The 55,055-nt window shown below is 72.4% G+C and carries 55 protein-coding genes and 1 riboswitch (2 of these 56 cut by a window edge); of the genes, 32 read left to right on the top strand and 23 right to left on the bottom strand.

Annotated elements, in window-relative coordinates:
• From BM064_RS18480 to BM064_RS18470, 3 genes are all read right to left on the bottom strand, one after another.
• Positions 1-1,264 carry the 5' portion of a glycosyltransferase family 2 protein gene (locus BM064_RS18480; RefSeq protein ID WP_092862042.1) on the bottom strand. Its footprint begins 710 nt before the window's first position, so only the first 1,264 of its 1,974 coding nucleotides appear in the window; its start codon is at positions 1,262-1,264; its stop codon lies off the left edge, out of view.
• Between the two features lie 9 nt (positions 1,265-1,273).
• Positions 1,274-2,467: an HlyD family secretion protein gene (locus BM064_RS18475; protein WP_092862040.1), complete on the bottom strand. Its 1,194-nt coding sequence runs from the start codon at positions 2,465-2,467 to the stop codon at positions 1,274-1,276.
• 178 nt (positions 2,468-2,645) lie between these two features.
• Entirely contained in the window at positions 2,646-3,632 is a 987-nt protein-coding gene (locus BM064_RS18470; protein ID WP_092862038.1) for an AraC family transcriptional regulator, read from the bottom strand.
• Between the two features lie 152 nt (positions 3,633-3,784).
• Between BM064_RS18470 and BM064_RS18465 the strand changes: the two genes are divergently transcribed.
• The 4 genes from BM064_RS18465 (at position 3,785) to denD (ending at position 7,563) form a co-directional block, all read left to right on the top strand.
• Complete coding sequence (locus BM064_RS18465) at positions 3,785-4,612, top strand: SDR family oxidoreductase (protein ID WP_092862036.1); 828 nt, start codon at positions 3,785-3,787, stop codon at positions 4,610-4,612.
• Between the two features lie 179 nt (positions 4,613-4,791).
• A complete protein-coding gene (locus BM064_RS18460) occupies positions 4,792-5,730 on the top strand; it encodes an ABC transporter ATP-binding protein (RefSeq protein ID WP_092862034.1) in 939 nt (312 codons plus the stop codon).
• Positions 5,727-6,488: an ABC transporter permease gene (locus BM064_RS18455; RefSeq protein ID WP_092862032.1), complete on the top strand. Its 762-nt coding sequence runs from the start codon at positions 5,727-5,729 to the stop codon at positions 6,486-6,488. Before BM064_RS18460 ends, BM064_RS18455 begins: the two co-directional genes overlap by 4 nt.
• 100 nt (positions 6,489-6,588) lie before the next feature.
• Positions 6,589-7,563 (top strand): D-erythronate dehydrogenase, encoded by a 975-nt coding sequence (denD, locus tag BM064_RS18450; protein WP_092862030.1) that lies wholly within the window; start codon positions 6,589-6,591, stop codon positions 7,561-7,563.
• A gap of 76 nt (positions 7,564-7,639) precedes the next feature.
• Here the strand turns inward: denD and choV are convergent, their stop codons facing one another.
• The 3 genes from choV to choX form a co-directional block, all read right to left on the bottom strand.
• On the bottom strand, positions 7,640-8,674 hold the full coding sequence (gene choV, locus BM064_RS18445) for a choline ABC transporter ATP-binding protein (RefSeq protein WP_092862028.1): 1,035 nt from the start codon (positions 8,672-8,674) through the stop codon (positions 7,640-7,642).
• Between the two features lie 11 nt (positions 8,675-8,685).
• Positions 8,686-9,522, bottom strand: coding sequence for a choline ABC transporter permease subunit (gene choW, locus BM064_RS18440; protein WP_092862026.1), 837 nt, complete (start codon positions 9,520-9,522; stop codon positions 8,686-8,688).
• A 312-nt stretch (positions 9,523-9,834) separates the two neighbouring features.
• Positions 9,835-10,773, bottom strand: coding sequence for a choline ABC transporter substrate-binding protein (choX, locus tag BM064_RS18435; RefSeq protein WP_092862024.1), 939 nt, complete (start codon positions 10,771-10,773; stop codon positions 9,835-9,837).
• 144 nt (positions 10,774-10,917) lie between these two features.
• Between choX and betI the strand changes: the two genes are divergently transcribed.
• From betI to betA, 5 genes are read left to right on the top strand one after another with little or no spacing between them, the layout of a single operon-like run.
• Entirely contained in the window at positions 10,918-11,553 is a 636-nt protein-coding gene (gene betI, locus BM064_RS18430) for a transcriptional regulator BetI (protein WP_092862022.1), read from the top strand.
• Positions 11,550-13,067 carry a choline-sulfatase gene (gene betC, locus BM064_RS18425; protein WP_092862020.1) on the top strand — a complete coding sequence of 506 codons (1,518 nt, stop codon included), beginning with the start codon at positions 11,550-11,552 and terminating at the stop codon, positions 13,065-13,067. The genes betI and betC overlap by 4 nt, the downstream gene beginning before the upstream one ends.
• Positions 13,067-14,530: a betaine-aldehyde dehydrogenase gene (gene betB / locus BM064_RS18420; RefSeq protein ID WP_092862271.1), complete on the top strand. Its 1,464-nt coding sequence runs from the start codon at positions 13,067-13,069 to the stop codon at positions 14,528-14,530. The genes betC and betB overlap by 1 nt, the downstream gene beginning before the upstream one ends.
• A gap of 11 nt (positions 14,531-14,541) precedes the next feature.
• On the top strand, positions 14,542-15,207 hold the full coding sequence (locus tag BM064_RS18415) for a glutathione S-transferase family protein (protein ID WP_092862018.1): 666 nt from the start codon (positions 14,542-14,544) through the stop codon (positions 15,205-15,207).
• Positions 15,208-15,233: 26 nt separating this feature from the next.
• A complete protein-coding gene (betA, locus tag BM064_RS18410; RefSeq protein WP_092862269.1) occupies positions 15,234-16,895 on the top strand; it encodes a choline dehydrogenase in 1,662 nt (553 codons plus the stop codon).
• 263 nt (positions 16,896-17,158) lie between these two features.
• On the opposite strand, the gene BM064_RS18405 is transcribed toward betA, so the two are convergent.
• From BM064_RS18405 to dksA, 4 genes are all read right to left on the bottom strand, one after another.
• Positions 17,159-17,911 (bottom strand): ABC transporter permease, encoded by a 753-nt coding sequence (locus BM064_RS18405; protein ID WP_092862016.1) that lies wholly within the window; start codon positions 17,909-17,911, stop codon positions 17,159-17,161.
• A complete protein-coding gene (locus tag BM064_RS18400; RefSeq protein WP_092862014.1) occupies positions 17,908-18,636 on the bottom strand; it encodes an ABC transporter ATP-binding protein in 729 nt (242 codons plus the stop codon). Before BM064_RS18400 ends, BM064_RS18405 begins: the two co-directional genes overlap by 4 nt.
• On the bottom strand, positions 18,637-19,596 hold the full coding sequence (locus BM064_RS18395; protein ID WP_092862012.1) for an ABC transporter substrate-binding protein: 960 nt from the start codon (positions 19,594-19,596) through the stop codon (positions 18,637-18,639).
• 99 nt (positions 19,597-19,695) lie between these two features.
• Positions 19,696-19,804: riboswitch (TPP riboswitch) on the bottom strand.
• Positions 19,805-20,065: 261 nt separating this feature from the next.
• Positions 20,066-20,488, bottom strand: a complete 423-nt coding sequence (dksA, locus tag BM064_RS18390; RefSeq protein WP_092862010.1) for an RNA polymerase-binding protein DksA — start codon at positions 20,486-20,488, stop codon at positions 20,066-20,068.
• A 428-nt stretch (positions 20,489-20,916) separates the two neighbouring features.
• Between dksA and BM064_RS18385 the strand changes: the two genes are divergently transcribed.
• From BM064_RS18385 to BM064_RS18350, 9 genes are all read left to right on the top strand, one after another.
• Entirely contained in the window at positions 20,917-21,756 is an 840-nt protein-coding gene (locus BM064_RS18385; protein ID WP_092862008.1) for an AAA family ATPase, read from the top strand.
• Between the two features lie 195 nt (positions 21,757-21,951).
• Positions 21,952-22,827 carry a hypothetical protein gene (locus BM064_RS18380; protein ID WP_092862006.1) on the top strand — a complete coding sequence of 292 codons (876 nt, stop codon included), beginning with the start codon at positions 21,952-21,954 and terminating at the stop codon, positions 22,825-22,827.
• 71 nt (positions 22,828-22,898) lie between these two features.
• The gene (locus BM064_RS18375; RefSeq protein ID WP_092862004.1) at positions 22,899-23,345 is read left to right on the top strand and encodes a GNAT family N-acetyltransferase; all 447 of its coding nucleotides are present in this window, start codon (positions 22,899-22,901) and stop codon (positions 23,343-23,345) included.
• Positions 23,342-23,515 carry a hypothetical protein gene (locus BM064_RS27555; protein ID WP_177236320.1) on the top strand — a complete coding sequence of 58 codons (174 nt, stop codon included), beginning with the start codon at positions 23,342-23,344 and terminating at the stop codon, positions 23,513-23,515. Before BM064_RS18375 ends, BM064_RS27555 begins: the two co-directional genes overlap by 4 nt.
• Positions 23,512-23,958, top strand: a complete 447-nt coding sequence (locus tag BM064_RS18370) for a hypothetical protein (RefSeq protein ID WP_092862002.1) — start codon at positions 23,512-23,514, stop codon at positions 23,956-23,958. Before BM064_RS27555 ends, BM064_RS18370 begins: the two co-directional genes overlap by 4 nt.
• A 116-nt stretch (positions 23,959-24,074) precedes the next feature.
• Positions 24,075-24,506 carry a cupin domain-containing protein gene (locus BM064_RS18365; protein ID WP_092862000.1) on the top strand — a complete coding sequence of 144 codons (432 nt, stop codon included), beginning with the start codon at positions 24,075-24,077 and terminating at the stop codon, positions 24,504-24,506.
• Positions 24,507-24,626: 120 nt separating this feature from the next.
• The gene (locus BM064_RS18360; RefSeq protein WP_092861998.1) at positions 24,627-25,814 is read left to right on the top strand and encodes a vWA domain-containing protein; all 1,188 of its coding nucleotides are present in this window, start codon (positions 24,627-24,629) and stop codon (positions 25,812-25,814) included.
• Between the two features lie 118 nt (positions 25,815-25,932).
• Positions 25,933-27,003, top strand: a complete 1,071-nt coding sequence (locus BM064_RS18355) for a glycosyltransferase 61 family protein (RefSeq protein ID WP_143103378.1) — start codon at positions 25,933-25,935, stop codon at positions 27,001-27,003.
• A 92-nt stretch (positions 27,004-27,095) separates the two neighbouring features.
• Positions 27,096-27,806, top strand: coding sequence for a M48 family metallopeptidase (locus BM064_RS18350; RefSeq protein WP_092861994.1), 711 nt, complete (start codon positions 27,096-27,098; stop codon positions 27,804-27,806).
• An 88-nt stretch (positions 27,807-27,894) separates the two neighbouring features.
• Here the strand turns inward: BM064_RS18350 and BM064_RS18345 are convergent, their stop codons facing one another.
• From BM064_RS18345 to BM064_RS18330, 4 genes are read right to left on the bottom strand one after another with little or no spacing between them, the layout of a single operon-like run.
• The gene (locus BM064_RS18345) at positions 27,895-28,578 is read right to left on the bottom strand and encodes an ABC-type transport auxiliary lipoprotein family protein (protein ID WP_092861992.1); all 684 of its coding nucleotides are present in this window, start codon (positions 28,576-28,578) and stop codon (positions 27,895-27,897) included.
• The gene (locus tag BM064_RS18340; protein WP_092861989.1) at positions 28,575-30,698 is read right to left on the bottom strand and encodes an MlaD family protein; all 2,124 of its coding nucleotides are present in this window, start codon (positions 30,696-30,698) and stop codon (positions 28,575-28,577) included. Before BM064_RS18340 ends, BM064_RS18345 begins: the two co-directional genes overlap by 4 nt.
• 11 nt (positions 30,699-30,709) lie before the next feature.
• Positions 30,710-31,516 (bottom strand): ABC transporter ATP-binding protein, encoded by an 807-nt coding sequence (locus BM064_RS18335; protein WP_092861987.1) that lies wholly within the window; start codon positions 31,514-31,516, stop codon positions 30,710-30,712.
• Positions 31,516-32,664, bottom strand: a complete 1,149-nt coding sequence (locus tag BM064_RS18330; RefSeq protein ID WP_092861985.1) for an MlaE family lipid ABC transporter permease subunit — start codon at positions 32,662-32,664, stop codon at positions 31,516-31,518. Before BM064_RS18330 ends, BM064_RS18335 begins: the two co-directional genes overlap by 1 nt.
• 482 nt (positions 32,665-33,146) lie before the next feature.
• Between BM064_RS18330 and BM064_RS18325 the strand changes: the two genes are divergently transcribed.
• Entirely contained in the window at positions 33,147-33,584 is a 438-nt protein-coding gene (locus tag BM064_RS18325; RefSeq protein ID WP_092861983.1) for a tellurite resistance TerB family protein, read from the top strand.
• Positions 33,585-33,638: 54 nt separating this feature from the next.
• Here the strand turns inward: BM064_RS18325 and BM064_RS18320 are convergent, their stop codons facing one another.
• Both BM064_RS18320 and BM064_RS18315 read right to left on the bottom strand, forming a co-directional pair.
• Complete coding sequence (locus BM064_RS18320; RefSeq protein WP_092861981.1) at positions 33,639-35,471, bottom strand: D-alanyl-D-alanine carboxypeptidase/D-alanyl-D-alanine-endopeptidase; 1,833 nt, start codon at positions 35,469-35,471, stop codon at positions 33,639-33,641.
• Positions 35,472-35,572: 101 nt separating this feature from the next.
• Positions 35,573-36,208, bottom strand: a complete 636-nt coding sequence (locus BM064_RS18315; protein WP_092861979.1) for a nicotinate-nucleotide adenylyltransferase — start codon at positions 36,206-36,208, stop codon at positions 35,573-35,575.
• 149 nt (positions 36,209-36,357) lie between these two features.
• On the opposite strand from BM064_RS18315, the gene BM064_RS18310 reads away from it, so the two are divergent.
• The 10 genes from BM064_RS18310 to BM064_RS18265 all read left to right on the top strand — a co-directional run bounded on the left by BM064_RS18310 (position 36,358) and on the right by BM064_RS18265 (position 46,494).
• Positions 36,358-37,266: a bifunctional helix-turn-helix transcriptional regulator/GNAT family N-acetyltransferase gene (locus tag BM064_RS18310; protein ID WP_092861977.1), complete on the top strand. Its 909-nt coding sequence runs from the start codon at positions 36,358-36,360 to the stop codon at positions 37,264-37,266.
• Between the two features lie 127 nt (positions 37,267-37,393).
• Positions 37,394-38,050, top strand: a complete 657-nt coding sequence (locus BM064_RS18305; RefSeq protein WP_092861975.1) for a DVUA0089 family protein — start codon at positions 37,394-37,396, stop codon at positions 38,048-38,050.
• Positions 38,051-38,216: 166 nt separating this feature from the next.
• Positions 38,217-39,884, top strand: coding sequence for an energy-dependent translational throttle protein EttA (gene ettA, locus BM064_RS18300; RefSeq protein WP_092861973.1), 1,668 nt, complete (start codon positions 38,217-38,219; stop codon positions 39,882-39,884).
• 151 nt (positions 39,885-40,035) lie between these two features.
• The gene (locus tag BM064_RS18295; RefSeq protein ID WP_092861971.1) at positions 40,036-40,536 is read left to right on the top strand and encodes a DUF2937 family protein; all 501 of its coding nucleotides are present in this window, start codon (positions 40,036-40,038) and stop codon (positions 40,534-40,536) included.
• An 85-nt stretch (positions 40,537-40,621) separates the two neighbouring features.
• Positions 40,622-41,326, top strand: a complete 705-nt coding sequence (locus BM064_RS18290; protein WP_092861969.1) for an NlpC/P60 family protein — start codon at positions 40,622-40,624, stop codon at positions 41,324-41,326.
• A gap of 90 nt (positions 41,327-41,416) precedes the next feature.
• Positions 41,417-42,709, top strand: coding sequence for a serine--tRNA ligase (gene serS, locus BM064_RS18285; RefSeq protein ID WP_092861967.1), 1,293 nt, complete (start codon positions 41,417-41,419; stop codon positions 42,707-42,709).
• A 183-nt stretch (positions 42,710-42,892) separates the two neighbouring features.
• Positions 42,893-43,303 (top strand): SET domain-containing protein, encoded by a 411-nt coding sequence (locus BM064_RS18280; protein WP_092861965.1) that lies wholly within the window; start codon positions 42,893-42,895, stop codon positions 43,301-43,303.
• Between the two features lie 137 nt (positions 43,304-43,440).
• The gene (gene surE / locus BM064_RS18275) at positions 43,441-44,250 is read left to right on the top strand and encodes a 5'/3'-nucleotidase SurE (protein ID WP_092861963.1); all 810 of its coding nucleotides are present in this window, start codon (positions 43,441-43,443) and stop codon (positions 44,248-44,250) included.
• A gap of 11 nt (positions 44,251-44,261) precedes the next feature.
• Complete coding sequence (locus tag BM064_RS18270; RefSeq protein WP_092861961.1) at positions 44,262-44,930, top strand: protein-L-isoaspartate(D-aspartate) O-methyltransferase; 669 nt, start codon at positions 44,262-44,264, stop codon at positions 44,928-44,930.
• An 85-nt stretch (positions 44,931-45,015) separates the two neighbouring features.
• A complete protein-coding gene (locus BM064_RS18265; protein WP_092861959.1) occupies positions 45,016-46,494 on the top strand; it encodes a LysM peptidoglycan-binding domain-containing M23 family metallopeptidase in 1,479 nt (492 codons plus the stop codon).
• Between the two features lie 210 nt (positions 46,495-46,704).
• Here the strand turns inward: BM064_RS18265 and BM064_RS18260 are convergent, their stop codons facing one another.
• The 7 genes from BM064_RS18260 to BM064_RS18230 form a co-directional block, all read right to left on the bottom strand.
• Positions 46,705-47,538 (bottom strand): ATP-binding protein, encoded by an 834-nt coding sequence (locus tag BM064_RS18260; RefSeq protein ID WP_092862267.1) that lies wholly within the window; start codon positions 47,536-47,538, stop codon positions 46,705-46,707.
• Positions 47,539-47,591: 53 nt separating this feature from the next.
• Complete coding sequence (gene tatC, locus BM064_RS18255; RefSeq protein WP_092861957.1) at positions 47,592-48,410, bottom strand: twin-arginine translocase subunit TatC; 819 nt, start codon at positions 48,408-48,410, stop codon at positions 47,592-47,594.
• Between the two features lie 82 nt (positions 48,411-48,492).
• On the bottom strand, positions 48,493-48,990 hold the full coding sequence (gene tatB, locus BM064_RS18250) for a Sec-independent protein translocase protein TatB (protein WP_092861955.1): 498 nt from the start codon (positions 48,988-48,990) through the stop codon (positions 48,493-48,495).
• A gap of 32 nt (positions 48,991-49,022) precedes the next feature.
• On the bottom strand, positions 49,023-49,259 hold the full coding sequence (locus BM064_RS18245) for a twin-arginine translocase TatA/TatE family subunit (protein ID WP_092861953.1): 237 nt from the start codon (positions 49,257-49,259) through the stop codon (positions 49,023-49,025).
• Between the two features lie 651 nt (positions 49,260-49,910).
• Positions 49,911-50,996, bottom strand: coding sequence for an ABC transporter ATP-binding protein (locus BM064_RS18240; RefSeq protein WP_092862265.1), 1,086 nt, complete (start codon positions 50,994-50,996; stop codon positions 49,911-49,913).
• Positions 50,997-51,111: 115 nt separating this feature from the next.
• The gene (locus BM064_RS18235) at positions 51,112-51,645 is read right to left on the bottom strand and encodes a GNAT family N-acetyltransferase (protein WP_092861951.1); all 534 of its coding nucleotides are present in this window, start codon (positions 51,643-51,645) and stop codon (positions 51,112-51,114) included.
• A gap of 4 nt (positions 51,646-51,649) precedes the next feature.
• The gene (locus tag BM064_RS18230; RefSeq protein ID WP_092861949.1) at positions 51,650-52,444 is read right to left on the bottom strand and encodes an SDR family oxidoreductase; all 795 of its coding nucleotides are present in this window, start codon (positions 52,442-52,444) and stop codon (positions 51,650-51,652) included.
• Between the two features lie 183 nt (positions 52,445-52,627).
• Here BM064_RS18230 and BM064_RS18225 point away from each other — a divergent pair, with 183 nt between their 5' ends.
• The 3 genes from BM064_RS18225 to BM064_RS18215 all read left to right on the top strand — a co-directional run.
• Positions 52,628-53,458 carry a universal stress protein gene (locus BM064_RS18225; RefSeq protein ID WP_177236319.1) on the top strand — a complete coding sequence of 277 codons (831 nt, stop codon included), beginning with the start codon at positions 52,628-52,630 and terminating at the stop codon, positions 53,456-53,458.
• Positions 53,459-53,613: 155 nt separating this feature from the next.
• Positions 53,614-54,465, top strand: a complete 852-nt coding sequence (locus BM064_RS18220) for a DUF1206 domain-containing protein (RefSeq protein WP_245779207.1) — start codon at positions 53,614-53,616, stop codon at positions 54,463-54,465.
• Positions 54,466-54,506: 41 nt separating this feature from the next.
• A protein-coding gene (locus BM064_RS18215) for a peptide chain release factor 3 (RefSeq protein WP_092861945.1) crosses the window boundary here: on the top strand, positions 54,507-55,055 show its beginning. Its footprint extends 1,056 nt past the window's final position; the window shows 549 of its 1,605 coding nt (coding positions 1-549); its start codon is at positions 54,507-54,509; its stop codon lies off the right edge, out of view.

Below are 55,055 nucleotides of genomic sequence, written 5' to 3'. Positions count from 1 at the left end.
GCAGCACCCAGACGAAATAGACCCCGAAGAAGCTGACGACCTCGGGCACCGAGGCGTCCACGACGGTGATCCCGAAGAACCAGTAGAGCAGCGGGTAGGTCAGCGCCGCCAGGCGGAAGGTGTAGGTGGTGGTCCAGTAGAGGACCGAGTCCATCACCGACCAGCGGTCCATCCAGCGCAGGCTGTTGCGCGACAGCGGCCCCAGCTCCCCCCGCGCGATCTGCATCAGGCCCAGGCACCAGCGGGCGCGCTGGGTGACGTATTCCTTCAGCCCCTCGGGCGCGAGCCCCTCGGTCAGCGGCTCGTTGAGGTAGACCGTCCGCCAGCCGGCGTTCTGCATGGTCAGGGTGACCAGGAAGTCCTCGGTGATCGAGCCGGTGTGGAAGCCGCCGATCGCCTCCAGCGCCTCCCAGCGCATGATCGAGGAGGTGCCGCAGCAGAAGGCGATCCCCCAGGCGTCGCGGGCGGGCTGGAGGTGGTCGAAGAAGAACCGCTGCTCGTCGGGGTAGGAGCGCGAGAGGCCCAGGTTGTGCTGGATCGGGTCGGGGTTGAAGAAATGCTGCGGCGTCTGCACCAGCCCCACGTCGGGTTCGTGGAACAGCGCCAGCGTGCGCGAGAGGAACCCCTGGTGGGGCACGAAGTCGGCGTCGAGCACCGCCACGTAGTCCGGCGGCCCCTCGGCCCGAAGCAGGTCGAGCCCGTGGTTGATGTTGCCCGCCTTGGCGTGGCTGTTGTCGGGGCGGGTGACGTGGCGCACGCCCAGCTCCCGGCAGAACTCGCCCAGCCACTCGCGCCGGCCGTCGTCGAGGATCAGGATGTCCTTGTTGGGATGGCGCAGCGCCTTGGCGCCGACGATGGTGCGCTCGAGCACCTCGCGGCTCTCGTTGTAGGTGGCGATCATGATCGCCACCCGCGGCGGGGGGGCGGCGCCCCACCAGCCGGCGTGTCGGGTCGCCTCCTCGTGCCGGGCCCTGGTGCGGCTGAGGATGGTGAAGGCCGAGAGCGAGGACAGGATCGCCCCCGCCTCGATGGCGAAGAAGCTCCAGCTCGCCAGGCAGTCCCAGGTCAGGCCGAAGGGGGCCAGCGTCTCGGTCGCCCGCCACCAGCCGTAGCGGATCGCCAGCAGGCCGGAGATCGCGAAGATCACCGCGCGGTGGGCGGTGCGGCGGCGGTCGGCGAACTCCGCCGCCAGCAGCCCGATCCCCACCACCAGCGCGACCTGCACCCAGGCCGACTGAAGCTCGCTCAGGCGCAGCGCGTCCATGGCGCGGCCTCAGTCGAAGAGCCGGCGCAGGCCGTCGAGGGGCCGCGTCTCGAAGAACACCCTCCCCGTGCGCCCGACCGCGCAGCCCATCTCGTCGTCGTCCACCAGGCCGGGCGCCTGCAGCGCCACGTCGTAGCGCTCCAGATGCCGCTGGGAGGGGGCGACGGCCAGGTTCTGGTAGATCGTCGCCGCCCCCGAGCCCGCCAGCCGCAGCACCGTGCCCGCGAAGACCCGGTCCGAGCCCGAGGGCCGGAACTCGGCCGCGTCGCCGATGGCCAGCGTGTTGTAGACCGACTCCGCCACCGACAGCGTCACGATGGTCGAGGCGCAGTCCACCAGCCGCATCACGTCCTGGCCGCGCTGCACCCGCTCGCCGTCGGCGGCGAGCATCGACCACACCCGCCCGCGGGCGTTGGCGTTCAGGTCGGCGGTGCGCAGGTCGTTCACCCGCCGCCGCTCGGCGTCCACGCGCGCCTCGATGGCCGCGATCCGGCTGCGTTCGCCCGCGAGCTGGGCGTTGAGCAGGCGCATCTGCACCGAGAGCTCGGAGATCCGCTGCTCGGAATAGGGGGCGTCGTTGTAGCCCTCGCCCAGGAACACGCCGCGGCGGGCGGAGGAGAGCTCGATCTGCGCCACCTCGATGTCGGCCTGCGCGGCCTCGAGCTGGCGCTCGGCCACGCGCGCGGCGGCGCGGTAGCGGTCGAAGTTGGCGGCGGTCTCGATGCCGCGCGACTGCAGCTCGGTCGAGCGGGAGAGCGCGCCGCGCGCCTCCTCCAGCGTCGCCTCCAGGGCGCGGGCCTGGGCGTGACGCTGCTCGAGCTGCGCCTCGAGCTGGCGCTGGCGGCGCACGCCGTAGTCGCGCGCGCGGGTCTCCAGCGCGGCGATCGCCTCCTCATGGGCGGCGATCTCGGCGGTCAGCCGGTCGATCTCGGACTGGGCGACGGCGCGCTCGAGCACCAGGTCGTCGAGGCGCACGGTGTCGGCGCGCGGATCGGAGAGCGAGCCCAGCGGCTCCCCCTGCTCGACGAAGGTGCCCAGTTCGCGCCGGGCGAGCGTCAGGTCGCCCGCGATGGGGGCGCGCACCGTGGTCAGCCGGGCGTTGAGCACCGCATCGGCGCTGGCGCCCGCAAGCTGCTCCCCCAGGATGACCCATAGCGCCCCAAGGGCGATCACGAAGCCACCGACGACCCTTATCCACTTCATGCAACGCTCCATTTCAAGCACGCCACCGCGTTCACGCATACAACGACTCGGCGAACCGTTATGCCCCGAAACGGAGCGACGGCTTCCAGCGTTCGGAACCGTCGCCGTAGGGTGACAATGCGCGAGGGGCCCGGGGCGCGGTCGGGCGGGGCCGGCCGGGGCGGCGCCCTGCTCCCGCTCAGCCGGCCGCGGCGGCGCGGCGGCGGAGCTGTCCGGGCGGCTCCTGGAACAGACGGCGGTAGGCGCGGCTGAACGCGGCCTCGGAGCGGTAGCCGAGGTCTGCCGCGATCGCGGCGACCGGGGCCCGCGTCTCTTGCAGCGCGCGCCGGGCGAGGCGCATCCGCCAGGCGACCACGTACTGCATCGCCGGCATCCCGGCGAGCGCGGTGAACCGCGCCGCGAAGCTCGAGCGCGACATCCCCGCCACGCCGGCCAGCGCCTCGACGGTCCACGGTCGCGCGGGATCGCGGTGGACCGCCAGCAGCGCCCGCCCGATCTGCGGATCGCGCGCCGCGCGCAGCCAGCCGTGTCCGGCCGCCTCGTCCGAGGTCAGCCAGCGCCGGATCGCCTCGATCATCACCACGTCGGCGAGGCGCGTGACCACCGTCTCGCCGCCCGGGCGCAGCTCGCGCGCCTCGCGGGCGATGAACTGCAGCGTGCCCTGCAGCCAGCCGCCGGCGTCCTCCTCCCACGGGTCGATGCGCAGGACGTCGGGCAGCAGCGCGGTCAGCATCCCGGCCGCGGCGTGGTCGATCCGCGCGAGCCCGTACATCAGGCTGGTCTCCGCCCCGCCGCCGCCGAACTCCAGCGTCTCGTAGAGCTCGGAGACCTTGCGCACCGGCAGCGCCTCGAGCGTGCGCAGCGGCTGGGCGGGGTCGCTGCGGAAGCCGATGGGGGCGAAGTTGGTGACCAGCACCAGGTCGCCCGGCCCCGCCTCGAAGGGCTCGGCGTCGCCGACGGTCAGCCAGCAGCGCCCGCCCACGACCACCACGAAGCTCAGCAGGTCCGGGAAGCCGGGCACCGCCACCCCCCAGGGCGCGGTCATCCGCGCCTGGCAGTAGAAGGCGCCGGTCAGCTTCAGCAGGTGCAGGATCTCGCCCAGCGGATCGCCCAGCGGCCGGGCCAGCGCGTCGGGGTCGGGAACGTGGGGCGTGGGCCGGTCCATGGCCCGAGGGTGGCGCCCGCCGCGCGGCGCGTCCAGCGGTTGCGGACGAACGGGCAAGAGATGCGGACGCGCGGGACTGGGGCGTCCACGCCGGACGGGCCATGTGCAGGCCCTCGCCACGCCCGCCCCGGGCCCGCCCAAGGAGATCCCCCATGACCGACCGCCCCATCCTCGTCGTCGGCGCCACCGGCAAGACCGGCTCGCGCGTGGCCGCAGGCCTCGCCGCCCGCGGCCGCGCCGTGCGCCCCGGCGCCCGCAGCGCCGCGCTGCCCTTCGACTGGACCCGGCCCGGGACCTGGGCCCCCGCGCTGGAGGGCGTCGAGGCGGCCTATGTCGCCTATCACCCCGACATCGCCGTTCCCGGCGCGGTCGAGACGGTCGCGGCCTTCGTCGAGCAGGCCCGCCGCTCGGGCCTCGGGCGGCTGGTGCTGCTGACCGGGCGGGGCGAGCGCCACGCCCGCCGCGCGGAGGAGATCGCGCAGGCCTCGGGCCTGGGCGTCACGGTGCTGCGCGCGGCCTGGTTCGCGCAGAACTTCTCGGAGGGCGAGCTCGCCGATCCGGTGCGCGCGGGCGTGCTGCCGATGCCCGGCGGCGACGTGCGCGAGCCGATCCTGGACATCGACGACCTGGCCGAGATCGCGGTCGAGGCGCTGCTGGATCCCCGTCACGCGGGCGAGCTCTACGAGCTGACCGGGCCGCGGCTGATGACCTTCGACGAGATGGCCGCCGACATCGCCGCCGCCGCCGGGCGCCCGGTGCAGCGCCTGTCGCTGTCCTTCGACGCGTTCCACGACGAGGTCGCCCGCGCCCATGGCGGGGCCCTCGCCGAGGTGGTGACGGCGGTGGCGCGCGAGACGCTCGACGGGCGCAACGCCTGGCTGGGCGACGGCGTGCAGCGGGCGCTGGGCCGGGCGCCGCGCGATTTCGCCGACTTCGCCCGCGCCGCCGCCGAGGCCGGCGCCTGGCGCGTGGCCGCCTGAGGCCGCAGGGGTCGGGGCGGGGGCTCCGGGCGGGGCCGCGCAAGGGACGGCGTCCGCGGCCGGGCCCCCGCCCGGCGTCGCCTGCGCGCCGCTCCGCCCTTTCCCCGGCCGCCGCGGTGGACTATGTGCGGAGCCCCGCCGACGCCCGCCCCCCCCAGGACGACCTCCGGAGCTCTCCCTTGACCTCGCAAGACCGCCCGATCGTCTCCATCCGCGACGTGCGCAAGACCTATGCCACAGGCTTCCAGGCGCTGAAGGGCGTCGACCTCGAGATCGCGCGCGGCGAGGTGCTGGCGCTGCTGGGGCCCAACGGCGCCGGCAAGACCACGCTGATCTCGCTGATCTGCGGCATGGCCCGGCTCGAGGAGGGGATCATCGAGGTCGGCGGCCACGACGTGGTGCGCGATTACCGCGCCGCCCGCCGCATGATCGGCCTGGTCCCCCAGGAGCTGGCGCTGGAGCCGTTCTCGAAGGTCCGCGACAGCGTCGCCTATTCCCGCGGCCTGTTCGGCAAGCCCCGCGACGACGCGCGGGTGGAGGCGGTGCTGCGCTCGCTCTCGCTGTGGGAGAAGCGCGACGCCAAGATCAACGAGCTCTCGGGCGGCATGAAGCGCCGGGTGCTGATCGCCAAGGCGCTCGCCCACGACCCCGAGGTCCTGTTCCTCGACGAGCCCACCGCCGGCGTCGACGTCGAGCTGCGCAAGGGCATGTGGGACGTGATGCGCGAACTGCGCGCCCAGGGCGTGACGATCATCCTGACGACCCATTACATCGAGGAGGCCGAGGCGATGGCCGACCGGGTGGCGGTGATCTCGGGCGGGCGCATCCTGCTGATCGAGGAGACCGGCGCCCTGATGCGGCGCATGGGCTCCAAGCGCCTGACCATCGAGCTGCAGACCCCCGCCGGGGCGATCCCGCCGGCGCTGGAGCGCTACGACCTGACGCTGTCCGCGGACGGCATGTCCATCGACTACGCCTACGACCGCGCGGCGGAGCGCACGGGCATCGCCTCGCTGCTCCACGACCTGTCGCAGGCGGGGCTCAGGCTGCGCGACGTGCGCACCACGCAGGACAGCCTCGAGGACATCTTCGTCAACCTGGTGAAGGAAGACCCATGAACCTCGCCGCGATCCGCGCGATCTACGTCTCGGAGATGGCGCGCACCTTCCGCACCCTGCTGCAGAGCGTGGTCAGCCCGGTGATCTCGACCTCGCTCTATTTCGTGGTCTTCGGGGCGGCCATCGGCTCGCGCATCGACCAGGTGGAGGGGGTGGCCTACGGCGCCTTCATCGTGCCGGGCCTGATCATGCTGACGGTGCTGACCCAGAGCGTCACCAACGCCGCCTTCGGCATCTACTTCCCCAAGTTCGTCGGCACGATCTACGAGACGCTCTCCGCCCCGGTGTCGTTCTGGGAGGTGATGGTGGGCTACGTGGGCGCGGCGGCGACCAAGGCGATGATGATCGGGCTGATCATCTACGCGACCGCCAACCTGTTCGTGGACCTGCCCATCGCGCATCCCGGGCTCGCCTTCATGTTCCTCGCGCTGACCTGCATCAGCTTCTCGATGTTCGGCTTCATCATCGGGATCTGGGCGAAGAACTTCGAGCAGCTCCAGCTCGTGCCCCTGCTGGTGATCACGCCGCTGGTGTTCCTGGGGGGCAGCTTCTACTCGGTCTCGATGCTGCCGCCGGCCTGGCAGACGGTGACGCTGTTCAACCCGGTGCTCTACCTCGTCTCCGGCTTCCGCTGGGCGTTCTTCGAGACCTCGGACGTCGCGGTGGGGGCGAGCCTGGCGGCGATCGCGCTGTTCATGGCGGCGTGCCTGTTCGCGATCCGCACCATCTTCGCCACCGGCTGGCGCCTGCGCGACTGACGGGGCCCGTCCCCCGGCGCGGCGGGCGCGCGCGTCGGGCGTGGCGCGCCGCGCCCGACCGGCTATGATCGCCGCCGAAGAAGCAGGGAGGGAGAGGGCCATGGAGATCCTGGTCACCGGGGGCGCAGGCTTCCTGGGCGCGCGGCTCGTGGCGTCGCTGCTGGCGGCGAAGGACGCGCGCATGCCGGGGCTGCCGGCGTTCGATCGCATCGTCTCCCTCGACCTCTCCCCCTGCCCGATCCCCGACCCCCGGGTCGAGAGCCGGCTGGGCGGGGTCGAGGAGGCCGACGCCCTGGCCCAGGTCGTGGGCCCCCAGACCGGCGCCGTCTTCCACCTCGCCGCCGTGGTCAGCGGCCAGGCGGAGGCGGAGTTCGAGACCGGGATGCGGGTGAACCTCGACGGAACCCGCCGCCTGCTCGACGCCTGCCGGCTGCGGGCGGAGCGGCCGCTGTTCTTCTTCGCAAGCTCGCTGGCGGTGTTCGGCGCCGACTGCCCCCCGGTGGTGCCCGACGACCAGGTTCTGCGCCCCCGCTCCAGCTACGGGACCCAGAAGGCGATGGGCGAGCTGCTGGTCGCCGACGCCTCGCGACGGGGCTTCGTCGACGGGATCGTCGGCCGCCTGCCCACGGTGGTGGTGCGCCTGGGCCGGCCGAACGCCGCCGCCTCCTCCTTCGCGAGCTCCATCCTGCGCGAGCCGATGGCGGGGGAGCCCGCGGTCTGCCCCGTCGACCTCGACCTGCCGCTGTGGATCGGCTCGCCGGAGGCGACGCTGCGCAACATCGTGGCGCTGGCCTGCCTCGACCGCGCCCGGCTGGGAGACCGCATCGAGGTGAACCTGCCCGGCATCGAGACCACGCCGCGGGCGATGCTCGCCGCCCTCTCGGCGGCCTGCGGGCCGGAGGCGGCGTCGCTGGTCGCCCACCGCCCCGACCCCGCCATCGAGGCGATCGTGGCGAGCTGGCCCAGCCGTTTCGACACCGCGCGGGCCGAGTCCCTCGGCCTGCACGGCGACGCCGACGTCGCGGCGCTGGTCGCAGCCCACCAGCGCGCCATGGGCCTCGCCGCGCCGGTGTGACCGGGGCCGCGGAGGCGGGCGCAACGAAAACGGCCCCGGGGAGCGCCCGGGGCCGTCTCCATCGCCACGAGGGGGCTCAGGCGAGCGCCTTGACCACCTCCTCGGCGCGGATGATGCCCAGGTCCTCGCCGCCGTGGCCGCGGACCCAGAGCGTGGGGCTCTCGGCCAGCATCTCCAGCACCTCGCGCACGGGGGTGTCGGGGCCGACGATCCCGCAGCCCTCCGGCGCCCAGCCGGGCTGGGCCACGTCCGAGGCGCGCAGCACGCCCAGCGGGTTCATGTGGGCCACGAAGTCCTCGACATAGGCGTCGGCCGGCTCGCGGATGATCTGCTGGGGGGTGCCGCACTGCACGATGCGCCCGCCCTCCATGATCGCGATCCGGTCGCCGATCTTGAACGCCTCGTCGAGGTCGTGGCTGACGAAGATGATCGTGCGCTTGAGGTTGCGCTGCAGCTCCAGCAGCTCGTCCTGGAGCCGGGTGCGGATCAGCGGATCGAGCGCCGAGAACGGCTCGTCCATCAGCAGGATCGGCGCCTCGGTCGCGAAGGCGCGGGCGAGGCCGACCCGCTGCTGCATCCCGCCCGAGAGCTCGCCGACCTTGCGCTCGGCCCAGTCGGTCAGGCCCACCAGCTCGAGCTGGGCGCGGGCCCTGGCCTCGCGCTCCTTGTCCGACATGCCGGCGAGTTCGAGCCCGAGGCCCACGTTGTCGACCACGTTGCGCCAGGGCAGCAGGCCGAACTGCTGGAAGACCATGGCCACCCGGCTCAGCCGGATCCGGCGCAGGGTCTTCGCGTCGCAGTTGGAGACGTCGGTCATCCCCTCGCCGTCGTTGACCAGCACCCGGCCGCGGCAGACCGGGTTCAGGCCGTTGACGGCGCGCAGGAGCGTCGACTTGCCCGAGCCCGACAGGCCCATCAGCACCAGGATCTCGCCCTCGCCGACCTCGAGGCTGCAGTCGTGCACGCCCAGCACCTGGCCGGTGCTCTCCTGGATCTCGGCGCGGGTCTGGCCGCGGTCCATCAGGGGCAGCGCGCTCTGCGGATCGCCGCCGAAGACGATGTTCACCGCCTCGAATGTCACCGCCGCGGGGCGGGTTTTCTGCGTGGTCATGCCCTGCCCCCTCACTTGCGCTGCCCGAGCCGCAGCATGCGGTCGAGCATGATCGCCACCACGACGATGATGAAGCCGCTCTCGAAGCCCAGCGCGGTGTTGACCTGGTTGAGCGCGCGCACCACCGGCACGCCGAGCCCGTCGGCGCCGACCAGCGCCGCCACGACGACCATGGACAGCGACAGCATGATGGTCTGGTTCAGCCCCGCCATGATCTGCGGCAGGGCGTAGGGCAGCTCCACCTTCCACAGCTTCTGCGTGCCGGTGGCGCCGAAGGCCTCCGCCGCCTCGAGCAGGGCTTTCGGCGTCGAGGAGACGCCCAGGTAGGTCAGCCGGATCGGCGCCGGCACCACGAAGATCACCGTGGCGATCAGGCCGGGCACCATGCCGATGCCGAAGAACACGATGGCCGGGATCAGGTAGACGAAGGTCGGCAGCGTCTGCATCAGGTCCAGCACCGGCTGCATCCAGGCGTAGAGCCGGGGCCGGTGCGCCGCCGCGATGCCGATGGGAACCCCCACCGCCATGCACACGATGCACGAGGAGACGACCAGCGACAGGGTCTCGGTCATCTCCTCCCAGTAGTCCTGGTTGAGGATGAACAGGAAGCCGATGAAGACCCCCAGGCACAGCTTCCACGAGCGCTGGACGAACCAGGTGAAGCCGACGAAGACGGCGATCACCAGGATGGCGGGCGGCTCCTGCAGGATCCACAGCAGCGCGTCGATCATCGCCGACATCAGGTCCGCCAGACCGTCGAAGAACCAGCCGCCGTGATCCTGCAGCCAGTCGAAGAAGCCGCCGGCCCATTTGCCCACGGGTATCTTGTAGTCGCTCAGCCAGTCCAAGCTGGTCCCCTCTTCCCTCGAAAAGAACTCCGGCGCGGGCCGGCCCTTCCCCTCCCCTCATAGCCCCTGCGGAGACGGGGAGGACAGCAGGGCGGCCGCGCGCGCCGGCCTTTCTCCAGCCCCACGGAGCGCTCCGCCGGGGGGCCGGGGCCTCTCCCCGGTCGCGTCGGGGGTGGGCGGGCGGGCCGCGCGGCCGGGGAGAGGCCCCGGGCGCGCGGCCCCGTCGTCGGGGCGAGCGGGTCGCCCTCCCCTCGCGGCGCCGCAGGGGGCGCCGCGCGTCTCAGGCGGGCCGCGCGGGCGCGCGGCCGGCGCTCACAGGCCCAGCGCGGCCTTCACCGCCGGCAGGCCCGGCTCGCCGTCCCTGGTGGTCACGCCCTCGAGCCACGGCTCGATCACCGAGGGGTTGGCCTTCAGCCAGGCGGCGGTCGCCTCGTCGGCCTCCTCGCCCTCGTCGAGGATCTTGCCCATGATCTCGTTCTCCATGGCGAGGGAGAACTTCATCTGCTGCAGGAGCTTGCCGACGTTGGGGCACTCCTCGACATAGCCCTTGCGGGTGGTGGTGTAGACCACGCCCTCGCCGCCGAAGAAGTCCTCGCCGCCCGGCAGGTACTTCAGCGAGAAGTTGGCGTTCATCGGGTGCGGCTCCCAGCCGAGGAACACCACCGGCTCCTCCTTCTTGTAGGCGCGCGCGACCATGGCGAGCATGCCCTGCTCGGAGCTCTCGACGATCTCGAAGTCCTTGAGGTCGAACTTGTTCTCTTCGGTCAGGCTCACGAGATAGGCGTTGCCCTCGTTGCCCGGCTCGATCCCGTAGATCTTGTTGTCGAGCCCCTCGGCGAACGTGTGGATGTCGCCGTAGGACTGCAGGCCCTGCTCCCACAGGTAGGTGGGCACGGCGAGCGTGTACTTGGTGCCCTCGAGGTTCACCGTGACCTGCTCGATCTCGCCGCTGTCGAGATAGGGCTGGATCGCGCCGTTCTGCGCCGGGATCCAGTTGCCCAGGAACACGTCGACGTCGTCGCTCTCGAGGCTGGCGAAGGTCACCGGCACCGAGAGCACCTTCACGTCCACGTCGTAGCCGAGCCCCGTCAGCACGTGCTTGGCGATCGAGGTGGTGGTGGTGATGTCGGTCCAGCCGACGTCCGAGAAGGTCACCTCGTCGCAGTTCGCCCGGGCGGCCAGCGGCGCGCCGGCGACCGCGGCCAGCGCCGCCACGGCGCACGCACGGGTCAGGAAGGAAGAGGTCTTCATTCGGCATCTCCTGTCGGGTCGGGACCCTCCGCCCGGCGGTCCCGATCAAGGAGCGCCACGCGGCGGGTTGCTTTTGATTGACGCCTCAATCAAAAAACAGATGAGGCCGGATGTAAACGGTTGTGTTCGGAAAAGGACCGCATCATGCCCCGCGTCGGAATGGAACCGCTGCGCCGCGAGTCGCTGATCCGCGCCACGATCGCAGAGATCGGGCGGGTCGGCTCGCTGGACGTGACGGTCGGCCGGATCGCGGCGCGCGCCGGGGTCTCGGCGGCGCTGGCGCATCACTATTTCGGGTCCAAGGACCAGATCTTCCTGGCCGCGATGCGCCATATCCTGCGGGAATTCGGGCATTCCGTGCGCCGGCGGCAGGCCGCGGCGCAGGGCCCGGCCGCGCGCATCCGCGCGGTGGTCGAGGCGTCCTTCTCCGACGAGCAGTTCGACCGGGAATGCGTCGCCTCCTGGCTCGCCTTCTACGTCCTCGCCCAGACCTCGCCCGAGGCCGCGCGGCTGCTGCGGGTCTATGCCCGGCGGCTCGATTCGAACCTGGTCCACGACCTGCGCCCCCTGGTCGGCGAGGCCCCGGCGAGGCGAATCGCCCAGGGAATCGCCTCGATGATCGACGGCCTCTACATCCGCTGCGCCCTGCAGGACCGGGCGCCCGACGCCGAGGAGGCCAAGCGCCTGACCCTCGACTATCTCGACGTGCATCTCGCCGCGGAGGGCGCAGGCCCGGCCGCCGACCCCCTCAGCGACCTCCGGAGGCTTCCCGCCGAATGACGTCCCGCCCCAACATCCTGATCCTGATGGTCGACCAGCTGAACGGGACCCTGTTCCCCGACGGCCCGGCGGAGTGGCTGCACGCCCCGAACCTCAAGGCGCTCGCCGCCCGCTCGGTGCGCTTCGCCAACGCCTACACCGGCTCGCCCCTCTGCGCGCCGGGGCGGGCGTCGTTCATGTCGGGCCAGCTGCCGCGCCGCACGCGGGTCTACGACAACGCGGCCGAGTTCGCCTCGTCCATCCCCACCTACGCCCACCACCTGCGCCGCGCGGGCTACGCGACCACGCTCTCGGGCAAGATGCACTTCGTGGGCCCCGATCAGCTGCACGGCTTCGAGGAGCGGCTGACCACCGACGTCTACCCCGCCGACTTCGGCTGGACGCCGGACTACCGCAAGCCGGGCGAGCGCATCGACTGGTGGTATCACAACATGGGCTCGGTGACGGGCTCGGGCGTGGCCGAGATCACCAACCAGCTCGAGTACGACGACGAGGTCGCCTATCACGCGGTGCGCAAGGTCTACGACCTCGGCCGGCGGCGCGACGAGCGGCCGTGGATGCTGACCGTCAGCTTCACCCACCCCCACGACCCCTACGTGGCGCGGCGCAAATACTGGGACCTCTACGAGGACTGCGGGCATCTCGCGCCGCCCATCCCCGCGATCCCCTACGCCGAGCAGGACGCGCATTCCAGGCGCCTCTTCGACGCCAACGACTGGCGCAAGTTCGACATCACCGGCGAGGACATCCGCCGCTCGCGCCGCGCCTATTTCGCCAACATCTCCTATCTCGACGACAAGATCGGCGAGATCCTGGAGGCGCTGCGGGGAACCCGGCAGGAGGAGGACACGATCGTCCTCTTCCTCTCCGACCACGGCGACATGCTCGGCGAGCGGGGCCTGTGGTTCAAGATGAGCTTCTTCGAGGGCTCGGCCCGCGTTCCCCTGATGATCGCGGCCCCGGGCCTCGCGCCGCGGCTGGAGGAGACGCCCGTCTCCACCATCGACGTCGCGCCCACGCTGGGCGCGCTGGCGGGGGTCGATATCTCCGAGATAGCGCCCTGGACCGACGGCGAAAATCTGGTCCCGCTGGCGAAGGGAGAGCCGCGCACGGCGCCGGTGCGGATCGAGTACGCGGCCGAGGGCTCCCAGGCGCCGCTCGTCTGCCTGCGCCAGGATCGCTGGAAATACATCCACTGCGAGCTGGACCCGCCGCAGCTGTTCGACCTGGCGTCGGACCCGCACGAGCTGAAGAACCTCGCCGACGATCCGGCCCACGCCGGGACCGCCGCGGCCTTCGCCGCCCGGGTCGCCGAGCTGTGGGACCTGCCCGCCTTCGACGCCGAGGTGCGCGAGAGCCAGGCCCGCCGCTGGGTCGTCTACGAGGCGCTGCGCAACGGCGCCTATTACCCCTGGGACTTCCAGCCCCTGCAGAAGGCCTCCGAGCGCTACATGCGCAACCACATGGACCTGAACGTGCTGGAGGACTCCCAGCGCTACCCGAGGGGCGAATGATGCGCGCGCAACCCACCGCCTCCCACTTCGTCGACGGGCGGTATCTGGAAGACGACGCGGGCCGCGAGATCCTGTGCGTCTACCCCGCCACCGGCGAGACCGTGGCGCGGCTGCACGCGGCGACTCCGGCGGTGATCGAGGCGGCGCTCGCCTCCGCCGCCCGGGCGCAGGTCGCGTGGGCCGCCCTGCCCGCCGCCGAGCGCGGCCGCGTCCTGCGCCGCGCCGCCGACCTGATCCGCGCCCGCAACCGCGAACTCTCGGAGCTGGAGACCCTCGACACCGGCAAGCCGTTCCAGGAGACGCTGGTCGCCGACGCATCCTCCGGCGCGGACAGCCTGGAGTTCTTCGGCGGCGTCATCGCGGGCCAGGGCGGCGAGAGCGCCCTGCTGGGCGGCGACTTCGCCTACACGCTGCGCGAGCCGCTGGGCGTGTGCGTGGGCATCGGCGCCTGGAACTACCCCACGCAGATCGCCTGCTGGAAGGCCGCCCCCGCGCTCGCCTGCGGCAACGCCATGGTCTTCAAGCCCTCCGAGACGACCCCCCTCTGCGCCCTCAAGGTCGCCGAGATCCTGGTCGAGGCCGGCGCCCCTCCCGGTCTTTTCAATGTGGTTCAGGGCTTTGGCGAGGTCGGCTCGTCCCTGATCGCAGATCCCCGCGTGGCGAAAGTGTCGCTGACCGGCTCGGTTCCGACCGGCGCGAAGGTCTACGGCGCCGCCGCCGCGGGGCTGAAGCACGCCACGCTGGAGCTGGGCGGAAAATCCCCGCTGATCGTCTTCGACGACGCCTCGCTGGAGGACGCGGTCGGCGGCGCGATGCTGGGGAACTTCTATTCCAGCGGGCAGATCTGCTCGAACGGCACCCGGGTCTTCGTGCAGGACGCCCTGCACGACCGCTTCCTCGAGCGGCTCGCCGAGCGCACCGCCGCCATCCGCCTGGGCGACCCGATGGACGAGGCGACCCAGATGGGCCCGCTGGTCTCCGCCGCCCAGCATGCGAAGGTGATGGACTTCATCGCGGCCGGCCGCGCCGAGGGCGCGCGCCTCGTGCACGGCGGCAAAGTCCCGGCGTTGCAGGGGCTTGAAGCCGGTTGTTACGTCGAACCCACGATCTTCGCCGACGTGACCGACGAGATGACCATCGCGCGGGAGGAGATCTTCGGCCCGGTCCTCTCGCTGCTCCGCTTCCACGAGGAGGAGGAGGCGATCTCGCGCGCCAACGCCACGCCCTACGGGCTCGCGGCGGGCGTGTTCACCGCCGATCTCGCCCGCGGGCACCGGGTGGCGCACGCGCTGCAGGCCGGGATCGTCTGGATCAACCAGTACAACCTGACCCCGGTCGAGATCCCGTTCGGGGGCGTGAAGGCCTCCGGCCTCGGGCGCGAGAACGCCCTGGCCGCATTGGAAAACTACTCCCAGCGCAAGACCGTCTACGTCGGGTTGAACCCGGTCGACGCGCCCTATTGAGGAGCCCGCCCATGACCCAGATCACGGTGCACGGTCGCGCCACCTCCTCCAACGTGCAGACGGTGACGTGGTGCGCAGCCGAGCTCGGCCTCGAGGTCGAGCGTCTCGACGTCGGCGGGGCCTACGGCGGGACCGCGACGCCCGAGTACAAGGCGATGAATCCCAACGGCCTGGTGCCCGTCGTGGAGATCGAGGGCGAGGCGATCTTCGAAAGCGCCGCCATCGTCCGCTGCCTCGCCGCGATGCATGGGGACGAGGCCTTCTGGCCGCGCGATCCGCTGGCCCGCGCCCGGCTCGACAAATGGGCGGAGTGGGGGAAGGTCGCCTTCGGCTCCGCCTTCCTCAACCAGGTCTACATTCCGCTGGTGCGCCTCACCGACGCCCAGCGCGATGCCGCGGCGCTGGCGAAGGGTGTCGAGGCGCTGGCCCGTCTGGTCGCGATCCTGGATGAACATCTCGCGGCATCCCCCTGGATTGGCGAGAAATTCTCCTTTGCAGACATCATCGTCGGCCACCTGATGTTCCGCCTCCATGCCATCGAGGAGACGGGCGAGCTGACCCTGCCGCCCCATCCGAACGTCACCCGCTATTACGCTGATCTCAAAGCAAGACCCGCCTTTGCGGAACACGTCATGATCTCCTTCGACTCGCTGCGCCCGGGAGGGTCCGGGCGATGAGCGGGACCGAACGGCGCGGCGTCTCGATGGAGGCGGATTTCGTGGTGGTGGGCTCGGGCTCCGCCGGCTCGGCGCTGGCGGCGCGGCTGTCGGAGGACGGCAGGCATTCGGTGATCGTGCTGGAGCACGGGGGGACCGACGCAGGCCCCTTCATCCAGATGCCCGCCGCGCTCAGCTATCCGATGAACATGTCCCGCTACGACTGGGGATTCCTGAGCGAACCCGAGCCGCGGCTGAACAATCGCCGGCTGGTGGTGCCGCGGGGCAAGGTGATCGGCGGCTCGTCCTCGATCAACGGCATGGTCTACGTGCGCGGCCATGCGCGCGACTACGACCACTGGGCCGACCAGGGCGCGGCGGGCTGGAGCTACGCCGACGTGCTGCCCTACTTCAAGCGCATGGAGACCTGGCACGACGGCGGCCACGGCGGCGATCCGGACTGGCGCGGCCGCTCGGGCCCCCTGCACGTCACCCGCGGCCCGCGCGAAAATCCCTTGTTCCACGCCTTCGTGGAAGCCGGTCTTCAGGCAGGATACGAACGCACCGACGACTACAACGGCGAGAAGCAGGAGGGCTTCGGCCCGATGGAGCAGACGGTCTGGAAAGGCCGCCGCTGGTCCGCCGCCAACGCCTATCTCAAGCCCGCGATGAAGCGGTCGAACCTCAAGCTGCACCGCTGCCTCGCGCGGCGCATCGTCATCGAGGACGGCCGCGCGACCGGCGTCGAGGTCGAGAGGGGCGGCGAGATCCAGGTGATCCGCGCGCGGCGGGAGGTGGTGCTGGCCGCCTCCTCGATCAACTCGCCCAAGATGCTGATGCTGTCGGGGATCGGGCCGGGGGCGCAGCTCGCGGCCCACGGGATCGAGGTGAAGGCGGACCGGCCGGGCGTGGGCGCGAACCTGATGGACCATCTCGAGGTCTATGTGCAGCAGGCCTGCACGCAGCCCATCACGCTCTACAAGCACTGGAACCTGTTCGGAAAAGCCTGGTCGGGCGCGCAGTGGCTGCTGTTCAAGACCGGGCTCGGCGCCTCCAACCAGTTCGAGAGCGCGGCCTTCGTGCGCTCCCGCGCGGGCGTCGACTATCCGGACGTGCAGTTCCACTTCCTGCCGATCGCGGTGCGCTACGACGGCCAGGCGGCGGCGGAGGGGCATGGCTTCCAGGCCCATGTCGGGCCGATGCGGGCGCAGTCGCGCGGCGAGATCACGCTGCGCTCCGCCGACCCCAGCGAGGCCCCGAAGATCGTCTTCAACTACATGTCGGAGGAGCAGGACTGGATCGACTTCCGCCGCTGCATCCGCATGACGCGCGAGATCTTCGCCCAGCCCGCCTTCGACCCCTTCCGCGGCAAGGAGATCCAGCCCGGCGCCGCGGTGCAGAGCGACGACGAGATCGACGCCTTCATCGCCGAGCATGCCGAGAGCGCCTATCACCCCTGCGGCACCTGCCGCATGGGGCGCGCGGACGATCCGACGGCGGTGGTGGATCCGGAGTGCCGGGTGATCGGGGTCGAGGGGCTGCGGGTCGCCGACAGCTCGATCTTCCCGCGGGTGACCAACGGCAACACCAACGCGCCCTCGATCCTGGTGGGGGAGAAGGCGGCGGACATGATCCTCGGCCGCCCGCCCCTGCCCGCCGAGAACGTCGAGCCCTGGATCAATCCGCGCTGGCAGGTCAGCGACCGCTGAAAAGGACCGGAGGGGGCGTTTCCCCGAGCCCCCTCCGGCCGCAGCCGTCCGCCGGTCAGGCAGGGCGCGGACGGCGTCTCGCGATCGGGCCGAGGCCGGCGCCCCTTGTTCCCTGCCGCGCGGGGGCGCGGCGCGAAGGCGGGCGATCCCGCCGCAGCGGTCCGGGCAGCGGGGACAGCCTACGGCTCAGCCCCGCAGGCGCAACCGCCAAGCCCTTGGCATGTCTGGAATGTTTGGCGCCCGCTGGAACGAGGCGGCGCCGATCAGCGCCCCGTCCGGCTCCAGCGTTCCAGGCGCCGCGCGGCGATGCCGAGCAGCACGTAGAGCGCCACCGCCCCGAGCGCGAGCACGAAGAGGGCCGCGAACATCAGGTCGGTCTTGGCCCGCCCGTTGGCCAGCAGCATCAGGTAGCCGAGCCCCTTCGAGGCCCCCACCCACTCGCCGATCACCGCGCCGATGGGGGCGTAGACCGCCGCCAGCCGCAGACCGGAGGCGAGGTCGGGCAGCGCCGCGGGAACCCGCAGGCGCCACAGCTCGGACCAGCGCGTGCCGCCCATCACGGCCGAGAGGTCGAGCAGCGCCGGGTCGGTTCGCCGCAGCCCGTCGTAGAAGGCCGAGGTGACGGGGAAGTAGATGATCAGCACCGTCATCAGGATCTTCGAGCCGATGCCGTAGCCCAGCCACAGCGTCAGGATCGGGGCCAGCGCGAAGACCGGCACCGCCTGCATGAACACCAGCGCCGGCAGCAGCAGCCGCCGCGCGATCGGCGAAAGCGCCAGCTGGATCGCGGTGCCCGCGCCCAGGATCGCGCCGAGCAAGAGGCCCGCCAGCACCTCGGCCAGGGTGACGACCCCATGTTCGGCGATCAGGGCGCGGCTCGTCCACAGCGCCTGCGCCACGCGCAGGGGCGAGGGCAGGATGAAGGGCGCGGCCCCCGTCGCCCAGACCACCCCCTGCCAGACCGCCAGCAGGACCGCGGCCGCGAACAGGCCGCCCGTCGCCGATCCCCCCCTCATGCGTCCGGCTCCAGCAGGCGGCGGGTCAGGCGGGCCTGCGCCGCGAGCACCGCAGGCCCTGCGGGGTCGCGGATCGGCTCGCCCTCGGGGGGCTCGACCTCGGCCAGGCCCGCCTCGGTCAGCAGCAGGATGCGGTGGCCCAGGCGCGCGGCCTCGTGGGCGTCATGGGTGACCAGCAGCACCGTGCGGCCGGCCAGCACCCGAAAGGCCAGCGCCTGCATCTCGGCGCGGGTGCGCACGTCGAGCGCGCCGAAGGGCTCGTCCAGCAGGGCCACGGGGCGGTCCTCCATCAGCAGCCGGGCGAGCGCCGCGCGCTGGCGCATCCCGCCCGAGAGCTCCGAGGGGGTCTTGGCGGCATGGGGGCCGAGGCCGACGGCCTCGATCATCTCGCGCGCGCGGGCCCGGTCGGGGCGCTGCCGGCGCAGGCGGGCGCCGAGCATCACGTTCTCCGTGACGCTCAGCCAGGGGAGCAGCAGGTCCGACTGCGCCATCCACGCGACCCGGCCGGCGAGGGGGCGGCGGTCGTCGCCGCCCGCCTCCCCCTCGAACCCCACGCCGGTGGGCAGCCCCGCCAGCAGCCGCAGGATCGTGGACTTGCCCACGCCCGAGGGGCCCAGCAGGCAGGTCCAGCGGCCGGCGGGGGCCGTCAGCGACAGGGGCGGCAGGGCCGGCCCGTCGGCGGGGGCCAGGTCCAGCCGGCCGGTCAGACGCAGGCCGGGGGGCACTTACTCGGCCGGCTCGGCGGTGACGTCGACGGCGAAGCGCGAAACCGGCCAAGCTTCGTCCACCAGCCCGGCCTCGGCCAGCCAGGCCTCGAACGTCGCCCAGCGGCCGGCGGAGAAGGCGGCGGGGCGCAGGGCGAAGCGGGGCACGGTGTCGGCCCAGGCCCGCTCGTTCAGCTCGTCCTGAAGCTCGGCGGAGGTGCCGGCGAAGATCTCCCAGCTTTCCTGCGGGTGGTTGACGATGAACTGCGTGCCCCGCTCGACCGCGTGCAGGAACTTCGCGATCACCGCGCGGTCCATGGTCTCGGGGTTGGCGAGGAAGATCAGCTCGTCATAGGCGGGCAGGCCCTCCTCCTCGAGGTAGAAGCATTTGCCGGGGCGGCCCTCGATATCCATCTGGTTGAGCTCGAAGTTGCGGAAGGCGCCGATGACGGCGTCGACCTGCCCCGACATCACCGCGGGCGAGAGCGACCAGTTGACGTTGACCAGCTCCACGTCGTCGAGCGTCAGGCCCGCCTTGCCCAGCACCGCGGTCAGCAGCGCCTCCTCGACGCCGGCGACCGAGTAGCCGATCTTGCGGCCCTTGAGGTCTGCGACCGTCTGCACCGGCCCGTCGGCCATCACCAGCAGGCAGTTGAGGGGCGTCGCCACCAGCGTGCCGACGCGGATCAGGGGCAGCCCCTCGTGCACCTGCAGGTGAAGCTGGGGCTGGTAGCCGACGCCGATGTCGGCGCGGCCCGCGGCGGTCATCTTCGGCGGGTCGGCGGGGTCGGCGGGGGCGACGATCTCGACCTCCAGCCCCTCCTCGGCGAACCAGCCCTTTTCCTGCGCGACGACGATGGGGCCGTGATCGGGGTTCACGAACCAGTCCAGCACCAGGGTCAGCTTCTCCTGCGCCAGGGCGGGCGCGGCCGAGAGCGTCAGCGCGGCGAGGGCGGCGGAAATCGCGGAGGATCGGAGCATGTCGGGCCTCGTCCAGGCGCCGCTCGAGCACGGCGCGGTTGCAGGACCGGGAGAGGCCGAGCGGGGGGAAAAGGCGGGACGCGGAAGGCCCATGGGCGCCGGCGCGTCGCATCCGTTTCCCTTCGCCGGCATGACCCGGATCAGGTTCGACGGGTCGGCGCGCTTACGCGCCTCTCAGCCCCTCACTGGGACGCCCCGACGGATGCGCCCGAGCTAACGCGCCCCGCCCGCTCCTGTCAACGCGCGGCCGCGCGGAGGGGCGGCGCGGATTCGTCCCGCCACGGTACGGTTTCGCTTTTCACATCACGGTCGCCGCATCTATAGTCTTCCGCTACGTCACCGCCTCTGGGGCTCCTGGCCCGAATCGATTCGCCGCCGCCCCTGACCGCGAGGGGCGCGCGGACATGCGAAGGGCCGGCCCGTCGCCGGGCCGGCCCTCGGTCTCGCTCGCGCTGCGACGCGGGCGGGATCAGTCGTCGCGATACACTTTCTCGCGCCGCTCGTGCATCTCCTGGGCCGCAAGGCTCAGCGTCGCGATCGGGCGCGCGTCCAGCCGTTTCAGGCTGATCGGATCCCCGGTCACGTTGCAGTAGCCGTAGGAGCCGTCCTCGATCCGGCGCAGGGCCGCGTCGATCTTGGAGATCAGCTTGCGCTGCCGGTCCCGGGTGCGCAGCTCGAGGCTGCGGTCGGTCTCGGCGGAGGCGCGGTCCGCCAGATCCGGGACGGACTGGCCGCTTTCCTGCAGCCCCTCGAGGGTGCTGCGGCTCTCGGCCAGGATGCTTTCTTTCCATTCGGTGAGTTTGCGGCGGAAGTATTCCCGCTGCCGAGGGTTCATGAAAGGTTCGTCCTCGGACGGGAAATACTCGGCCTCAAGCACGATTTCGGACTTCATCGCCAGGCACCTCGATGCACGTCTTGCCACCCCGCGGCGAGCCGTTCAGGAGCTGGCGGCCTCCAGGTCGAACGCGCCGCAGCGTTCTTCGGAGGGCCTGTCGCGCCGAGCTCCTCGCGTCGCCGCAGCTTCGTATAGACCCCGGTCACGATTAAGTCACGCGAAAGGTTCGTTACCGACACGCCCTGCGGGAATTGCCTGTTCCTTCGGCGCCCCGGCGCGGGATTGCGCACAGTTCTGCGGCGCCCGCAGCGATTGGCGCCTGCCGATGATCGGGCGCACGACAGGACGCAGGCGCGGCCCTGCCTCGCCCTTGCCCATACCCGTCCGTATGTGTCACCAATCGCGTGAGGCGTCCCGACCGCCAGACGGAACACAGGCGGCGACAGGGGATGCAGGAGAAACGCACCGGGGAGCGGCCGAGGCCCATGAAGTTCGAAGGCACGCGCGACTACGTCGCCACCGAGGACCTGAAGATCGCGGTGAACGCCGCCATCACGCTGGAGCGCCCGCTGCTGGTCAAGGGCGAGCCCGGGACCGGCAAGACGGAGCTGGCGAGGCAGGTGGCCTCGGCGCTCGACCTGCCGATCATCGAGTGGAACATCAAGTCCACCACCAAGGCCCAGCAGGGCCTCTACGAATACGACGCGGTGAGCCGGCTGCGCGACAGCCAGCTCGGCGACGAGCGGGTGCGCGACGTGCGCAACTACATCAAGCAGGGCAAGCTCTGGGAGGCGTTCGACGCCGAGCAGAAGGTGGTGCTGCTGATCGACGAGATCGACAAGGCCGACATCGAGTTCCCCAACGACCTCCTCCAGGAGCTCGACCGGATGGAATTCTACGTCTACGAGACCGGCGAGCTGGTGCGCGCCAAGGTCCGCCCGATCGTGCTGATCACCTCGAACAACGAGAAGGAGCTGCCCGACGCCTTCCTGCGCCGCTGCTTCTTCCACTACATCCAGTTCCCCGACTCGGAGACGATGTCCGAGATCGTCAAGGTCCACTTCCCCGACATCAAGGCCAGCCTGCTGCGCGGCGCCCTGACCCAGTTCTACGACATCCGCGACACGCCCGGCCTGAAGAAGAAGCCCTCGACCTCCGAGGTGCTGGACTGGCTGAAGCTCCTGATGGCCGACGACCTCGACGCCGCCGACCTGCGCCAGAACCCCACCGACGCCCTGCCCCGCCTGCATGGCGCGCTGCTCAAGAACGAGCAGGACGTGCACCTGTTCGAGCGGCTGGCCTTCATGGCGCGGCGCGAGCGCTGAGCGCGCCGCCCCCTCGCCGCAGGCAGAACGCCGCCTCCCCCCGGGAGGCGGCGTTTTCGTTCCGGACGCGGGGCGAGGACCCGGGCGATCCCTCCGGCGCGCCTCCCGGACGGCGGGCCTCCGTTCATCCTGCGTTTCGCGTCGCGGCCTCAGGCTGCGCCGTCGCCTGACGCCCCGATGAAGGAAGGGACCGCGATGATCGGGTTTCCCGCCGCGGGCCTCGCCGCCGCCGCGCCGCTGGCCGCGCGCAACGCCTTGCTGGACTGCGCCTTCTACGACGTCGAGGGGCTGAGCGGGGCGGAGCGCGCCCTGCTCGCCCCCGCCCCCCGCGCCGGAGGGGCGGTCGTCGTGGTCCGCCCCAACCCCGGCGCGCGCGGCGTGGCGCTGACCCGGCACGAGGATTTCGCGGCCTTCCGAATGGCGCCCGGCGACCTGCTGAAGCATTTCGCGCTCGCCGGCATGGGGGGCTCGGCCCTCGGCGGGGCGGCGCTGGCGCGCACGCTCGCCAACCATCTCGACGCGCCGGTGGGGGCGATCGTGGGGGGCTGCGGGCTGGAGCGGATAATCGACGAGGCGCTGGGGGGCTGGGTCTGGTTCGGCCTGGCCGGGCGCGCGCGCGCCTGGCGGCGGACGCAGGCCCGGCCCGACGCGGCGGCGCCGGCGCTGGCGATGACCGCGGGCGGGCCGGCCGAGATCCACCCGCCCCCCGGCGCCTTCGACCTCGCGGCCCTGCTGAAGGTGATGCGCGACCCCGCGCGGGAGATCCGGACCCTCGTGGGCCATTCGCGCGGGGCGCTGACGCTGGCGGCGGCGCTGCAGGGGCTGTGGCGGCACGACGCCGAGGCCTTCGACCGGCTGCGCCATGCCTCGGTCCGCACGCTGGGGGCGGTCGCGCCCCTGCCCGCGTCGCTGACCGACGTCGCCCAGCACCTGGGCGACCTCGACCTGCTGGGCTGGCTGAACTCGATTCCCGGCACGCCCCGCCGGCGCGCGCCGCGCGCCGCCCACCACCTCAATCCCCGGATCCCGGGGCATCTCGATTTCCGCGCGGTGCTGGAAGGGCGCATCTGACGCGCCCGCGCGGCGCGGCCGCGGCGCCCAGGCGCTTGCCCCGGGCGTCGGGCGGCGCCAAAACCCCATTCATGAGCATCGTGATACGCCCCCTCTCCGCCGCCGACGAAGCCGAGTGGCGCCGCCTCTGGACCCTCTATCTCGCGTTCTACGAGACGACGGTCCCAGAGGAGGTCTACGCCTCCGCCTTCGCGCGCAACCTGTCGGCGGAGCATCCCGACATGAACGCCCTGGTGGCGGAACGGCCCGACGGCCAGGGGCTGATGGGCCTCGTCCACTACATCTTCCATCGCCACAACTGGCGGGTGGAGGACGTGGTCTACCTCCAGGACCTGTTCGTCGACCCCGACGTGCGCGGCGGGGGCGTGGGCCGGTCGCTGATCCAGGCGGTCTACGCCGCGGCCGACGCCGCCGGCACGCCGGCCGTCTACTGGATGACGCAGGAGTTCAACTACAAGGGCCGGATGCTCTACGATCAGGTCGCCACGAAGTCGCCGTTCATCCAGTATCGCCGATGATCCTGCTGATCGCCTTCGCGCTGTTCTTCGCCTGGGGCTGGCTGCGCGCGCGCCGCGCCGGCGGACGCACGGCGGACCGCCTGCGCTACGGCCTGATCCACGGGCTCGCGGCGGTTCTCGTCATCTACGTCGTCGCCACGCTGGGCGACTGGCAGGGGTTCTTCAATTGAGCCGCATCGCGATCCTGGCCGCCGCCGCGGCGGCCGTGCTGACGACGGGCTGCGCCTACACCGAGCAATGGCGCGCCGAGCGCTCGGAGGAGGCCGAGTTCTCCCGCGAGATCGCGCTGGTCGACCGCGAGACCTGGTGCGGGGCCTACGACGCCACGATCGACCGCCAGTACCTGGGACCGCCGTCGCAGGGCGTCGCCTCGCCGGTGCTCTACGCCTTCGAGCCGATGGGCCTGCGCGACTTCCGCGCCCTGGGCTACGACGCGCTGATCTCCAAGCGCCTGTGGCACACCGAGGACGGCACCATCGAGATCGTGAAGCTCGTCGCCGCGCAGAGCGGCGGCAGCGAGCTGCGCATCCTGCAGAACGACTCGGACCGGGTGACGGCGCCCCCGCTGAGCCCCGCGGGCCGCGACTTCCTCGAGTGTCTGCTGGGCGACTGAGCGACCCGCCCGCTTCGGTCACGCCCCGGTCACGCCCGGCGCGCCAGTCTCCACGCACGCGGCCCCGCCGCGCGCCTTCCGCGCGCGCCCGGGCCCGAGCGACATGAGGCCGACCGATGACCGCGACCCTCCCCCGCGCCGCCCTTTCCCGTCCCGGCGCCGTCCCGGCGCTGGCCGCCCTGCTGGCCCTGGCCTGCCTGCCCGCCCTGGCGCAGGAGCCCCCGACGGAGAACCAGGGCCTGTCGGGCCAGCTGCTCCACGAGATGCCGCTCGCCCCCGAGTTCGCCGAGACCGGCGGCCGCATCCTGCGCACCCGGCTGCTGCGGGTCGCGCCCGGCGGCGTCGTCGCCCGCCACTCCCACGCCGAGCGGCCCTCGATCGAATACGTGCTCTCGGGCGAGGCGACCGAGCATCTCGACGACGGCACGACCACCGTCTACCGCGCCGGCGACGTGATCCCGGCCGACCATTCCAAGACCCACTGGTGGACGATCGGCGATCAGCCGGTGGAGATCCTGGCGGTCGACATCCACCTGCCCCCGAGCTGAGCGGCGCCCGGGGGCGGCCCCCGCCCCCTGCCCGCCCCCTTGCCGGCGGTCGGCGGAATCCCGGGCCCGCCCTGCGTTCCCCCCTCGACCGGGGCGGGGCATACTTGCTAGTATGCGTCCATGTTCACCGATCTCTTTCTGGGCCTCCGCGAGGCCAAGGTGCCGGTCAGCCTGCGCGAGTATCTCACGCTGCTGGAGGCCATGGACAAGCGCCTGGTGCAATACGACGTGGAGGGGTTCTACTACCTCGCCCGCTCGGCGCTGGTGAAGGACGAGCGGAACATCGACAAGTTCGACCGCGTCTTCGCGCAGGTGTTCAAGGGGCTGGAGGCCGTCTCCGGCGCGCCCGAGGGGGCCGAGCCGATCTCGCTCCCCGAGGAATGGCTGCGCAAGCTGGCCGAGAAGCACCTCTCCAAGGAGGAGATGGCCGAGATCGAGGCGCTCGGCGGCTTCGACAAGCTGATGGAGACGCTGCGCCAGCGGCTCGAGGAGCAGAAGGGCCGCCACCAGGGCGGCAACAAGTGGATCGGCACCGCCGGCACCTCCCCCTTCGGCGCCTACGGCTACAACCCCGAAGGCGTGCGCATCGGCCAGAAGGAATCGCGCCACCGCAAGGCGGTGAAGGTCTGGGACCGGCGCGAGTTCAAGGACTTCGACGACTCGGTCGAGCTCGGCACCCGCAACATCAAGGTGGCCCTGAAGCGCCTGCGCCGCTGGGCCCGCGACGGCGCGGACGAGGAGCTCGATCTCGACGGCACCATCCGCTCGACGGCGGAACACGGCTATCTCGACGTGAAGACCCGGCCCGAGCGGCGCAACGCCGTGAAGGTGGTGCTGTTCCTCGACGTCGGCGGCTCGATGGACGACCACATCAAGGTGATGGAGGAGCTGTTCTCGGCGGCCACCTCCGAGCTCAAGCACATGGAGCACTACTACTTCCACAACTGCCTCTACGAGGGCGTGTGGAAGGAGAACAAGCGTCGCTGGTCGGACAAGATCCCGACCCATGACGTGCTGAACAAGTTCCCCAAGGACTGGAAGTGCATCTTCGTGGGCGACGCCTCGATGTCGCCCTACGAGATCGCCTATCCCGGCGGCGCCTCCGAGCACTGGAACGAGGAGGCGGGCGAGGTCTGGCTGCGGCGCGCCATCGACAAGTGGCCCTCCTGCACCTGGATCAACCCGGTGCCCGAGCGCCAGTGGCGCTACACCCACTCCATCGGCATGATCCAGGAGATCTTCGCCGGCCGCATGCACCCGATGACGCTCGAGGGGCTGACGACGGCGATGAAAGAGCTGAGCAAGTAGCGCCAGACGGCGCCGCGCAGGGCTCAACATCCCGCCGGACATGACGTATGCATCGCGAGGCGCGCGCGTTCATCCGGACGCGCGCGCCTCTCGCGATGCTTGCCCGAAGGACCCGCCCATGCATCCCATCGTCTCGCCGCTCGAGAGGATCGCTTTGCTCCGCAAGGATCTCGGACGGCCGATGGCGATGGACTGGGAGCATCGGGACGTCGAGATCGTCGTCCCCGCGATCGACGTCTGGTACGAGCCCAGCGTCCACCTCGACGGCCAGATCGAAAAGATCTCCGCCGCCGCGTTCGGCACGGTGCAAGCCGCCGTCTCGACCCTGCCGGGGCACCGCCGGACCTGCAAGCCGATCCGCGCCCGACGTCTGCGCAACTGCTACATCACCCACAAGCGTCTGATCCGCCCTCCGGCGACGGTGGTGACGCTGAACCTGCGCCGTCCCGATGCGCCGCACCCCTGGCGCTACGCGACGGTCGACGAGCCCGTGGCGCTCTGCAGTTCGGTGCTGGGCACGCACTTCTTCGGAGACTGGCTGCGGGACGACTGCCCCACCCGGCTGCTGGCGCAGGACCGCGGCCGGATCCGACGCCTCGAGACGCCGAACTGGCCGGACGCCGACGTCTATCGCCGGATCTTCGGACATGACGACCTGACGGCCGAGAACCACTTCTACCGGGACCTGACGCTTTTCGACGACGCCGGCCAGAACCCGCACAAGGCCGAGCGGTTCCGGCAGCTGCGCCGGAGGGTGCTGGACGCCTGCCCCGCCTCGAACCCGGAGATCGTCTACATGCGGCGCGGGGCCACGGGCGCGCAGCGGGAGCTGCACAACGAGGACGAGCTGATCGCGTTGCTCGAGGGGCTCGGGACCACGATCATCGAGCCGGAGACCGACGGCGACGCGCTGATCCGCAAATGCCTGGGCGCGAAGATCTTCGTCAGCATCGAGGGCAGCCAGCTCTCGCACGCGCTCTACACGCTCCGCGACCGGGCGGGGCTGCTGGTGATCCAGCCGCCGGACCGCTTCTACGTCTCGCACCGCGACTGGAGCGCGGTAATGGGCATCCCCTTCGGCTTCATCGTGGGCGACGCCGAGGCGGGCGGGTTCCGCGTGAACCTCGACGACTTCCAGCGCACGCTCGACCGGCTCGCCGCCCGCCTCGACGCCCCCGCGGAGGCCTGAGCCGGCTGCGCGGGCCGTCGCTCGCGACATCGCGCGCGCCCGCGGGCCGCGTCGCGGCTGACACGGGGCGCGCGAACGCCTATCTGTGCACCATGCTGCGCCTTCTGCCCTTCCTGCTGGTCATCGGCTACGCCCTGCTCGCCTGGCGCTTCTCCGCCTGGCGGCTGAAGCGGGAGCTGGCGGAGCGTGCGCGCCCGCTCGACCATCCGGAGCTGGAGGCGGCGGTGCGCCGCCTGGGCCGGGCGCTGGAGATCCCGCATCTCAAGGCCAACGTCTACGACGTGCCGGCCTTCAACGGGCTGGCGGCGCCGGACGGGCGGGTGTTCATCACCTCGGGCGTGCTCGACCAGCACCGCCTGGGGCGGGTGACCACCGACGAGGTCGCCTCGATCGTGGCCCATGAGCTGGGGCACGTGGGGCTGGGCCATTCCCGCCGGCGGATGATCGACTGGACCGGACAGAACGCGATCCGCTGGGTGGCGGTGGCGATCCTGGGGCGCTTCATCCCCTTCATCGGGCCCTGGATCGGGGCGATGCTCGCGAGCCTTCTGGCCGCCCGGCTCTCGCGCCAGGACGAATACGAGGCGGACGCCTTCGCCGCCGCGCTGATGCGCAAGGCGGGGCTGGAGCGGGGGGCGCAGGCCTCGCTGCTGCGCAAGCTCGAGACCATGGGCCCCGCGTCGAGCGGCGTCGCCTGGCTGATGAGCCACCCGCCCTCCGAAAAGCGCGCCCGCGCCATCGAGGCGCTGCATGCCGAATGGGACGGCGCCGGCCGGGCCCCCGACCCCGCGCTGAAAGGCTGACGCCCGCGCCGGGCGCGACCCGGCCAGGCCCGCCCGCAGGGCGCCTCCGTGCCGGGGAAACGGCCCCTGCCCGGCCCGGCCCGGCGCCTCAGTAGGCGAAGGGGTCGCGGGCGCGGCGTTCCTCGGCGGCGTCGATGATGCGGATCGTCCACTCCACCGCGTCGCGCATCGCCTCGCCGAGCGCCTCGTCGAAGGCCGCCGCCACCGCCAGCATCCCGGGCTCGTTCGCCTCGACCGCCGCGGGGAAGCTGTGGGAGCCGATGATGATCCCCTGCGGCTCGGCGATGACCTTGACGTTCAGCCGCACCCGGGCGAGCACCGGCTTCGCGTCGGGCCCCTGGGCGGGCCCCTCCTGCAGCTCGCCCTGGAACTCGCGCAGGTCGGTGACCACGGTGAAGTCGTTGCGCAGGCCCACCGAGCTCTGGCTGACGGAGGAGACGGCGCCGGAGTTCTCGAAGCTCTCGACCATCAGCCGCTGCACCACCAGCGGCGCGCGGTCGACCCAGCGCGAGCCGGAGAAATACTTCACCTGCAGCGGGTTGGGCTTGATCGCGATGCGGTCGGTGTTGACCGAGGCGTCGGCCGTCGGCTCCTCGACCACCACCTGCGCGTCGACCCCGGGCAGGTCGGCCGAGAAGGTGCTCTTGGGCGACAGCGAATAGAGGTCGGGCGCGGTCGCCACGCCGCCGATCTGGGCCAGCTCGGCGCAGCCGCTCAGGCTCAGCGCCGCGGCGGCGGCGAGGGAGAGGCGGCGGAGGGCGGTCGAACTCATCGGGAGATCTCCGAGGACTGGGTGCCGAGGATGAAGCGCGCGGGGTCGCGCTCGACCCGGTTGGAGATGCGCTCGAGGTTCGAGATCAGCCGCCGGCCTTCCTCGATGAAGCGCACGAGCTGCGGCAGGCCGGTGCGCAGGAAGTCGTCGACCTGGTACTTGTTGCGCTCCAGCGTCTGGCTCAGCGAGCCGATGAGCTGGTTGGCCGAACCCGCCGCCCCCTTCACGTCGCCGGTGATCGCGGCGAAGTCGGCCGACATCTGCTCGACCGTCCCCTCCAGCGAGCCGACCGCCTGGCGCACGTCGGCGATGGTGGCGGCGATGTCGCCCTCCACCAGGCCGTTGACGTTGTCGAAGGTGGCCTGGGCGGCGGTCAGCGCCCCGTCGGCCTTGCCCATCGCCTCGGTGATCGCGGCCAGCGTGCCATTGGCGTTGGCGAAGGTGGCGGAGGCGGTCGCCAGCGCCTGCTCCGCCTCCAGCGCCAGCGGGTCGAGCTTGCCGGTGAAGGTCGAGACGTCGACCGAGACCTTCTGGATCGCGGTGTTGGCGGTGGTCGCGGCGGCGCGCACCTCGGCCACCAGCGCGGGCACGTCGGACTGCACCACGAGGTTGATGCTCTGGATCGCCTGGCGCGCCTCGGCGGCGGCGGTGCGCGCCTCGGCCACCAGCGCGGCGCCGTCGCCGCGGGCCAGTTCGTCGATCCCGTCCGAGGTCTGCTGGATCGAGGCCATGGTGGCCGTCGCCTGGTCGATGGCGACCGAGGCCTTGGCCATCACCTCCTGCGTGGCGTCGAGCCGGGTCTGGGTCGTCTCGATCAGCCGGGTCGCGTCCTCGGCGATGACGGCGATGCGCTGGTCGAGGTTGATCGTGGTCTGGCGCGCGGTCTCGGCGAGCGGGGCGAGCTGCTCGTTCATCAGCCGGTCGGCGGAGGTCAGCGCGGTGCGCGCCTCGCCGATCAGCGCCGCGCCGTCGCCCTGGGCCAGCGCGTTGACGCTGTCCGAGGTCTCCTGCAACGAGGCCATCAGCCGGTCGGCGTTGGCCATCGAGGTCTTGAGATCGGCGAGCGTCTGCTCGGCCTCGCGCAGGCGCAGGGCGGCCTCGGCCCCGGCCTCGGCGAAGCGGTCGAGGGTCTCGGCCGCGCGCCCGCCCAGCGCGGTGGTGGTGGTCTGCAGCGCCAGCGCGGCTTCCGAGACGCGGTCCACGGCCTCGGGCACGCGGGTCTGCATCAGGGCGTCGGCGGTCTCGATGGTGCGGCCCACCTGCTCCTGCACGCCGCGCACCGCGTCCTCGGCGGCCTTGAGCGTGGTCTCGCCCTGGGTCAGCAGGCCGGGGATGCGGTCCTTCATCAGCACGTCGGCCGAGGCGAAGGCCTCTCCCGCCGTGTCGATCGTGGCGGTGGCCGCGTCGATGGTGGCCTTCGACTTCTCGATGGCGTCGGTGGCGGTGCGCAGGGTCTCGTCGGCGGTGTTGGCCAGCGCCTCCAGCCGGTCGGTGAAGTCGGTCAGCTTCTGCGCCGCCGCGCCGACGTCCGTCGACAGCGTGTCGACCGTGGTCAGCGTCGAGTTCAGCTTGCTCGACGCGTCCGCCACGTTGGCGAGGATGTCGGTCACCGCCTGCTGGTTCTGGTCGTTGACGAAGCCCTTCACGTCCTCGAGCAGGTCGACCGCCTGGTTCAGCAGCGCCGGCGCCCCTTCCAGCAGCGACTGGAAGGCCGAGCCCTTCGACGGGATCACCTGCCGTCCCGGCTGGTCGCGAAGCAGCTCCGCCTCCGCCGTGCCGCCCGAGAGCGAGACGTAGCTGACGCCGGTGACGCCGGCCATCTCCAGCGTCGCCTCGGTGTCGGTCTTGACCGGGGTGGAGGCGTCGATCTCCACCGTCACCCGCACCTTGGAGGGGTCGTCCTGGTCGAGACCCAGGCTGACCACCTGACCCACCGGCAGGCCGTTGAAGCGCACGTCGCCGGCCTCGTTCAGGCCCGAGACGCTCTCGAACAGGATGTCGTAATAGGCGTAGCTGCGGTCGACCTGCACCTTGGCGAGCCACAGCAGGAACCCCAGCGCCCCGATCAGGCCCGCCAGCGCGAAGGCGCCGATCAGGACGTAGTTCGCCCGCGTCTCCATGCGCGTGTCTCCTAGTCCTGGCCCTGCGCGGCGCGCGCGCGGGGGCCGTGGAAATACTCGTGAACCCAGGGGTGATCGACGCTCAGCATGTCCTTCATGCTGCCCGTGACGAGCACCTTCTTCTCCGCCAGCACCGCGATCCGGTCGCAGATCGCGTGCAGGCTGTCGAGGTCGTGGGTCACCATGAACACCGTCAGCCCCAGGCTCTCCTGCAGCTGCTTGATCAGGTCGTCGAAGGCCGCCGCGCCGATCGGGTCGAGGCCGGCCGTCGGCTCGTCGAGGAACACGATCTCCGGCTCCAGCGCCAGCGCGCGGGCGAGGCCGGCGCGCTTCCTCATGCCGCCCGAGAGCTCGGAGGGGTATTTCGACCCCGCGAAGCCCGGCAGGCCGACGAGGCGGACCTTGAGGTTCCCCAGCGCCCGCATCAGCGCCGGGCTGAGCTTGAGATGCTCGCGCATCGGCGCCTCGATGTTCTCGAGCACCGTGAGCGAGGAGAACAGCGCCCCGTCCTGGAACAGCACCCCCCAGCGCTTCTCGACCTCCCGCCGCTCCTTGTCGGAGATCGAGAGCACGTCCTGCCCGAAGACCTCGATCTTGCCGGCCCTGGGGCGGTTCAGGCCGACGATGGTGCGCAGCAGCACCGACTTGCCGGTGCCGGATCCGCCGACGATGCCCAGCACCTCGCCGCGGTAGACGTCGAGGTCGAGGTTCTCGTGCACCACCTGGGGGCCGAACTGGTTGACCAGGCCGCGGACCTTGATCACCGCCTCGCGCTCGGCGGCGGGGGCGGCGTGCAGCGCGTCGGGGGAGCCGTCCATCACACGCCCATCTCCGAGAAGAAGATCGAGAACACCGCGTCGATCACGATCACCAGGAAGATCGCCATCACCACCGCCTGGGTGGTGCGCTGGCCGACGCTCTCGGCCGAGCCGCCGACCAGCATCCCCTGCCAGCAGCCGACCACCGCGATCACCACGGCGAAGAACGGCGCCTTCACCATGCCCACGATCAGGTGCCACACGCCTGTGGTCTCATAAAGGCGGGTGACGAACATGCCGGGGCTGACGCCGAGGTCGACCCAGGCCATCAGCCCGCCCCCGATCAGACCCGCCATGTTGGAGATGAAGCCCAGCACGGGCAGCATGATCAGCAGCGCCAGCGTGCGCGGCACCACCAGCACGTCGATGGGGTCCAGCCCCAGCGTGCGCATGGCGTCGATCTCCTCGCGGATCTTCATCGACCCGATCGAGGCCGCGAAGGCCGAGCCGGATCGGCCCGCCACGATGATCGAGGTCAGCAGGATCCCGAGCTCGCGCAGCAGGGAGATGGCGATCAGGTTGACCACGAAGACCTCGGCCCCGAACTGCTGGAGCTGGCTCGCGCCCTGGAAGCCCAGCACGATGCCGATCAGGAACGACATCAGCGCCACGATGGGGAAAGCGTTGAACCCCGCCTCCTGCATGTGGTGGAAGAGCGCCGCCTTGCGCAGGGTCCAGGGCCGCAGGATGCCGGCGGTCAGCCGCGCCAGCGTCAGGCCGAGGAAACCCAGCAGCGAGACGGCGGTGTCCTTGACGCCCACGACCCCGGCGCCGACGCCCTCGAGCCAGGCGACGAAGCCGCGCCGGCCGCCGGCGTCCTCCTCGGCGTCGGGCAGCGCGCGGGCCACCGTCTCGATCAGCGCGGCGCGGGCCGGGTCGCCCGGCGCGATCTCGACCGAGGCGCCCGAAGCCTCCAGCCGGGCCTTGAGCTGGAGCACCAGCCAGGCGCCGGCGGTGTCCAGCGCCTCGACCTCGCTCAGGTCCAGGGTGATCGGCTTGCCTGCGGGCGGGCGCAGGTCCGCCGCCGCCGCCTCGAGCGCCACGAGCCCCGCCACCACCAGCCGGCCGCCGAAGCGGGCGACGGCGCGGTCGGGTCCGTCCTCGACGGCGAGCGCCGGGGGCGCGGGGGAGGTGAGCGTGGCGGCCATGGCCCGACCCTCGCGGCTGGGACGGGGAATCGCAAGCCCGCTCGCATGTTGCCGCAGCGGCGCGAGGCGCGGTCCCGGGCCGGTCCATCGCGGCGGCGACCGCCGGGCGATGCCGGCAGCGCGCCGCTCGATGGCTCGTCCCCTCCGCAGGGATCGCGTCGCTGGCGGCGAGGCCCGGCGGCCGGGCGGCTTTCACCGCCCTCGGCGCCAGCTTCGACGACCCGCTTTCGGCCGTGGACGGATATTCCAGCCGCTGGAAAAGCGGGCCGGAGGGGGCGGCGGCACGGTTCGGAAGCGCTCGGAAGGGCCGCGGGACGGGCGCCGAGGGTCTCCGCGCCGGCGCGCGGGTCCCGGCTGCGGCCGCGACGGCAAGGGGGGCGTGCGCATCCACCGCCCTTGCCGGAGGCTTGGGGCCGGTCCTATGTTCGGCCCTGCGCCCGGCCATCGCTCCGGGTCCCGGATGTCTGCCCGAAAGGCCCCGCATGTCGCTCTTCACGCCCCAGGACGCGCTGGTGGCCACCATGGTCACCACCTCCGCCGCCGACGCCCGGATGAGCTCCAACGAGCTGATGTCCATCGACACCATCGTCCGCGCCCTGCCCGCCTTCGCCGGCTATGACGGCGACCGGCTGGCCTGGGTCACGCGCACCGTGCTCGACATGCTGTCCGAGGAGGACGGGCTCGACGCGATCATCGGCCTCGTGCGCGAGGCGCTGCCGCTGAAGTTCAACGAGACCGCCTATGCGCTGGCCTGCGACGTGGCGGCCTCCGACGGTTCGGTGCGGCTGACCGAGCTGCGCTGGCTGGAGATGCTGCGCCACGAGCTGGGCGTCGGCCGCCTCGCCGCGGCGGCCATCGAGCGCGGGGCCCGCGCGCGCCATGTGCGCATCCCCACCACGCTCGAGGAAGCGGCCGAGTAAGCCTCTGCGCCGTCATGGAAAAGGCCCCGGGGGCGACCCCGGGGCCTTTCGCGTTCAGTAGCCCCCGGCCCAGGCGCGGACCATGCGACGCTCCAGCTCCCGCGCGGCGCCGAGCCAGCCGCGGGACTTGGCGCCGTCGCCGGTGTCGGCCAGCGTCTCGCGCCGCTCAAGGTCCTCGGAGAAGATCGCGAAGGCGAGCCGCCGGCCCGAGGCCGCGGTGATGTAGCCCGCGAGCCCCCGCACGAAATACATCGTGCCGGTCTTGGCCGAGGCCCTCGCGGTCGCCGGCAGCTTCGCCTCGCCCCTGGCGGGGCCGAGGTTCACCTCCTTGAGCAGCGGCTCCAGCTCGCCGGCCCGCACCCGGCCCGCCGGCTCGCGGTCCGCGGCGCGCAGGAAGGCGACCATGGCCGCCGGCGTCACCCGGCTGTCCTCGGAGAGGCCCGAGTGGTTCATCAGCGCGATCGGCCCCGGCGCCCCGTCCGGGGTCGCGACCGCCGCCTGCGCCGCGGGCGCGGGGGCCCAGGCGCCGGGGCGCGCGGCCCCGCGGCTCGCCAGCATCGTCGCCGCGATCCCCGCCGACAGCGCCGGGCGCGGGGGCGCCGTCTCCCGCCCGCCGGCCGGCGGGACGAAAGCGGCGGCCGAGCCCTTCGGGGCCGGCGGGCTCTCCGGCGGCGGGGCCGAGATCCCGGCAGCGCCCAGCGCGCGCGCATTGGCCCACGCGTCCATCCGCCGGGCGCTGAGCTCGAGGTCGGAGGGCGTGGGGCCGCGGGCGGAAGACGCGGCCATTCCAACCGCTTCCGCGGTAAGGTTCGTGGAATACTTGAGCATCCCGTAGAGAATTTCGGACAGCGGCGCGCTGCGCCGCACGGCCAGCGTCACCGCCGGCGAGGGCGCGCGCCCCTCGGCCGCGGGGGGCAGCGTCGCGCCCCGCTCGGCGGCGAGGCTGCGGAACACGTCCGCCGCATAGGCCGCGGGCCGGCGCACCGGCAGCCAGCGCTGGCCCTTGGCGTTCAGCGCCCGCTCCAGCACCGTCCAGCGCTCCAGCGGGCCGTCGTCGCGCCGCTCGAAGACGCCGTCCGCGGTGGGGCCGGCGGCGATGGCCACGCCCCGGGGCTCGGCGCGCGCACGCACGCCATGCGCCTCGAGCGAGAGGCCGAGGTCGGCGCCCGCCCGCTCCCACTTGAACAGCACCCGGTTGAAGTCGAGGTTCAGCGCCCCGACGGAGGGGTTGTAGGTCACGTCCTCGGGCTGCAGCGGGTCGATGCGCGCCGTGGGCGGCAGGGCCGAGGCGTCGACCACGAAGCGCCCGGTGGCCCCGCGGAAGCCCCGCGCGGCAGCCTGGGCCGCAAGCTCGTCGAGCGCGTCGGTGTCGAGCTCGGGGTCGCCGCCGCCCACCAGCGCGACGTCGCCGGCCACCCGTCCGTCGGGGCCGGGGGCGGCGGAGGCGGTCAGGCGCGTCTCGAAGCGGTGCTCGGCCCCCAGCGTCTCCAGCGCGTAGAGCGCGGTGAAGACCTTGGCGACGGAGGCGGGGGGGAACAGCTCGTCGGCCGCCTCGCCCTCCAGGATCTCGCCCGAGTCGAGGTCCATCAGCGCGTAGCCCACCCGGCCGCTGAGCTTGATCGCCTCGGCCACCGGGGCGGCCAGCGCCTTGCGGCGCGGCTCGTCGACCCGCTGGCCCGGAAGGGGCTTGGCGCCGGCGTCATGCGCGGCCGGTCGCGGCGGCGGAAGCTCCGCCCGGGCCGGAGCGGCCGCCTGCGCCGCCGCCGCGGCGCCGCCGGCCAGCAGCAGCGACAGCGCGGCCGCCGCGCCGAGGCGCCGCGCAATGACTTTCGCCGTCGGTCGGCCGTCCGGCCGCCCGACGTATCCCTCGCGGACTGGTGCCGCCATGTGCGTCGTCTTTCCTGTCCCGTCCCGTGCCGGTTCGCGCGATCTGCGTCGTCGTCCCCCGGTCTGCTCCGGACGGAGTCTGCCCGAGCCGCGCGTTTCGCTCAACCGTCCCGTGACGGCGGGGGCGCGTCGCGCCGCGTGGCGGGCCAGCCCCCCGCCTCGCGGATCGAGGTCGACGAGAGGTCCGACATCGCCCCGGTCAGCAGCGTCCAGGCGGGCGGCCGGGCCAGGGCGAGCCCCCGTGCCGCCCCTGCGCTGCGCCGGGCGAAGGCGAAACGCCGCGCCGCCGGCGACAGCCCCGCGCGAAGCTGCGCGCCGGGGCGCCCCAGCACCGCGATCGGCGTGGTCCTCGCGATCTCCTCCCAGCGGTCCCAGCGGTGGAACTGGGCGAGGTTGTCGGCCCCCATCAGCCACACGAAGCGCACCTGCGGATAGCGCGCCTTCAGCCGCGCCAGCGTGTCGGCGGTGTAGCGCGCGCCCAGCCGCGCCTCGACGTCGGTGACCTCGACCCTGGGGTGGCGCATCAGGGCGCGGCAGGCCGCGAGCCGCGTCTCCAGCGCCGCGGGGCCGGTCGTCTTCAGGGGGTTGCCCGGCGAGACCAGCCACCACACCCGGTCCAGCCCCAGCCGGCGCAGCGCCCAGCGGGTGATGTGCACGTGGCCCTGGTGGGGCGGATCGAACGAGCCGCCCAGCAGCCCCACCCGCAGCCCCGGCTCGGCCCTCGGAAATCCCTGCACGCGCGCTCCGTCCCTCGCATCCCGGCGTTCCCGCCTGTTTCCGGGTCCCGACCGCGCAAGTCAACGCGCGCGGGCGGCCCTCTTGCGCCGGGGCGATCCCTGACCTAGGTCAGACATCCCCTCCCGCCCGCCTGCCTCCCGAGACCGCCATGACCGCCGATCCCGACCGCGCCGTCGACGCCCTGCCCCGCATCCGCCGCTTCAACCGCGCGGTGACCACCGAGATCGGCGCGCTCGACGCCTCCTTTCTCGGCCGCGGCCGCCCGCTGGGCGAGGCGCGGATGATCCACGCCATCGGCCGCGGCGATCCGCACACGGGTCGCGAGGTGGCCGAGATCCGCGCCGAGCTGCGCCTCGATTCCGGCCTCGCCTCGCGCCTGCTGCGCGCGCTGGAGGCCGAGGGCCTGGCCGAGGTCCGCCGCCATCCCAGCGACGGCCGCCGTCGGGTGGCCCGGCTGACCCCCGCGGGCCAGGCGGAGAACGCGGCCTACGACCGCCTCTCCGACCGCCGCGCCCGCGCGATGATCGAGCGCCACGGCCGGCGCGCCACGCTCGCGCTGCTCGAGGCGATGGACCGCGTCGCCTGCGCGCTGGGCTCGGACCGGATCGAGATCGCGCGCGTGGACCCCGCCTCGGACCCCGCCCGCGACTGCCTCGAGCGCTATTACGACGAGCTCGCACGTCGCTTTCCCAAGGGGTTCGAGGTGTCGCTGTCGCGCGATCCGCAGGCGGCCGAGATGCGCCCGCCCCGCGGCGCCTTCCTGCTGGCGACGCTCGACGGGCTGCCGCTGGCCTGCGCGGGGCTGAAGGGGGGCGAGGCCTTCGCAGAGGTCAAACGGGTCTGGGTCGCGCCCGCGGCGCGGGGCCTCGGCCTCGCCTCGCGGCTGATGGAGGCGGTGGAGACGGAGGCGCGGCGCCTGGGCATCGCCTGCCTGCGCCTCGACACCAACCGGGCCCTGCCCGAGGCCGCCTCCCTCTACCGCCGCCTCGGCTGGAGCGAGATCGCCCGGTTCAACGAGGACCCCTACGCGGAGCTGTTCTTCGAGAAACGCCTCTGATCCCGCCGACGCCCGCGGCGGGCGCGCGTCGCGGCGCGACGGACGGTCACAGGGCGTTCAGGAACTGGCGCCGCGGCGACATTCATGAAAATTAACGAGGCATCTATGCTTTGGAGTCTCCAGCGCCATGCTTCGTTTCACGTTTCCGCTGACGGCGGCCCTGCTCGCCGCTTCCACCTTCGGCGCCTCCGCGCTGCCGGTCACGGAGAACTACTCCTACACCGGCACGTTCGCCCAGGATAACAGCGTCGTCCTGATCGACTTCACCGTCGACGCGCCCACCACCGTCACCCTGCGCAGCTATTCCTACGACGGCGGCGAGATGGCGGACGGAACCGTCGTCGCCGCCGGCGGCTTCGACCCGATCCTGTCGCTCTTCGACAGCGCGGGCGCGCTGATCGACTACAACGACGACTCCGCCGTCGACGACACCTGGGACGTCCTGCTCCAGGTCTCGCTGAGCGCGGGCGACTACACCGTCGCGATCAGCCAGTACAACAACCAGGTGATCGACGGCGATCTCGCCAACGGCTGGGTCTTCGACGAGCAGCCCTGGTTCACCGCCACGAACTACCCCTGCTCCGCCTCGATGTTCTGCGACTTCAACGGCGACTCGCGCACCAGCGCCTGGGCCTTCGACGTGCTGAACGTCACCGTCGCCACGGTGGTCGACGACGGCAACGGCGGGGGCTCGGCCTCTGCGGTGCCGCTGCCGGCCGCGGCCCCGCTGATGGGCGCGGCGCTGGGTCTGCTGGGCTTCGCCGCGCGCCGCCGCCGCGGCTGACCTCGCCCTCCAGGGCGCCGAACGCAAGGGGCGGTCCCGTCGGGGCCGCCCTTTTCCGTGCGCGCCGCCGCCCGTCCGCGGGCCGCATTGCCTCCGCCCCGCAGCGCCGATAGAACGCGGCCCAAACGTGACCGCATCCCGAATTGACCGGAGCAAGGACCCCGCAATGGCCTCCTACCAGTACGTCTACCACATGGACGGCGTCTCCAAGACCTATCCGGGCGGCAAGAAGTGCTTCGAAAACATCCGCCTGAACTTCCTGCCCGGCGTGAAGATCGGCGTCGTGGGCGTCAACGGCGCCGGCAAATCGACGCTGATGCGCATCATGGCCGGCGTCGACAAGGACTTCCAGGGCGAGGCCTGGGCCGCCAAGGGCGCCAAGGTCGGCTACCTGCCCCAGGAGCCGAAGCTCGACGAGACCAAGACCGTGCGTGAGAACGTGATGGAGGGCGTGGCCGAGAAGACCGCGCTGGTCGCCGAATACAACGACATCGCCATGAAGCTCGCCGAGGACTACACCGACGAGCTGATGGAGAAGATGACCGCCCTCCAGGACCAGATCGACGCCCAGAACCTGTGGGACATCGACAGCCAGGTGGACGTGGCGCTCGAGGCCCTGCGCTGCCCGCCGGACGACGCCGAGGTCGCCTCCCTCTCGGGCGGCGAGAAGCGCCGGGTGGCGCTGTGCAAGCTGCTGCTCGAAGCGCCCGACATGCTGCTGCTCGACGAGCCGACGAACCACCTCGACGCCGAGACCATCGCCTGGCTGCAGAAGCACCTGATCGAATACAAGGGCACGATCCTGATCGTGACCCACGACCGCTACTTCCTCGACGACATCACCTCGTGGATCCTCGAGCTCGAGCGCGGCCGGGGCATCCCCTACGAGGGCAACTACTCCGCCTGGCTGGAGCAGAAGGCCAAGCGCCTCGAGCAGGAAGCGCGCGAGGACAAGTCCCGCCAGCGGGAACTCGCCAAGGAGCTGGAGTGGGTCCGCTCCAACCCCAAGGCGCGCCAGGCCAAGTCCAAGGCCCGTCTCAACCGCTACAACGAGATGGCCAACCGCTCCGAGAAGGAGCTGGTCGGCAAGGCCCAGATCATCATCCCCAACGGCCCCCGCCTGGGCGGCAAGGTGATCGAGGTCGAGAACATCAAGAAGGGCTTCGGCGACAACCTGCTGATCGACGGCCTGTCCTTCTCCCTGCCGCCGGGCGGCATCGTCGGCGTGATCGGCCCCAACGGCGCCGGCAAGTCGACCCTGTTCCGCATGCTGACCGGCCAGGAGCAGCCTGACGAGGGCGCGATCACCTTCGGCGACACGGTGAAGCTGAGCTACGTCGACCAGTCCCGCGACGCGCTGGATCCGAACAAGAACGTCTGGGAGGAGATCTCCGACGGGCTCGACATCATCAAGCTGGGCGAGGCGGAGGTCCCGTCGCGCAACTACGTGGGCGCCTTCAACTTCAAGGGCTCCGACCAGCAGAAGAAGATGTCGCTGCTCTCGGGCGGCGAGCGCAACCGCGTGCACATGGCCAAGCTCCTCCGGTCGGGCGGCAACGTGCTGCTCCTCGACGAGCCGACCAACGACCTCGACGTCGAGACCCTGCGCGCCCTGGAAGACGCGCTGCTGGAGTTCGCCGGCTGCGCCGTGGTCATCTCGCACGACCGCTGGTTCCTCGACCGCATCTGCACCCACATGCTGGCCTTCGAGGGCGACAGCCACGTGGAGTGGTTCGAGGGCAACTTCGAGGACTACGAGAAGGACAAGATCCGCCGCCTCGGCCCCGACGCGGTCGAACCCAAGCGGATCAAGTACAAGAAGTTCTCGCGCTGAGGTCCCGCGCCCCCGGGCGCGGACCCCGAGCCCCGATCCCGAAGGCCCCGGCGCGACCCCGCCGGGGCCTTCCGCGTCCGCGCCCCCACTGGACGCGGGCCCGCGCCTGCGCGAGGCTGCGCGCGATTTCCCCGGCCGTCGAGGGTGCAGGATGTTCGGCAGACTGATCGCATACGGCTTCGCCGGCGGCGGGGCCGCCGCCGGCAGCCAGGCCCCCGCCTACGCCCAGCAATACGTCCAGCGCCTCGGCGGCGCGGTGGCGGAGCTGGAGCGCAGCGTGGCCGAATACGAGGCGCTCGCCGCCCGCCAGGGCCAGACGCTGCAGGCCTGGGTCGGCAGCATGCAGGGCAACGCCCCGGTCGCCGACATGAAGACGGCGATCGCGGGCCAGGTCGCGCGGCTGGCGCAGCTCAAGGCCGACCTCGCCGCGCTGTCCTCGGGCGACTGGAGCCCGCAGGCCCTGCTCCCGCACCTCGCCCGCTTCGGCGATCCCGGCATCCAGGAAGGGACCTGGGAGAGCTTCCAGCCCGGGATGCAGTTCACCGCCGCGGGGCTGATGTGGATCGGGCTCGGGGCCGCGACGGGCCTGCTGCTCGCGGCGGTGCTGCGCGCGCTCGGCGCCCGGCTGTTCGGCCGGCGCCGCCCGGCCTGATCGCGCGCCGGCTTCATCGGCGCTTCAGCCGGATTGACCCAAGGTCATGCCGCGCCGACGCGCAGCGACCGAGGGGAGATCGCCGATGACCCGCGACGAGTGGACCCGCGTGCAGGCCCGCCTGCACAAGCTGGGCTTCAACCCCGGCCCCATCGACGGCCTGCGCGGGCGGCTGACCGTCGCGGCCGTGCGCCGCTTCCAGGCCTCCCGCGGGCTGGTGGCCGACGGCATCGTCGGGCCCAACACGATGCGCGCCCTGTTCGAGGGGCAGACCGCCCCCGCCCCCGCCTCGGTCGACGCCATGCCCTGGTTCGAGGAGGCGCGGCGCCTGGTGGGCACGACCGAGACGCCCGGCGCCGCCTCCACCCAGACGATCCTCGACTGGGCGGACGGGCTGGAGCTGCACTATCCCGGCGACGACATCCCGTGGTGCGGCCTCTTCGTGGGCCACTGCATCGGCGCGACCCTGCCCGACGAGGGCCTGCCCGCCGCCGTGCTGCGCGCCCGCGCCTGGGAGCGGTTCGGCCAGCCCTGCGAGCCGCAGATGGGCGCGGTGATGGTGTTCTGGCGCACCAGCCTCGCGTCCGGCAACGGCCACGTGGGCTTCTACGCCGGCGAGGACCCGGGCGCCTTCCTGATCCTGGGCGGCAACCAGTCGGACGCGGTCAACACCGTGCGCGTGGGCCGCGACCGGTTTCTCGGCGCCCGCTGGCCGCTGACCTCCCTGCCGCCGGGCGGCGAGACGCGGCTGGTCGAGGTCGGCGGCGGCCTCTCGACCAACGAGGCCTGAGCCGCCCCCTCCGCCATCCGAGGCTTCCCCTTGGCCCGGTCCTGACGCATAACCCCCGCGCCAAGACCGACTCAGGCCCCGGAGGCTTCCATGCACGACATCCGCCAGATCCGCGAGACCCCCGCCGCTTTCGACGCGGCGCTCTCCCGTCGGGGCGTGCAGGACGCGTCGCAAGCCCTTCTGAAGCTGGACGAATCCCGCCGCGCCAAGATCGCCGCCGCAGAGGCGGCGCTGGCCGAGCGCAACGCCGCCTCCAAGCTCGTCGGCAAGGCCAAGGCCAGCGGCGACGAGGCGGAGTTCGAGCGGCTGCGCGCCCTCGTCGCCGACAAGAAGGCCGAGATCGCGAAGCTCGAGGAAGAGGCCAAGGCCGAGGACGAGGCGCTGCGCGACGCGCTGATGTCGCTGCCCAACCTGCCGCTGGACGACATCCCCGACGGCCAGGACGAGACCGACAACGTCGAATTGCGACGCTGGGGCAGCCCGCGCGAGTATCCGTTTGCGCCGAAGGAACATTTCGAGATCGCCGAGGCGATGGGCCTGATGGACTTCGCGGCCGCCGCCAAGCTCTCGGGCGCGCGGTTCGTGGTGCTCAAGGGCGCGCTGATCCGCCTGCACCGGGCGCTGGCGCAGTTCATGCTCGACACCCATGTCGAAGCGCACGGGCTGACCGAGGTCTGGACCCCGGTGCTGGTGCGCGACGAGGCGATGCTGGGCACCGGGCAGCTGCCCAAGTTCGCCGAGGACAGCTACCGCACCGAGAACGGCTGGTGGCTGATCCCCACGGCGGAGGTCACGCTGACCAACCTCGCCGCCGGAGAGATCCTCGACGCCTCGGCCCTGCCCCAGCGCTACACCGCTCACACCCAGTGCTTCCGCTCCGAGGCGGGCTCGGCGGGCAAGGACACCCGCGGGATGCTGCGCCAGCACCAGTTCGAGAAGGTGGAGATGGTCTCGGTCGTCGCCCCCGACCAGGGGCTCGCGGAGCTCGAGCGCATGACAGGATGCGCCGAGAACATCCTGAAGGCGCTGGAGATTCCCTTCCGCACCATGGTGCTGTGCACCGGCGACATGGGCTTCGGCGCCCGGCGCACGCATGACATCGAGGTCTGGCTGCCCGGCCAGGGGGCCTATCGCGAGATCTCCTCCTGCTCGCTCTGCGGCGACTTCCAGGCGCGCCGCATGAACGCCCGCTATCGTCCTGAACCGACGGCGAAACCGGAGTTCGTGCACACGCTCAACGGCTCCGGCCTCGCGGTCGGGAGGGCGCTGATCGCGGTGATCGAGACCTACCAGCGCGCGGACGGCGGCATCGACATCCCCGCGGTCCTGCGGCCCTGGATGGGGGGCCGATCGGTCATCGCCGCGGACGGCTCTCTCGCCTGAAGGAAGCCTCGGGCGGGGCGCCGCACTTATCGCTTGATCGCGCGCGGAATCGGCGTATTGACGATTCTGCGCGCCGCCCCGCGCGGGGGCCCCGACACCGTGGCAGGACCGTCCTGCAAGCGGCTGCGGGCCCTCCTGAAAAACGTCCGGTCGGGCGGCCCGGCCTCACGGAAAATCGCGGCCATGATGACGGTCCGCTGCTACCTCGCCCCCTCCTCCATCGAAGGCCTGGGGGTGTTCTGCCATGAGCCGATCCGCAAGGGCGACGTCGTCTGGCGCTTCGACGACCGGTTCGACCAGAAGCTGCCCCGCTCCCTGGTCGAGACCGCCGAGCCGGTGATGCGCGAGTTCCTCGAGCGCTACGGCTACGACCACCTCGACCACCCCGAGTTCCTGTTCCTGGACGCGGACGAGGGGCGGTTCATGAACCACGCCGACCAGCCCAACACCGATTTCAAGGGCGCCGACGTCGGCATCGCGCTGCGCGACATCCCCGCAGGCGAGGAGCTGACCTGCGACTACCGCGAGTTCACCTTCGGCGAGCTGCACATGCAGCCCTCGCGTCACCGCGTGGCGGCGCTGGCGGCGGAATAGTCCCGCCGCCGTCGAAACCCCCGCCTGCAGCCCGCGCCCGGCTGGACCTCGACCCCGGGCGCGGGTAATCCTCGCAGCATGCGTCATCGCTCCGGACCCTTCGCGGCGTCGAAGGGGGACGGAGCAGCGGGGGCTCCATGCGAATTCTGATCACGAACGACGACGGCATCACCGCGCCCGGCCTGCGCGCGGCCGAGGACATCGCCCTGGCCCTGGCGGGCCCGAAGGGCGAGGTCTGGACCATCGCGCCCGAATCCGAGCAGTCCGGCGTCGCCCACTGCATCTCCTACACCAAGCCGATGCGCATCAACCCGCTGGGCCCGCGCCGCTTCGCGGTCGACGGCTCGCCCGCGGACTGCGTGATCGTGGCGCTGAGCCACATCATGGCCGACCGCCCGCCGGACCTGATCCTCTCGGGCGTCAACCGCGGGCACAACGTGGCCGAGGACGTGGTCTATTCCGGCACCGTCGGCGGCGCGATCGAGGGGACGCTGGCGCGCGTGCCCTCCATCGCCCTGTCGCAGGGCTACGGCCCCGACAACCTCGAGCTCGACGACCTGTTCGAGGGGGCGCGCCGCGCGGGCCCCGACGCGGTGCGCCGCGTGCTTGCGATGCCGTGGGAGGCGAAGGCCGACTACGGCCTGTTCTACAACATCAATTTCCCGCCCGTGCCCGGCGACCGCATCCAGGGGATCCGGGCGGCCAACCAGGGCCGTCGCCCCGGCGGCGCCTTCAAGGTCACCGAGACCGTGGCCCCCAACGGCCGCTCCTACTTCTGGCTCGCCCACGCCAAGGGCAACGAGCTGGCGGCGGAGGGCACCGACGCCCGCGGCACCGCCGAGGGCTGGATCACCGTCACCCCGCTGCGCTGCGACCTGACCGCCCACGACCGGCTCGCCGACGTCGAGGCGGCGCTGTCGGGCGCGGCCGCGCGGCGCACGGCCTGAGAGGAGCGCTCATGACCGCGGGGGAACGGGACGGCACGGCGGAAGAGGTCATGCAGCTGATCTTCGCGCTGCGCTCGAACGGCGTGACCGACAAGCGGGTGCTGGACGCGATCGAGAAGACGCCGCGCGCGGCCTTCCTCGACCGATCGTTCAAGGACCGCGCGTGGGAGGACATCCCGCTCCCCATCGCCTGCGGGCAGACCATCTCCCAGCCCTCGGTCGTCGGCCAGATGACCCAGGCGCTGGGGGCGACGCCGCGGTGCAAGGTGCTCGAGGTCGGGACCGGCTCGGGCTACCAGGCCGCGATCCTCGCCCGGCTCGCGCGGCGGGTCTACTCGGTCGAGCGGCACCGCCCGCTCGCCCGCCAGGCGCGCGAGGTGATCGAGCGGAAGCTGCACCTCTCCAACGTGTCGATCATGACCGCGGACGGCGCGCTGGGCCTGCCCGAGCAGGCGCCCTTCGACCGGATCATGGTCACGGCGGCGGCCGAGGACGTGCCCGCCATCCTGCTCGAGCAGCTGCGCGAGGGCGGGGTGATGGTCCTGCCCGTGGGCCAGACCGACGACGTGCAGCAGCTGCTGCGGGTCGAGAAGACCGCCGACGGTCTTCAATATTCCGAGCTTTCGCCCGTCCGCTTCGTGCCGCTGCTTGAGGGCGTGGCCGCGGACGTGGTTGACTGACCCCAGACCCCTGAGCGGCAGGGCCGGATCCGCCGGCCCCGTCCCCCGGCCCTTGCGCCGCCCCGATCCGACGCGCAGAGACGCCATGACCAGACCGACTTCCCCTGCCGATCCCGCCGCGGGCCGCTCGCGCGCCCGCGCGGCCCTGCTGTTCGCCGCCTCCGCGCTGGCGCTGGCCGCCTGCTCCGACGGAAGCGGCGGCTCGTCGGCCTCCGCGCCCTCGGCCCCGGCGAGCGCCGCCCCCGCCGCCGCGCCCTCGTCCCCTGCGGCCACGCGCAACCCCACGCCGGATTCGCGGGGCGTGCTGGTCTACCAGGACTATTCGGCCGTGGTCGCCCGGCGGGGCGACACGGTGCAGGCGATGGCGCTGCGGGTCGGGATCTCAGCCAACGAGCTTGCGGCCTACAACGGCCTGCCGACCTCCTACGTGCCCACCCCGGGCGACGAGCTGGTGCTGCCGCCGCGCGCGGGGGGCTATTCCTCGTCCTCCGCCGCCCCGGCGGCGGCGAGCGCGCCGCAGGCCCTGTCCCAGGCGCCGCAGGCGATCTCCGCCCCCGCGCCGGCGGCGACGGTCGTGGCGGCCTCGGCCTCGCCGGTCGAGACGAGCGCGGCCCCCGGCGGCTGGTCCGCCTCGATGGTCGAGGGGGCGCTGCAGCGCACCGACGGCGGCCCGGTCACGGCGGGGACGCCGCGGCTGGGGACGGCCGCCGCCTCCGGGCCCGGCGGGTCGGACGTGGGCTATCACGACGTCGAGGACGGCGAGACGATCTACTCGATCGCCCGCCAGTACGGGGTCACGCCCGAGGCGCTGATCTCGTGGAACGCGCTGTCGGGGCCGAACTACGCGGTGACCGAGGGCCAGGTGCTGGTGATCCCGGCGGCCGGCTCGACCGGGGGCTCGACGCAGGTGCCGCTCTACCCGCCGGGGGGCGAGGGGACGGCGACGCCGCCGCCCTCCTCCGGCGCGCCGCTGCCGCCGGACACGATGCAGGCCCAGCCGCTGGCCTCCCCGAACATGAGCCAGTACCAGTCGCCGCCGCCCGCGACGCCGACCGCCCCCGCGCCCGCCGCGGCGCCGGTCTCGTCGACCCCGGCGCCGGCCCCGGCCGCCGCGCCGGTGCAGACCGCCTCGGTCGAGGCGTCCCCGGCGCCGGCCGCCGCCGCCCCGGCCCCCGCCCCCACCCCCGCCGTCGCTCCCGACAAGCTGTCGCGCCCGGTCCCGGGGCGGATCGTGTCGTCCTTCAACCGCTCCGGCTCCGGCCAGCGCAACGACGGCGTCGACTTCGCCGCGACGGCGGGAGAGCCGGTGTCGGCCGCGGCCGCAGGCACGGTGGCGCTGGTCTCGCGCTCGCTGGGCGAGTGGGGGAACATCGTGCTGGTGCGCCACACCGACGAGATGATGACCGTCTACAGCCGCCTGGGCGACATCGACGTGACCAAGGGGGAGACGGTCTCGGCCGGCCAGCGCATCGGCTCGGTCGGCGCGCCGGCCTCCGGCTCGGCCACCCTGCACTTCGAGGTGCGCAAGGGCGCCTTCTCCGAGGACCCGGAGAAGTATTTCTGATCTCTCAGCCCCTTGTGGCGAACAGCTGGGATCGTACGGCAAGGCCGCCCTTCGGGCGGCCTTCGCGCTTTCAGAGCGGACGGCGGCTGCGGATCCGTCGCAGGATCCGCAGCCATGCCGTTGATATCTCGAAAGTCGCCTGCCCCCGGGCGCAAGCCCGCGCGGGCGCGGCGGGGTGGGCGGGCGGGCGCCGTGCCCGCGCGGGCGGCCTCAGCCGATGCGCACGCCCCGACGGCCGGCGAGATCGGTGACGAACTGCCAGGCCACGCGGCCGGAGACCGAGCCGCGGGTCTGGCGCCACTCGATCGCCTCGGCGCGCAGGTCCTCGTCGTCGATCTCGATCCCGTAGGCGTCGCAGTAGCCGCGGATCATCGCCAGGTACTGGTCCTGCGCGCAGGCGTGGAAACCCAGCCACAGGCCGAAACGGTCCGAGAGGCTCACCTTCTCCTCCGTCGCCTCCGAGGGGCTGATCGCGGTCGAGCGCTCGTTCTCGATCATGTCCCGCGGCATCAGGTGGCGTCGGTTGGAGGTGGCGTAGAAGATCACGTTCCCCGGCCGGCCCTCGACCCCGCCGTCAAGAACCGCCTTCAAGCTCTTGTAATGCGCGTCGTCCTTGTCGAAGGAGAGGTCGTCGCAGAACAGCAGGAACCGCCGCTCCGCCGCCGCCCGCAGGTGGGTCAGCAGGCGGCCGATGCTGGGCAGGTCCTCGCGCTGGATCTCGACCAGCACCAGCGGGTCGGCGCGGTCCCGGTTCACCCGGGCGTGCGCGGCCTTGACCAGCGAGCTCTTGCCCATCCCCCGCGCGCCCCACAGCAGGGCGTTGTTCGCCGGCAGCCCGTCGGCGAAGCGCCGGGTGTTGTCGAGCAGCACGTCGCGGGAGCGGTCGATGCCCACCAGCAGGTCCAGCTCGACCCGGCTGACCACCGGCACCGGGTCCAGCCGGTCGGGCGAGGCATGCCACACGAAAGCGTCGGCGGCCGCGAAGTCGGGCGCGCTCAGCGGAGCCGGGCTCATCCGCTCCAGCGCGGCGACGAGGCGGGTCATCAGATCCTCGCCCTCGGCCTCGGGGCGGGGCGACAGGGGGCGGGCGAAACCGGTCACAGGCCCAGCTCCTCGTCCTCTTCCTCCTCCTGGCGGGCGCGCTTGCGCTCGGCGGCGCGGACCAGGTGGATGGAGATCTCGTAGAGGAAATACACCGGGATGCCGAGGCCGAGCTGGCTCAGCGGATCCGGCGGGGTCAGGATCGCGGCGGCGGCGGCGATGGCGACGATGGCGTATTTGCGCGTCCGCGCCAGCCCGTCGGCCGAGACCAGGCCCGCGCGCCCCAGCAGGGTCAGCAGCACCGGCAGCTGGAAGCAGATGCCGAAGGCCAGGATGAAGGTCATCATGATGTCGAGGTATTCCCGGACCCGGCCCAGGAAGTCGGTCGACGTGGCCAGCCCGTCCTCGCCCCCGGTGGTGCCGTAGTCGAGGAAGAAGCCGAAAGCCATTGGCGCGACGAAGAAATAGACCAGGCAGGCGCCGGTGAAGAACAGGATCGGCGTGGCCACCAGGAAGGGCCAGAACGCCCCCCGCTCGTTGCGGTAGAGACCGGGCGCCACGAACTTCCACACCTGCGTCGCGATGATCGGGAAGGCGAGGAAGAAGCCGCCGAACACCGCCAGCCGCAGGTCGGTGAAGAACTTCTCCTGCAGGGCGGTGTAGATCAGCCGCGGCTCCAGCCCCCGGTCCAGCAGCGCGTGGCGCAGGGGACCGGCGAGGATGTCGAAGATCTGCCGCGCGAAGATGAAGCAGAAGATCGTTGTGCCGGCGAAGCCCCACAGCGACCAGATCAGGCGGCTGCGCAGCTCGGTCAGGTGCTCGATCAGGGGCGCGCGCGAGGCCTCGATATCGTCCTCGTCGGTATGGCTCGTCATCGGGGTCTCACACAGCGGTCACGGGCCGGGGAGCCCCCCGGTGCCCGGCGTCTCGCCGCCGCCCGCGGACGGGCGGCGGGCGTCACGCGGATTTCGAGGCCGGCGGCGGGGCCGGGGCGGCGGACGGCTCGGGCGCGGCCTCCGGAGCGGGGGTCGAGGGCGAGGGACCGGGCGTCGCCTGGCCCGCGGCTTCCGCCTCGGCCTTGCGCATCGCCTCCTGCTCCGCGGCCCAGGCCGCGTTCTCGGCCGCGTCGGCGGCGTCGAGCGAACCGGGGTCGGACTTCGCCTCGGACGTCGTCTTGTCGTCGCCCTTCAGGAAGTCCTTGGCATAGGCCTTCGGCGCGCCGGGACCGACCTTGCGGTTCCAGTCCGCCATCGACTTCTGCACGTCCTTGAGCTCGCCCAGGTCCGCGGCGTCGGCCGCATCCTCCATGGTGCGCTGGAAGTCGCGCGCCATGCGCCGCGCCTTGGACACGTACTGTCCGCAGGTGCGCAGCATTCCCGGAAGCTCCTTCGGGCCCACCACGATCAGCGCCAGCGCGCCGATCACCAGCAGTTCCGACCAGCCGATGTCGAACATTCAGGCGACCTCCGCCATCGCCGACCGAGGGATCAAGCGTCCTTCTTCTCGGCCGACGGCGTCACGTCCACGGCGTCGTCGCCGGGCTCGCCCACGCGCTTCGCGGTCGGGGTCGCGGTCGAGGACGTCGAGTCGTCGTCCTGCATGCCCTTCTTGAAGCTCTTGATGCCTTTCGCGACATCGCCCATCACGCCGGAGATCTTGCCGCGCCCGAACAACAGCACGACGAGGACGGCGACGATCAGGATCTGCCAAATGCTCGGGGCCATGGCCCTGCCTCCCATGTCTGGCTTCCGCGCGCCTCGGCGCGGACGGTCATCGCTTCATGTATTGGATCGCGAGCCCCGGTTGAAGCCCCCATCGCGCCGGCGCGATGCCGCGAGGGCGGCGTCAATGGTCGCGGGGCCCGGGATTTCGACCGGCGGCAGGCTGTTCCACGCGGCGGACTGCGTTCATCCGTCGCCCATTCCGCGGCGTCGACCCTCCACGGCGCGCCCGGCCGCGGCCGCACGGCGCCCCGCAGCCGGGCCGTCCCGGAGCCGTTCCCAGGCCGGAGCCCGATGACGTGCCCCTCTTGCCGGCCGTGCTGCGCCCCGTCGCCGCGACGCTCCCCCCCGTCGCCTGCACGCACGCGCATCCGGGCCGCCTGAAGGAGGGTGCGCCGCCAGTGGGCGGCCGAGCGGGTCTGCCGGGAGCGGGTGAAGGCGCGCACCGGCGAGCGGCCGGTGAGGATCCCGAGCTCGGATCCCTCGGCGAACGTCTCGCTGGCGCGGCTGCGCGACCATCGCGACGCCGGCGCCTCGCGCTGCACGCTCGGCGAGCGGACCGGCAAGTGCGTCGATCTGGTCGTCGGCGCCGACCGAGCTGCGCAAGAGGCGGAACTCGCAGGCGCTATCCGTCGGATAGTGTCCCGGACCGGGTCAGTCGGCGGGGAACACGAAGCAGCGGTCGCGGCGCAGGGACAGCCACAGCCCCGCGCCGCGCTCGGGCAGCCAGGCGCCGGGCACGGTCGCGCGCAGGACCGATCCGTCGTGGTCCATGCGCACCTCGATCAGGCTGTCGGAGCCCATGAACCGCGCCCGCTCCACCGCGCCGCGCGCGGGCGCGCCGTTGGCGGCCGAGGGGCGGGGCCCGCCCTGCCCCACGTCGGGGTCGATCTTCAGGTGCTGGGGGCGGATCACGATGTCCACCTCCTGCCCGTCCTCGAGCCCCGGGGTCAGGAACAGGCCGAACGGCGTCTCCAGCTGGCGCGAGCGCGCCCGCGCCCGGATCACGTTGAGGTCCGAGAAGAACGCCGCCGCCTGCCGGTCGGCGGGGTAGTTGTAGATGTGGTAGGGCGCGCCGACCTGCACGATCCGCCCCGAGCGCATCAGCGCGATGCGGTCGGCCATGCGCATCGCCTCCTCCGGCTCGTGGGTGACCAGCAGCACGCCCGCCCCCTCGGCCTTGAGCACCGACAGCGCCTCGTCGCGCACCTCGTCGCGCAGGCGCTTGTCGAGGCCCGAGAACGGCTCGTCCATCAGCATCACCCGCGGCCGCGGAGCCAGCGCGCGGGCCAGCGCCACGCGCTGCTGTTCGCCGCCCGAGAGCTGGTGGGGGTATTTCGGCCCGTAGCCGTCCAGCCCCACCTGGCGCAGCAGCTCGTCCACCCGGCCGGCATGGGCCGCCCGGTCGGCGCGCTTCAGCCCGAAAGCGATGTTCTCCGCGACCCGCAGATGGGGGAACAGCGCGAAATCCTGGAACACGAGGCCCACGTTGCGCGCCTCGGGCGGGCGGTGTCGGCGGGGGTCGGAGACGGTCTCGCCGTCGATCGCGACCGCGCCCGCGTCCTGCCGCTCGACCCCCGCGGCGATGCGCAGGGTGGTGGACTTGCCGCAGCCCGAGGGGCCCAGCAGGCACACGATCTCGCCCGGCGCCACCTCGATCGAGACGTCGTCCACCACCGCCCTGCCCTCGTAGACCTGGCGCAGACCGTCGAGGGCCAGGCGGGGGACGACGTCGGACAGGGGGAGGCTCCTTGGCGGGATCTCGGAGGGCGCGGCTTCCCGAGCGTTTTTCTCGGGATCGGCGGATAGCAACCGCGCCGGTCCGAGGCAAGCGTCGCGCTTGGGAAGCGGGAGGTCAGAGGCGGCGGATCATCGCCACCCGGTCGATCGTGGGCAGGCCGCGGGCGGCCATCCCCTCGGTCTCGCGCCGGCAGGGGGCGGTCCAGGCCTCGCGCGGCAGCTCCTCGAAGCCCAGCCGGCGGTAGAGGGGCGCGTTCCAGGCCACGTTGCGGAAGGTGGTGAGGGTGAGCGCCGACAGCCCCCGCTCCGCGACCTGCGCCATCGCCCGCCCGACCAGCGCGCGGGCGAGGCCGCGGCGCTGGAACCGCGGGGCCACGTCGAGCTCGACCAGGTGCAGGGTGGCGCTGGCGGGATCGGGCTCGAGGATCGCGAAGCCGGCGACCACCCCGTGCAGCTCGGCGACCTCGAGGCGGCGCAGCGTCGCCGCCTCGGCATGTTCGGCGGGCGGGGGCGGGGCGCGCTCGGCCACCCAGGCCTGCGGGCCGTCGCGGAACTGCAGGGCGCACTCCGCCTCGATCCGGGCGCAGGCGACCGCGTCCTCGACCCGCCCCGGCCGCAGCCGGGGCGGGATGTCTCCCAGCCCGCTCATGGGCTTACATCGTGGTGTTGCCGATGCCGCCGTCGAGCAGCACGTTCTGCCCGATCATGAACCCCACGTGCTGCGAGCACAGGAACGCGCAGGTGGCGCCGAATTCCTCGGGCGTGCCGATGCGCTTGGTGGGGATCGCGTTGGCGCGCTCGGCCATCGCCTGGTCCATGGTGATGCCGCGCTTCTCGACCTCGGCGGCGTTCAGCGACTTGATGCGGTCGGTGTCGTGGGCGCCCGGCAGCAGGTTGTTCATCACCACCCCGTGCTGGGCGACCTGGCGAGAAGTGCCCGCGACGTAGCCGGTCAGGCCCGCGCGCGCGGCGTTCGACAGCCCCAGCACCGGGATCGGCGACTTCACCGACTGCGAGGTGATGTTGACCACCCGGCCCCACTTCTTCTCGATCATGCCGGGCAGCACCGCCTTGATCAGGGCGATGGGGGTCAGCATGTTCGAGTTCAGGGCCTTCAGCCAGTCCTCCTTCTCCCAGTCCGACCACATCCCCGGGGGCGGGCCGCCGGCGTTGTTGACCAGGATGTCCACGACGCCGCCGCCCATCTCGCGCGCCGCCGCCAGCACCGCCGCCTGACCCTCGTCCGAGGTGATGTCGCCGGCCACCGTCGCCACCTGCACCTGGTGGGCGGAGCGGATCTCGGTCGCCGTCGCCTCCAGCGCCTCGGCGCCGCGGGCGTTCAGGACCAGGTTCACCCCGGCCTCGGCCAGCGCCTGGGCGCAGCCTTTGCCCAGGCCTTTCGAGCTGGCGCAGACGATGGCGGTCTTGCCGCGGATGCCGAGGTCCATCGGAGGTCTCCCGTTGTTGTGTAGCGGCCGCGGGGGGCGGCGGGACGGGCGAACACTAGGCGGGCCGCGGCGCCGGGACAAGGCGGGCGGAGGGGCGGCCGCCCCGCCCCTCTTCCCCGCGCTCTTTCCTGCTCCGCGCCGATGCATACATATTCGAAACGCGAGCTGCAGAGGGAGAACGCCATGCCCAACATCCTCGTCGCAACCGATCTTTCGCTGCGCTCGGAGCGCGCGGTGCGCCGCGCCTTCGCGCTCGCCCGGGCCCGCGGCGCGGCGCTGCACCTGCTGAGCGTGGTGGACGACGACCAGCCCGAGAGGATCGTCGAGCGTCGACGCGCCGAGACGCGCGAGGAGCTGGAGCGCTTCTGCGCCGCCCTGCCCGACGCCGCCGCCTGCGACTGGACCCTGCATGTCGAGCTCGGCGACGCGGTCCCCGTGATCCTGGCCACGGCCGACAGGCTCGACGCCGAGCTGATCGTCACCGGCATCCCCCGCCGCCGCCCGCTGGTGGACCTGTTCGGCGGCCCGACGGTCGAGCGGCTGGCGAGCCAGAGCCTGCGTCCGGTGCTGCTGGTCTCGGTCGCGGCCGAGACGCCCTACGCCTCGACGCTGGCGGGGCTGGATCTTTCGCCCGCCGCCGCCGCCGCGGTGCGCGCGGCCAGGCGCCTGGCGCCGAAGGCGAGGCTGGTGGGCTTCCACGCGGTCCACGTCCCCTACGCCGGCCTCAGCGCGGGGGGCGAGCGCAACGTGCTGGGCGCGCCGTTCCTCCACCTCGCACAGGCGGACATGGACGGCTGGATCGCGGCCAACGGCCTGCGCGGCACGCTCGACGAGGCGCGGCTCGAGGAGGGCGGGCTGACGGTCGCCTTCGCGCGCATGGTCGCCGAGACCCGGCCCCAGCTCGTCGCCATCGGGGCCCACGGGCGCGGCGGGCTGAACCCCACGCTGCTGGGCCGCTTCGCCGCCGAGCTGCTGCGCGACCCGCCCTGCGACCTGCTGCTGGTGCGCCGCTGATCCCCGAAGCCCGGGGGGGCGTCCGATCCCCCGGGCGGCGCGACCGGGGCGGCGCGCCCCGGAATCGCCTCCCTCCCGCCGCCGGCCCAGCATGACTTCGCCGCGCCGCGCGGCGAGCACGGACCTCCCGCAGCGGCACGGCAGGAGGCTCGGCCATGGACAAGACCCCCGGATGGGTGGTCCCCGCGATGCGCATCGGCTTCTTCGGCCGCGGCCTGACCTACGCGGTGACCGGTGCGCTGGCGGTCTCCGCCGCCGTCTACGGCGGCCAGGCCGAAGGCACGACCGAGGCGCTCGAGAGCCTGCGCGGCTCGCCCTGGGGTCTGGCGGCGCTGGCCGCCGTGGCGCTGGGGCTCGCCTGCTACGCGGTCTGGCGGCTGATGGCGGCGGCCTTCGACCTCGACGCCCATGGCGGCGGCGCCAAGGGCGCGCTGGCACGGCTGGGCCAGGTCGCCTCCGGTCTGATCCACCTCGGCATCGGGGTCTATGCGGCGACGCTGCTCCTCGGCCTGCGCATCGGCGGGGGCGGCGGAGAGGGCGGCGGGGGCGCGCGCTCGGCCACCGCCTGGCTGATGGGGCAGCCCTACGGGGTCTGGGCGGTGGCGGCCGCGGGGCTCGTGGTGATCGGGGCGGGGGGCTACTACGTCCACAAGGGCGTCTCGGCCGGGTTTCGCGACAAGCTCCACGCGACGCCGCTGACCCGGCGGCTCGACGGGGTGCTGCGCTACGGCGTGGCGGCCCAGGGGGCTGCGGTGGGGGTCATCGGCGCCCTGCTGGTCTGGGCCGCCTGGACCTACGATCCCGACAAGGCCGGCGGCCTCGGCCAGGCGCTCGCGGCGCTGCGCGGCGCGGCCTTCGGGCAGGCGCTGCTGGGGGCGATGGCGCTCGGCCTGGTGGCCTTCGCGCTGTTCTGCTGGGTGATGGCGGCCTACGGCATCGTGCCCCGCTGCCGCTCGGACGAGACCCCCACCCTCGCCCGCCGGCTGGAGGCCCGGGCCGGCGCATGACGCCGTTGCGCGCAGGACCGCCCGCCCCTATACCGCGCGCCATGCAGGACCTGTCGAACGCCCCCCAGCTACCGCCCGAGATCGCGCGTCGCCGCACTTTCGCGATCATCTCGCATCCCGATGCGGGCAAGACCACGCTGACCGAGAAGTTCCTTCTCTACGGCGGCGCGATCCAGATGGCCGGCCAGGTCCGCGCCAAGGGCGAGGCGCGGCGCACCCGCTCGGACTTCATGAAGATGGAGCAGGAGCGCGGGATCTCCGTCTCCGCCTCCGCCATGTCGTTCGAGTGGAACGGGACCTGGTTCAACCTGGTCGACACCCCCGGCCACGACGATTTCTCGGAAGACACCTACCGGGTGCTGACCGCGGTCGACGCCGCCATCATGGTCATCGACGGGGCGAAAGGCGTGGAGTCGCAGACCCGAAAACTGTTCGAGGTCTGCCGGCTGCGCGACATGCCGATCCTGACCTTCTGCAACAAGATGGACCGCGAGAGCCGCGACACCTTCGAGATCATCGACGAGATCCAGGAGATGCTGGCGATCGACGTGGCCCCCGCGAGCTGGCCCGTCGGCCAGGGCCGCGACTTC

Origin of the sequence: Albimonas pacifica (genome assembly GCF_900113695.1) — a bacterium.
Classification (GTDB): Bacteria; Pseudomonadota; Alphaproteobacteria; order Rhodobacterales; family Rhodobacteraceae; genus Albimonas; species Albimonas pacifica.
Note: the sequence above shows the minus strand (reverse complement) of the source record. Positions and strands in the feature narration are given on the sequence as shown.

What these genes read in the sequence shown, in the direction of transcription:
- BM064_RS18220 (WP_245779207.1), top strand. Translation starts at nt 53,614, where the DNA reads ATGGACAAGACCCCCGGATGGGTGGTCCCCGCGATGCGCATCGGCTTC.
- BM064_RS18365 (WP_092862000.1), top strand. Translation starts at nt 24,075, where the DNA reads ATGACCGCGACCCTCCCCCGCGCCGCCCTTTCCCGTCCCGGCGCCGTC.
- betC (WP_092862020.1), top strand. Translation starts at nt 11,550, where the DNA reads ATGACGTCCCGCCCCAACATCCTGATCCTGATGGTCGACCAGCTGAAC.
- BM064_RS18465 (WP_092862036.1), top strand. Translation starts at nt 3,785, where the DNA reads ATGACCGACCGCCCCATCCTCGTCGTCGGCGCCACCGGCAAGACCGGC.
- ettA (WP_092861973.1), top strand. Translation starts at nt 38,217, where the DNA reads ATGGCCTCCTACCAGTACGTCTACCACATGGACGGCGTCTCCAAGACC.
- tatC (WP_092861957.1), bottom strand. Translation starts at nt 48,410, where the DNA reads ATGACGAGCCATACCGACGAGGACGATATCGAGGCCTCGCGCGCGCCC.
- BM064_RS18470 (WP_092862038.1), bottom strand. Translation starts at nt 3,632, where the DNA reads ATGGACCGGCCCACGCCCCACGTTCCCGACCCCGACGCGCTGGCCCGG.
- surE (WP_092861963.1), top strand. Translation starts at nt 43,441, where the DNA reads ATGCGAATTCTGATCACGAACGACGACGGCATCACCGCGCCCGGCCTG.
- BM064_RS18375 (WP_092862004.1), top strand. Translation starts at nt 22,899, where the DNA reads ATGAGCATCGTGATACGCCCCCTCTCCGCCGCCGACGAAGCCGAGTGG.
- BM064_RS18310 (WP_092861977.1), top strand. Translation starts at nt 36,358, where the DNA reads ATGACCGCCGATCCCGACCGCGCCGTCGACGCCCTGCCCCGCATCCGC.
- BM064_RS18355 (WP_143103378.1), top strand. Translation starts at nt 25,933, where the DNA reads ATGCATCCCATCGTCTCGCCGCTCGAGAGGATCGCTTTGCTCCGCAAG.
- BM064_RS27555 (WP_177236320.1), top strand. Translation starts at nt 23,342, where the DNA reads ATGATCCTGCTGATCGCCTTCGCGCTGTTCTTCGCCTGGGGCTGGCTG.
- tatB (WP_092861955.1), bottom strand. Translation starts at nt 48,990, where the DNA reads ATGTTCGACATCGGCTGGTCGGAACTGCTGGTGATCGGCGCGCTGGCG.
- BM064_RS18325 (WP_092861983.1), top strand. Translation starts at nt 33,147, where the DNA reads ATGTCGCTCTTCACGCCCCAGGACGCGCTGGTGGCCACCATGGTCACC.
- BM064_RS18270 (WP_092861961.1), top strand. Translation starts at nt 44,262, where the DNA reads ATGACCGCGGGGGAACGGGACGGCACGGCGGAAGAGGTCATGCAGCTG.
- BM064_RS18415 (WP_092862018.1), top strand. Translation starts at nt 14,542, where the DNA reads ATGACCCAGATCACGGTGCACGGTCGCGCCACCTCCTCCAACGTGCAG.
- BM064_RS18305 (WP_092861975.1), top strand. Translation starts at nt 37,394, where the DNA reads ATGCTTCGTTTCACGTTTCCGCTGACGGCGGCCCTGCTCGCCGCTTCC.
- BM064_RS18395 (WP_092862012.1), bottom strand. Translation starts at nt 19,596, where the DNA reads ATGCTCCGATCCTCCGCGATTTCCGCCGCCCTCGCCGCGCTGACGCTC.
- BM064_RS18345 (WP_092861992.1), bottom strand. Translation starts at nt 28,578, where the DNA reads ATGAGTTCGACCGCCCTCCGCCGCCTCTCCCTCGCCGCCGCCGCGGCG.
- betB (WP_092862271.1), top strand. Translation starts at nt 13,067, where the DNA reads ATGCGCGCGCAACCCACCGCCTCCCACTTCGTCGACGGGCGGTATCTG.
- BM064_RS18295 (WP_092861971.1), top strand. Translation starts at nt 40,036, where the DNA reads ATGTTCGGCAGACTGATCGCATACGGCTTCGCCGGCGGCGGGGCCGCC.
- BM064_RS18350 (WP_092861994.1), top strand. Translation starts at nt 27,096, where the DNA reads ATGCTGCGCCTTCTGCCCTTCCTGCTGGTCATCGGCTACGCCCTGCTC.
- betA (WP_092862269.1), top strand. Translation starts at nt 15,234, where the DNA reads ATGGAGGCGGATTTCGTGGTGGTGGGCTCGGGCTCCGCCGGCTCGGCG.
- BM064_RS18380 (WP_092862006.1), top strand. Translation starts at nt 21,952, where the DNA reads ATGATCGGGTTTCCCGCCGCGGGCCTCGCCGCCGCCGCGCCGCTGGCC.
- serS (WP_092861967.1), top strand. Translation starts at nt 41,417, where the DNA reads ATGCACGACATCCGCCAGATCCGCGAGACCCCCGCCGCTTTCGACGCG.
- BM064_RS18235 (WP_092861951.1), bottom strand. Translation starts at nt 51,645, where the DNA reads ATGAGCGGGCTGGGAGACATCCCGCCCCGGCTGCGGCCGGGGCGGGTC.
- BM064_RS18245 (WP_092861953.1), bottom strand. Translation starts at nt 49,259, where the DNA reads ATGGCCCCGAGCATTTGGCAGATCCTGATCGTCGCCGTCCTCGTCGTG.
- BM064_RS18335 (WP_092861987.1), bottom strand. Translation starts at nt 31,516, where the DNA reads ATGGACGGCTCCCCCGACGCGCTGCACGCCGCCCCCGCCGCCGAGCGC.
- BM064_RS18280 (WP_092861965.1), top strand. Translation starts at nt 42,893, where the DNA reads ATGATGACGGTCCGCTGCTACCTCGCCCCCTCCTCCATCGAAGGCCTG.
- dksA (WP_092862010.1), bottom strand. Translation starts at nt 20,488, where the DNA reads ATGAAGTCCGAAATCGTGCTTGAGGCCGAGTATTTCCCGTCCGAGGAC.
- BM064_RS18455 (WP_092862032.1), top strand. Translation starts at nt 5,727, where the DNA reads ATGAACCTCGCCGCGATCCGCGCGATCTACGTCTCGGAGATGGCGCGC.
- BM064_RS18475 (WP_092862040.1), bottom strand. Translation starts at nt 2,467, where the DNA reads ATGAAGTGGATAAGGGTCGTCGGTGGCTTCGTGATCGCCCTTGGGGCG.
- choV (WP_092862028.1), bottom strand. Translation starts at nt 8,674, where the DNA reads ATGACCACGCAGAAAACCCGCCCCGCGGCGGTGACATTCGAGGCGGTG.
- betI (WP_092862022.1), top strand. Translation starts at nt 10,918, where the DNA reads ATGCCCCGCGTCGGAATGGAACCGCTGCGCCGCGAGTCGCTGATCCGC.
- BM064_RS18360 (WP_092861998.1), top strand. Translation starts at nt 24,627, where the DNA reads ATGTTCACCGATCTCTTTCTGGGCCTCCGCGAGGCCAAGGTGCCGGTC.
- BM064_RS18405 (WP_092862016.1), bottom strand. Translation starts at nt 17,911, where the DNA reads ATGAGGGGGGGATCGGCGACGGGCGGCCTGTTCGCGGCCGCGGTCCTG.
- BM064_RS18340 (WP_092861989.1), bottom strand. Translation starts at nt 30,698, where the DNA reads ATGGAGACGCGGGCGAACTACGTCCTGATCGGCGCCTTCGCGCTGGCG.
- BM064_RS18330 (WP_092861985.1), bottom strand. Translation starts at nt 32,664, where the DNA reads ATGGCCGCCACGCTCACCTCCCCCGCGCCCCCGGCGCTCGCCGTCGAG.
- BM064_RS18230 (WP_092861949.1), bottom strand. Translation starts at nt 52,444, where the DNA reads ATGGACCTCGGCATCCGCGGCAAGACCGCCATCGTCTGCGCCAGCTCG.
- BM064_RS18225 (WP_177236319.1), top strand. Translation starts at nt 52,628, where the DNA reads ATGCCCAACATCCTCGTCGCAACCGATCTTTCGCTGCGCTCGGAGCGC.
- choX (WP_092862024.1), bottom strand. Translation starts at nt 10,773, where the DNA reads ATGAAGACCTCTTCCTTCCTGACCCGTGCGTGCGCCGTGGCGGCGCTG.
- BM064_RS18320 (WP_092861981.1), bottom strand. Translation starts at nt 35,471, where the DNA reads ATGGCGGCACCAGTCCGCGAGGGATACGTCGGGCGGCCGGACGGCCGA.
- BM064_RS18260 (WP_092862267.1), bottom strand. Translation starts at nt 47,538, where the DNA reads ATGACCCGCCTCGTCGCCGCGCTGGAGCGGATGAGCCCGGCTCCGCTG.
- BM064_RS18385 (WP_092862008.1), top strand. Translation starts at nt 20,917, where the DNA reads ATGAAGTTCGAAGGCACGCGCGACTACGTCGCCACCGAGGACCTGAAG.
- denD (WP_092862030.1), top strand. Translation starts at nt 6,589, where the DNA reads ATGGAGATCCTGGTCACCGGGGGCGCAGGCTTCCTGGGCGCGCGGCTC.
- BM064_RS18265 (WP_092861959.1), top strand. Translation starts at nt 45,016, where the DNA reads ATGACCAGACCGACTTCCCCTGCCGATCCCGCCGCGGGCCGCTCGCGC.
- BM064_RS18290 (WP_092861969.1), top strand. Translation starts at nt 40,622, where the DNA reads ATGACCCGCGACGAGTGGACCCGCGTGCAGGCCCGCCTGCACAAGCTG.